Source organism: Nocardia sp. CA-145437 (genome assembly GCF_050956485.1).
GTDB lineage: Bacteria > Actinomycetota > Actinomycetes > Mycobacteriales > Mycobacteriaceae > Nocardia.
Genome location: NZ_CP191204.1, coordinates 5,853,451 through 5,911,121 on the forward strand (window position 1 = coordinate 5,853,451; position 57,671 = coordinate 5,911,121).

47 protein-coding genes and 2 pseudogenes (2 of these 49 only partly in view) are annotated in these 57,671 nt (G+C 68.6%); 15 read left to right on the forward strand and 34 right to left on the reverse strand.

What is annotated here, in order from left to right; translation table 11 throughout:
• The 5 genes from ACQPYY_RS27245 to ACQPYY_RS27265 all read right to left on the reverse strand — a co-directional run.
• Window positions 1-95, reverse strand: partial view of a helix-turn-helix domain-containing protein gene (locus ACQPYY_RS27245; protein WP_379094235.1) — the 5' portion only. 688 nt of this gene lie to the left of the window's left edge; 95 of the gene's 783 nt are visible here — the first part of the coding sequence; it begins with the start codon at window positions 93-95; its stop codon lies beyond the left edge, outside the window.
• 207 nt (window positions 96-302) lie between these two features.
• Window positions 303-1,985, reverse strand: coding sequence for a dipeptide ABC transporter ATP-binding protein (locus ACQPYY_RS27250; RefSeq protein WP_433591515.1), 1,683 nt, complete (start codon window positions 1,983-1,985; stop codon window positions 303-305).
• Window positions 1,982-2,854 (reverse strand): ABC transporter permease, encoded by an 873-nt coding sequence (locus tag ACQPYY_RS27255; RefSeq protein WP_433591516.1) that lies wholly within the window; start codon window positions 2,852-2,854, stop codon window positions 1,982-1,984. The genes ACQPYY_RS27250 and ACQPYY_RS27255 overlap by 4 nt, the downstream gene beginning before the upstream one ends.
• A complete protein-coding gene (locus tag ACQPYY_RS27260; RefSeq protein ID WP_433591517.1) occupies window positions 2,851-3,810 on the reverse strand; it encodes an ABC transporter permease in 960 nt (319 codons plus the stop codon). Before ACQPYY_RS27260 ends, ACQPYY_RS27255 begins: the two co-directional genes overlap by 4 nt.
• A complete protein-coding gene (locus tag ACQPYY_RS27265; RefSeq protein ID WP_433591518.1) occupies window positions 3,807-5,393 on the reverse strand; it encodes an ABC transporter substrate-binding protein in 1,587 nt (528 codons plus the stop codon). Before ACQPYY_RS27265 ends, ACQPYY_RS27260 begins: the two co-directional genes overlap by 4 nt.
• Before the next feature lie 138 nt (window positions 5,394-5,531).
• On the opposite strand from ACQPYY_RS27265, the gene ACQPYY_RS27270 reads away from it, so the two are divergent.
• The 7 genes from ACQPYY_RS27270 to ACQPYY_RS27300 all read left to right on the forward strand — a co-directional run bounded on the left by ACQPYY_RS27270 (window position 5,532) and on the right by ACQPYY_RS27300 (window position 15,657).
• Window positions 5,532-7,844, forward strand: coding sequence for an arylsulfatase (locus ACQPYY_RS27270; RefSeq protein WP_433591519.1), 2,313 nt, complete (start codon window positions 5,532-5,534; stop codon window positions 7,842-7,844).
• Between the two features lie 342 nt (window positions 7,845-8,186).
• Window positions 8,187-11,918: a nitrate reductase subunit alpha gene (locus ACQPYY_RS27275; RefSeq protein WP_433591520.1), complete on the forward strand. Its 3,732-nt coding sequence runs from the start codon at window positions 8,187-8,189 to the stop codon at window positions 11,916-11,918.
• A 10-nt stretch (window positions 11,919-11,928) separates the two neighbouring features.
• On the forward strand, window positions 11,929-13,644 hold the full coding sequence (narH, locus tag ACQPYY_RS27280; RefSeq protein WP_379095835.1) for a nitrate reductase subunit beta: 1,716 nt from the start codon (window positions 11,929-11,931) through the stop codon (window positions 13,642-13,644).
• The gene (locus ACQPYY_RS27285) at window positions 13,641-13,835 is read left to right on the forward strand and encodes a hypothetical protein (RefSeq protein ID WP_433591521.1); all 195 of its coding nucleotides are present in this window, start codon (window positions 13,641-13,643) and stop codon (window positions 13,833-13,835) included. Before narH ends, ACQPYY_RS27285 begins: the two co-directional genes overlap by 4 nt.
• Window positions 13,832-14,512 (forward strand): nitrate reductase molybdenum cofactor assembly chaperone, encoded by a 681-nt coding sequence (gene narJ / locus ACQPYY_RS27290; protein ID WP_433591522.1) that lies wholly within the window; start codon window positions 13,832-13,834, stop codon window positions 14,510-14,512. The genes ACQPYY_RS27285 and narJ overlap by 4 nt, the downstream gene beginning before the upstream one ends.
• Window positions 14,509-15,243, forward strand: coding sequence for a respiratory nitrate reductase subunit gamma (gene narI, locus ACQPYY_RS27295; RefSeq protein ID WP_379094217.1), 735 nt, complete (start codon window positions 14,509-14,511; stop codon window positions 15,241-15,243). The genes narJ and narI overlap by 4 nt, the downstream gene beginning before the upstream one ends.
• A gap of 108 nt (window positions 15,244-15,351) precedes the next feature.
• Complete coding sequence (locus ACQPYY_RS27300; RefSeq protein WP_379094215.1) at window positions 15,352-15,657, forward strand: hypothetical protein; 306 nt, start codon at window positions 15,352-15,354, stop codon at window positions 15,655-15,657.
• A 186-nt stretch (window positions 15,658-15,843) separates the two neighbouring features.
• On the opposite strand, the gene ACQPYY_RS27305 is transcribed toward ACQPYY_RS27300, so the two are convergent.
• The 9 genes from ACQPYY_RS27305 to ACQPYY_RS27345 all read right to left on the reverse strand — a co-directional run bounded on the left by ACQPYY_RS27305 (window position 15,844) and on the right by ACQPYY_RS27345 (window position 24,826).
• Window positions 15,844-16,494, reverse strand: coding sequence for a hypothetical protein (locus ACQPYY_RS27305; protein WP_433591523.1), 651 nt, complete (start codon window positions 16,492-16,494; stop codon window positions 15,844-15,846).
• A 100-nt stretch (window positions 16,495-16,594) separates the two neighbouring features.
• Window positions 16,595-16,756 carry a hypothetical protein gene (locus ACQPYY_RS27310; protein ID WP_433591524.1) on the reverse strand — a complete coding sequence of 54 codons (162 nt, stop codon included), beginning with the start codon at window positions 16,754-16,756 and terminating at the stop codon, window positions 16,595-16,597.
• Window positions 16,732-18,129 carry an alkaline phosphatase family protein gene (locus ACQPYY_RS27315; protein ID WP_433591525.1) on the reverse strand — a complete coding sequence of 466 codons (1,398 nt, stop codon included), beginning with the start codon at window positions 18,127-18,129 and terminating at the stop codon, window positions 16,732-16,734. Before ACQPYY_RS27315 ends, ACQPYY_RS27310 begins: the two co-directional genes overlap by 25 nt.
• A gap of 154 nt (window positions 18,130-18,283) precedes the next feature.
• Complete coding sequence (locus ACQPYY_RS27320) at window positions 18,284-19,636, reverse strand: acyltransferase family protein (protein WP_433591526.1); 1,353 nt, start codon at window positions 19,634-19,636, stop codon at window positions 18,284-18,286.
• A complete protein-coding gene (locus ACQPYY_RS27325; RefSeq protein WP_379094208.1) occupies window positions 19,633-20,538 on the reverse strand; it encodes an SGNH/GDSL hydrolase family protein in 906 nt (301 codons plus the stop codon). Before ACQPYY_RS27325 ends, ACQPYY_RS27320 begins: the two co-directional genes overlap by 4 nt.
• A 38-nt stretch (window positions 20,539-20,576) precedes the next feature.
• Window positions 20,577-20,969, reverse strand: coding sequence for a hypothetical protein (locus ACQPYY_RS27330; protein ID WP_379094206.1), 393 nt, complete (start codon window positions 20,967-20,969; stop codon window positions 20,577-20,579).
• A gap of 175 nt (window positions 20,970-21,144) precedes the next feature.
• The gene (locus ACQPYY_RS27335) at window positions 21,145-21,996 is read right to left on the reverse strand and encodes an SGNH/GDSL hydrolase family protein (RefSeq protein ID WP_379094204.1); all 852 of its coding nucleotides are present in this window, start codon (window positions 21,994-21,996) and stop codon (window positions 21,145-21,147) included.
• An 84-nt stretch (window positions 21,997-22,080) separates the two neighbouring features.
• On the reverse strand, window positions 22,081-22,482 hold the full coding sequence (locus ACQPYY_RS27340; protein ID WP_379094202.1) for a hypothetical protein: 402 nt from the start codon (window positions 22,480-22,482) through the stop codon (window positions 22,081-22,083).
• Window positions 22,483-22,738: 256 nt separating this feature from the next.
• The gene (locus ACQPYY_RS27345; RefSeq protein WP_433591527.1) at window positions 22,739-24,826 is read right to left on the reverse strand and encodes a CocE/NonD family hydrolase; all 2,088 of its coding nucleotides are present in this window, start codon (window positions 24,824-24,826) and stop codon (window positions 22,739-22,741) included.
• A gap of 187 nt (window positions 24,827-25,013) precedes the next feature.
• Between ACQPYY_RS27345 and ACQPYY_RS27350 the strand changes: the two genes are divergently transcribed.
• Entirely contained in the window at window positions 25,014-25,595 is a 582-nt protein-coding gene (locus ACQPYY_RS27350) for a helix-turn-helix transcriptional regulator (RefSeq protein ID WP_433591528.1), read from the forward strand.
• Here ACQPYY_RS27350 and ACQPYY_RS27355 read toward each other — a convergent pair.
• Genes ACQPYY_RS27355 through ACQPYY_RS27380 form a run of 6 tightly spaced genes read right to left on the reverse strand, consistent with a single transcriptional unit; the run spans window position 25,576 to window position 33,296 of the window.
• On the reverse strand, window positions 25,576-26,490 hold the full coding sequence (locus ACQPYY_RS27355; protein WP_433591529.1) for an SDR family NAD(P)-dependent oxidoreductase: 915 nt from the start codon (window positions 26,488-26,490) through the stop codon (window positions 25,576-25,578). The genes ACQPYY_RS27350 and ACQPYY_RS27355 overlap by 20 nt on opposite strands.
• 10 nt (window positions 26,491-26,500) lie before the next feature.
• Window positions 26,501-27,280 carry an SDR family NAD(P)-dependent oxidoreductase gene (locus ACQPYY_RS27360; protein WP_379094191.1) on the reverse strand — a complete coding sequence of 260 codons (780 nt, stop codon included), beginning with the start codon at window positions 27,278-27,280 and terminating at the stop codon, window positions 26,501-26,503.
• The gene (locus ACQPYY_RS27365; protein WP_379094188.1) at window positions 27,277-29,022 is read right to left on the reverse strand and encodes an N-acyl-D-amino-acid deacylase family protein; all 1,746 of its coding nucleotides are present in this window, start codon (window positions 29,020-29,022) and stop codon (window positions 27,277-27,279) included. The genes ACQPYY_RS27360 and ACQPYY_RS27365 overlap by 4 nt, the downstream gene beginning before the upstream one ends.
• Window positions 29,023-29,028: 6 nt before the next feature.
• Window positions 29,029-30,690 carry a class I adenylate-forming enzyme family protein gene (locus ACQPYY_RS27370; RefSeq protein WP_433591530.1) on the reverse strand — a complete coding sequence of 554 codons (1,662 nt, stop codon included), beginning with the start codon at window positions 30,688-30,690 and terminating at the stop codon, window positions 29,029-29,031.
• Between the two features lie 58 nt (window positions 30,691-30,748).
• Window positions 30,749-31,897: a serine hydrolase domain-containing protein gene (locus ACQPYY_RS27375; RefSeq protein ID WP_433591531.1), complete on the reverse strand. Its 1,149-nt coding sequence runs from the start codon at window positions 31,895-31,897 to the stop codon at window positions 30,749-30,751.
• A 16-nt stretch (window positions 31,898-31,913) separates the two neighbouring features.
• Window positions 31,914-33,296: a flavin-containing monooxygenase gene (locus tag ACQPYY_RS27380; protein ID WP_379094179.1), complete on the reverse strand. Its 1,383-nt coding sequence runs from the start codon at window positions 33,294-33,296 to the stop codon at window positions 31,914-31,916.
• A 117-nt stretch (window positions 33,297-33,413) separates the two neighbouring features.
• On the opposite strand from ACQPYY_RS27380, the gene ACQPYY_RS27385 reads away from it, so the two are divergent.
• Complete coding sequence (locus tag ACQPYY_RS27385; protein WP_357283670.1) at window positions 33,414-34,052, forward strand: TetR/AcrR family transcriptional regulator; 639 nt, start codon at window positions 33,414-33,416, stop codon at window positions 34,050-34,052.
• Here the strand turns inward: ACQPYY_RS27385 and ACQPYY_RS27390 are convergent.
• The 8 genes and pseudogenes from ACQPYY_RS27390 to ACQPYY_RS27425 all read right to left on the reverse strand — a co-directional run bounded on the left by ACQPYY_RS27390 (window position 34,049) and on the right by ACQPYY_RS27425 (window position 43,456).
• Window positions 34,049-34,456 carry a nuclear transport factor 2 family protein gene (locus ACQPYY_RS27390; protein ID WP_433591532.1) on the reverse strand — a complete coding sequence of 136 codons (408 nt, stop codon included), beginning with the start codon at window positions 34,454-34,456 and terminating at the stop codon, window positions 34,049-34,051. The genes ACQPYY_RS27385 and ACQPYY_RS27390 overlap by 4 nt on opposite strands.
• Before the next feature lie 134 nt (window positions 34,457-34,590).
• Window positions 34,591-34,803 carry a hypothetical protein gene (locus tag ACQPYY_RS27395; protein WP_379094171.1) on the reverse strand — a complete coding sequence of 71 codons (213 nt, stop codon included), beginning with the start codon at window positions 34,801-34,803 and terminating at the stop codon, window positions 34,591-34,593.
• A gap of 134 nt (window positions 34,804-34,937) precedes the next feature.
• A complete protein-coding gene (locus ACQPYY_RS27400; protein WP_433591533.1) occupies window positions 34,938-35,762 on the reverse strand; it encodes a sirohydrochlorin chelatase in 825 nt (274 codons plus the stop codon).
• A 551-nt stretch (window positions 35,763-36,313) separates the two neighbouring features.
• A pseudogene (locus tag ACQPYY_RS27405) lies at window positions 36,314-37,468 on the reverse strand (uroporphyrinogen-III synthase); the annotation flags it as partial.
• Complete coding sequence (gene nirD / locus ACQPYY_RS27410; RefSeq protein WP_357283661.1) at window positions 37,465-37,860, reverse strand: nitrite reductase small subunit NirD; 396 nt, start codon at window positions 37,858-37,860, stop codon at window positions 37,465-37,467. The gene nirD and the pseudogene ACQPYY_RS27405, both read right to left, overlap by 4 nt.
• A 65-nt stretch (window positions 37,861-37,925) precedes the next feature.
• Entirely contained in the window at window positions 37,926-40,490 is a 2,565-nt protein-coding gene (gene nirB / locus ACQPYY_RS27415) for a nitrite reductase large subunit NirB (protein ID WP_379094165.1), read from the reverse strand.
• Between the two features lie 27 nt (window positions 40,491-40,517).
• The gene (locus tag ACQPYY_RS27420) at window positions 40,518-42,020 is read right to left on the reverse strand and encodes a nitrate/nitrite transporter (protein WP_433594741.1); all 1,503 of its coding nucleotides are present in this window, start codon (window positions 42,018-42,020) and stop codon (window positions 40,518-40,520) included.
• Between the two features lie 284 nt (window positions 42,021-42,304).
• Window positions 42,305-43,456: an MFS transporter gene (locus tag ACQPYY_RS27425; protein ID WP_433594742.1), complete on the reverse strand. Its 1,152-nt coding sequence runs from the start codon at window positions 43,454-43,456 to the stop codon at window positions 42,305-42,307.
• A 218-nt stretch (window positions 43,457-43,674) separates the two neighbouring features.
• On the opposite strand from ACQPYY_RS27425, the gene ACQPYY_RS27430 reads away from it, so the two are divergent.
• Window positions 43,675-44,358: a FadR/GntR family transcriptional regulator gene (locus ACQPYY_RS27430; protein WP_379094161.1), complete on the forward strand. Its 684-nt coding sequence runs from the start codon at window positions 43,675-43,677 to the stop codon at window positions 44,356-44,358.
• 145 nt (window positions 44,359-44,503) lie between these two features.
• Window positions 44,504-45,958 carry an MFS transporter gene (locus tag ACQPYY_RS27435; RefSeq protein WP_433591534.1) on the forward strand — a complete coding sequence of 485 codons (1,455 nt, stop codon included), beginning with the start codon at window positions 44,504-44,506 and terminating at the stop codon, window positions 45,956-45,958.
• An 85-nt stretch (window positions 45,959-46,043) separates the two neighbouring features.
• Here ACQPYY_RS27435 and ACQPYY_RS27440 read toward each other — a convergent pair whose 3' ends face one another.
• The 3 genes from ACQPYY_RS27440 to ACQPYY_RS27450 all read right to left on the reverse strand — a co-directional run bounded on the left by ACQPYY_RS27440 (window position 46,044) and on the right by ACQPYY_RS27450 (window position 49,411).
• Window positions 46,044-46,895, reverse strand: a complete 852-nt coding sequence (locus ACQPYY_RS27440; RefSeq protein WP_433594743.1) for a TIGR02569 family protein — start codon at window positions 46,893-46,895, stop codon at window positions 46,044-46,046.
• A 172-nt stretch (window positions 46,896-47,067) separates the two neighbouring features.
• Window positions 47,068-48,270, reverse strand: coding sequence for an adenylyltransferase/sulfurtransferase MoeZ (gene moeZ / locus ACQPYY_RS27445; RefSeq protein ID WP_433591535.1), 1,203 nt, complete (start codon window positions 48,268-48,270; stop codon window positions 47,068-47,070).
• Window positions 48,271-48,415: 145 nt separating this feature from the next.
• On the reverse strand, window positions 48,416-49,411 hold the full coding sequence (locus ACQPYY_RS27450; RefSeq protein WP_433594744.1) for a DUF3152 domain-containing protein: 996 nt from the start codon (window positions 49,409-49,411) through the stop codon (window positions 48,416-48,418).
• 389 nt (window positions 49,412-49,800) lie between these two features.
• Between ACQPYY_RS27450 and ACQPYY_RS27455 the strand changes: the two genes are divergently transcribed.
• Window positions 49,801-50,466 (forward strand): TetR/AcrR family transcriptional regulator, encoded by a 666-nt coding sequence (locus ACQPYY_RS27455; protein WP_357283651.1) that lies wholly within the window; start codon window positions 49,801-49,803, stop codon window positions 50,464-50,466.
• 98 nt (window positions 50,467-50,564) lie between these two features.
• On the opposite strand, the gene ACQPYY_RS27460 is transcribed toward ACQPYY_RS27455, so the two are convergent.
• The 3 genes from ACQPYY_RS27460 to ACQPYY_RS27470 form a co-directional block, all read right to left on the reverse strand.
• Entirely contained in the window at window positions 50,565-50,792 is a 228-nt protein-coding gene (locus ACQPYY_RS27460) for a DUF3107 domain-containing protein (protein WP_213559758.1), read from the reverse strand.
• Between the two features lie 96 nt (window positions 50,793-50,888).
• Window positions 50,889-51,578 (reverse strand): ferritin-like fold-containing protein, encoded by a 690-nt coding sequence (locus tag ACQPYY_RS27465; protein WP_433591536.1) that lies wholly within the window; start codon window positions 51,576-51,578, stop codon window positions 50,889-50,891.
• Window positions 51,579-51,723: 145 nt separating this feature from the next.
• On the reverse strand, window positions 51,724-52,758 hold the full coding sequence (locus tag ACQPYY_RS27470; RefSeq protein WP_433591537.1) for an alpha/beta fold hydrolase: 1,035 nt from the start codon (window positions 52,756-52,758) through the stop codon (window positions 51,724-51,726).
• Between the two features lie 484 nt (window positions 52,759-53,242).
• Here ACQPYY_RS27470 and ACQPYY_RS27475 point away from each other — a divergent pair.
• The 3 genes and pseudogenes from ACQPYY_RS27475 to ACQPYY_RS27485 form a co-directional block, all read left to right on the forward strand.
• A pseudogene (locus ACQPYY_RS27475) lies at window positions 53,243-54,745 on the forward strand (DEAD/DEAH box helicase); the annotation flags it as partial.
• A gap of 1,203 nt (window positions 54,746-55,948) precedes the next feature.
• Window positions 55,949-57,172, forward strand: a complete 1,224-nt coding sequence (locus tag ACQPYY_RS27480) for an Rv3212 family protein (RefSeq protein ID WP_433591538.1) — start codon at window positions 55,949-55,951, stop codon at window positions 57,170-57,172.
• A gap of 167 nt (window positions 57,173-57,339) precedes the next feature.
• Window positions 57,340-57,671, forward strand: partial view of an acid phosphatase gene (locus tag ACQPYY_RS27485; protein ID WP_379094144.1) — the 5' portion only. It continues 286 nt past the right edge of the window; only the first 332 of its 618 coding nucleotides appear in the window; the start codon lies at window positions 57,340-57,342; the stop codon falls past the right edge of the window.

Below are 57,671 nucleotides of genomic sequence, written 5' to 3' on the forward strand. Positions count from 1 at the left end.
ACACCGCGATTGTCACGCAGCCGCCGCAGCAGGTTTCCGAACGTGGGTGCTTCGAGTTCCCGAAATTCCTGTCCGCATACCGCTCTCGCGCCCACTGGTTCCCTCCTTCTCGGAATCTCGATGGCCCACCTCGCCTCCCCGTAGAGGCACCACTGAGATCCGCTTCAGGACGGATACTTACACAGATTGGGATATGAACTGCTCAGCGCCGCAAATCCAATCAGTATCACCGAATTATCCTGTTGGTATATGTGACACGGGATCGGCGATGGACGGCGGGGAGTCCGATCTCCAAACTACCGTCAAGCCCCTAAAGCCAGGGGCGGTTCCGCGGAAGAGTTTTTCGCTTCCCGTGAACGCGCCGGATCCGGGGCGGGGACCGCGTCGAGCAGGCGGCGCGTGTACTCCTCGCGCGGGCTGCCGAACACGGCGTCGACCGGGCCGGATTCGACGATACGCCCTTCTCGCAGGACCGCCACCCGGTCGGCCACCTGATGGACGACGGCCAGGTCGTGACTGATGAACAAGCAGGCGAATCCGTACTCGGCGCGCAGGTCCGCGAACAGGTCCAGCACCCGCGCCTGCACCGAGACGTCCAGGGCGCTGGTGGGCTCGTCGGCCACCAGCAGGCGCGGGGCCAGGGCCAGCGCACGGGCCAGCGCGACACGCTGGCGTTGCCCACCGGACAGCTCGCCGGGGCGGCGTGTCGCGTACTCACGCGGCAGCCGTACCGATTCGAGCAGGTCGCCGACCTTGGCGCGGAGCAGCGCGCCCGCGGCCGCCCGGTGCACGCGCAGCGGTTCCCCGATCGCGTCCTCGACCGACCGCCGCGGATCCAGCGAGGCCGTCACGTCCTGATGCACGAGTGCCACGTTCTTGCGCAGCCCGCGCAGTTCGCGACCCGGTAGCCCGGTGAGCGGAACTCCCTGCAACACCACCTCTCCCGCCGTCGCCGGCACCAGGCCGAGCGCGGTGCGGCCGAGAGTGCTCTTGCCCGAACCGGATTCCCCGACCAGGCCGATCACCTCGCGCGGGGCCAGCGTCAACGACACGTCCCGCAGGGCCTGGAACTTCTTGCCGTGGCGGCGGTAGACAACCGACAGATCGCGGACGCGCAGCACCGGTTCGGGGTCGGCGACGGCGGCCGCATTCGACTCGGGCTCGGCGGCCACCACGGCCACCGGGGGCACCGGCGCCGCGCCGTCCTCCGGCAGCACCGGGACGGCGGCCAGCAGTTCCCGCGTGTACGGCTCGCGGGGGTCGGCGAAAAGCGCACGGACCGGCTGCGTTTCGACCACCTCCCCCGCCCGCATGACCACCACCCGGTCCGCGATGGCGGCCACCACGCCCAGGTTGTGGGTGATGAACAGGATCGCGGTGTCGTTGCGGCGCTGCAGGTCCCGCAGCAGGTGCAGGATCTCGGCCTGCACGGTGACGTCGAGGGCGGTGGTGGGTTCGTCGGCGATCAGCAGGTCCGGTTCGCCGGACAGGGCCAGTGCGATCACGACCCGCTGCTTCTGCCCGCCGGAGAGCTGGTGCGGATACCAGTCGACCCGTGTCTCGGGTTCCGGGATGTCGACGAGGCCGAGCAGTTCGATGGCGCGGGCGCGGGCCTGCGCCGTGCCGATCGGCCGGTGGGCGCGCAGGGCCTCGGCGATCTGGCTTCCGATGCGGCGCACCGGGTTCAGGGCGGTCTGTGGCTCCTGGAAGACCATGGCCGCCCGGGTGCCCCGCAGGGGCCGCAGCTCGTCCTCGGTGGCGCCGATGATCTCGGTCCCGTCCAGCCGGACCGAGCCTGCGGCGGTGGCGCCGGTGGGCAGCAGCCCGAGCACGGCGCGCGCGGTGAGCGATTTGCCGGAGCCGGATTCACCCACCAGCGCCACGGTCTCCCCGCGCGCCACCTGTACGTTCACGCCGTGCACGACCTCCCGCGCACCGAAACGTACTGCCAGGTCACGAATGTCGAGCAAGGTCTCGGCGGTCATATCACCCTCCGGGCGCGGCCCAGAGCCTGGGCGATCAACAGGAATCCGAGCGTCAGCGCCGACACCACCACGAGTGGCCCGACCGCCATGGCGGGATTGGCGTCCAGATTGCGGGTGGACTCGGCGATGAGGGACCCCAGCGACGGATCCGGCGGCCGCACCCCGATGCCGATGAAACTCATGGCGCTGTCCACGAACACGGCCAGCGACAACGACAGCGCCAGCTGCACCCCGAGCGGTTCGATCACATTGGGCAGCACGTGTTTGCGCAGGGTCCAGGCGGTGCTCGCGCCGATCACGGTGGCGGCCTCGACGAAGGGCTGCTCGCGCACGGCCAGCACGGCGGTCCGGATCTGCCGACCGAAGATGGGGACCTCGGCGGCGATGATCACGATGGCGACCGCGTGCGCTCCCGGCCCGGTGACGGCGGTCAGCGCGATCGCGAAGATGAGCGCCGGGAACGCCAGGATCAGGTCGAACACGCGCTGCGCCAGCACATCCGCGACCGGATTCACGGTGGCGGCCAGCCCGATGACCGAGCCGAGGACCGCGCCCGCCGGGACCGCGAGGAAGGCGATCAACAGGTCGACGCGGATGCCGTACAGCAGGCGGGTGAACACATCCCGATTGAGGTGATCGGTCCCCAGCCAGTGCTCCTCGCTCGGACCGAGCAGATTGGCCCCCGGAATCTGCTCCAGCGGACCGTATTTCGTCAGCGGCCCGGCGGCCAGCGCCGCGACCGCGATGACGGCGATGAGCAGCACTCCGGCCAGCCCCTGTCCGCGAGTCAAGGCCCGCAGCGGCGACCGATCCGGATCGGCCACCGGATCCACGGGCAGGACGCTTGCGGTCACGGTGTTCTCGCTCATGCGCGGCCTCCGATGCGGATGCGGGGATCCAGGTACGCGTGGGCGATGTCGGTGACCAGTTGGATGGCCACGAACACCGCCACCGAGAACAGCAACAGCGCCTGGACGACCGGGTAGTCGCGGCGATTGATGCCCTCTTCGATGAGCCGGCCGATACCCGGCCACGCGAAGGCGGCCTCCACCAGGACCGCACCACCGAGGAGGTTGCCGGTCTGGATGCCGAGGGTGGTGAGCATGGCGGGCAGGGCGTTGCGCAGCGCGTCGTGGGTGACGATGCGGCGACGCGGGACACCGAGGGCGCGGGCGGTGAGGACGTACGGCTTGGCGAGTTCGGTGCGCAGCGCCTCGGTGAGGAAACGGGTCAGCGCCGCCGACACCGGCAGGGCCAGGCACACAGCGGGCAGCAGCAGGTACTGCACGGCGATGTCGGGCCGGGTGAGGAAGCCGTCCGGCGGCAGGCCGCCCGAGGGCAGGACGGGGACGGCCACGGCGAAGACCAGCACCAGCAGCACACCGGTCACGAAGACCGGGATGGCGACGGTGATCGTGTTCGCGGCGGCCACGATCACGTTGAGCCAGCGGCGATCCCACAGCACCGACGCGACCGACACCGCCAGGCTCACGACGACCGCGAGCAGGAGCGCCGCCCCCGCGAGGATGAGCGTGTTGGACAATCCCCGCCCGATGAGGTCGGAGATCTGGCCGCCGATGAGGTACGACCGGCCCAGGTCGCCGGTCACCACGCCGCGCAGCCACGACAGGTACTGGGCGGGGATGGATCGGTCGAGTCCGAGCTGATGCCGGATGGCCGCAACGGTTTCCGGCGTGGCGTCGGCGCCGGCGAGGATGGTCGCCGGATCGCCGGGCACCAGCCGCAGCAGCAGGAAGATCAGCACCGAGGCCCCGAACAGCACCGCCAGCGCGGAGGGGACCCGGCGCAGCAGGTAGGCGGTCATGCCAGGAACGCCTCGGTCAACGCGAGTTCGCGGCGCTTGGTCCAGTTGAAGCCGTGCAGCTTCCGGGTCGCCGAGCCCTGCGAGTACCGGACGCCGATCTCGATGAGGAACAGGCTGTCCAGCAGCTGATCACTCAGGGCCTGGTAGGCGCGGACCGCGTCCGGGCCGGTGCTCTGCGGCAGCTGCCAGGCCGCGTCGGCGGCGGCCACGTAGGCGGGAGATTCGAAGTGGGAGGCGTTCTTCCGGGCGTTGAACGGGTACGCGCTGACCGTGAGGGTGGAGGGCACGAACTGCGCCCAGGAGTGGTCGGTGATCCACAGGCCCGGGAATTGCGCGCCGATCAGCTGTTTGACGAAGGTGGCGTTGTCGGTGGGCGCGAGCTCCACCTCGATGCCGACCTCGGCGAGGTTGGCCTGGACGATCTGCGCGGCGGCCTCGTACGCCGAGACCGCCGTGTTGTAGGTGAGCGGGATCTTCGGCGGCTTGGGCAACTGAGCCAGGATCTGCTTGGCCTTGGCCGCATCCCGCGAGTACCGGGTATTGCGGGCGGCGTCGAAGGCCGGGGAGTTCTTGGGCCACGGCAGGTTCGCGGCGTAGCCCGCGCCGCGGAACACCTCGGCGATGATGCGCTCCCGGTCGACGGCGTAGGCGATGGCCTGCCGCAGCCGCACGTCCGACAGCACCGGGTCGGCGACGTTCACGCCGACGTAGATCTCGAGCTCGGCGCCCTCGTAGGTGTGGACGCGGTAGCCGTCGGCCTTGGCCAGATTCTCGTTGTCGCGGTAGGTGACGCCGTCGGCGAGGTGGATCTGCCCGGTCTTGAGGGCGTTCAGCTGCGCCTGGTTGTCGGAGATGACGGTGATCTCGACCCGGTCCAGGTAGGGGCGTTCCGGCACCCAGTAGTTCGCGTTCTTCTCGAATATCAACTGCTGGTTGGGGATTCGCCGCACGAACCGGAACGGCCCGGTGCCGACGATCTTCTCGCCGGTGCCCAGCTGGTCGATCGACTCGCTGTCGAGGATGGGCACGGTGTCGAGCAGGTCGAACAGATTGCTCAGCGGGTGCGCCAGGGTGAGCGTGACCCGGTGCGGGGCGCTGGTGTCGATGCCGGTCACCGCGGCGGCGGTGCTCTCGAGCTGGCCCGACCATTTCGGGTCGGCGTAGGTGCGCAGCGAGAACTCCACATCCTTCGAGGTGAAGGGGCGGCCGCTGTGGAATGTCACGTCGTCGCGCAGTTCCAGGGTGATGGACTTGCCGTCGGGCGCGACGGTCCAGCTCTTGGCCAGCAGCGGCTGCGGTTCGAGCTTGTCGTGCGGGTACCGCACCAGGGACTCGAAGACCAGGCCGACCACGTACGGGGTGGTGCCGGTATTGGTGAGCAGGTTGGCGGGGACGAGGTCGACCAGCACGCCGTACTTCAGGGTCCCGCCGCGCACGGGTTGCGCGTTGTCGTCGCCGCCCTTCTGCTGACTCACCGCCGAGGTGCAGGCGGCCAGCGCCCCGCCGCCGAAGATCGCCAGGGCGGCGACGGCCGAGCCGCGCAGGAAGTGACGGCGGTGGAGGGCGCCGGGGGACGAATTCATCTGGAAATCCTCGAGTGTGGACCGATCGCTGGATTGTGTGCGGCGACGCTAACCGCGAATGCATGACAGATCACCGGTTGCACGCAGCCAGAGTGAAACCCTGGCCGTCACACCGGCGGGCAGCCTTTGCTGGGGAGCATGTCAGTCCCCGCCCATGCCCGTGGTTATGAGAGTTTCTCCGGTGAGATCGGCCGCACCACCGCCGATTCCACACCGGAATGGCAGTATCCGCCGGTCGCGCCGGCCGGTGCGCCGAATGTCGTGGTGGTGCTGGTCGACGATATGGGGTTCAGCGATATCGGCCCGTTCGGTTCGGAGATAGACACCCCCGTTCTCGATCGGCTGGCCGCGAATGGATTGCGGCTCACCAACTTCCACACCACGCCACTGTGCTCGCCGTCGCGGGCGGCGCTGCTGACCGGAATCAATTCCCACCGGGCCGGTTTCGGATTCGTCGCCAATGCCGATCCCGGATATCCCGGGCTGCGGCTCGAACTGGCCGACGATGTGCTGACGCTGCCGGAAATCCTGCGCGCCAACGGATATGCGACCTACGCGGTCGGGAAATGGCATCTGGTGCGCGACGCCACGCTGCATCCGGCCGCGCGGCGCGATTCCTGGCCGACGCGACGAGGATTCGACCGGTATTACGGCTCCCTGGAGGGCCTGAACTCCTTCTACTACCCGAATCAGCTCGTCTCGGACAGCTCGCCGGTGAATATCGAGGAGTATCCCGAGGACTACTACCTCACCGACGACTACACCGATCGCGCGGTCGGCTACATCAAGGAGCTGCGCGCGCACGACGCCGCCAAGCCGTTCTTCCTGTACTTCGCGCACACCGCCATGCACGGTCCGCTCCAGGCCAAACCCGAGGATCAGGCCAAATATCGGGGTCGCTACCGCGAGGGCTGGGATCGACTGCGGCAGAGCCGATTCGCCTCGCAGCTCGCGCAGGGCCTGTTCCCGGCCGGGACCGAGCAGAAGCCGCGCAATACCGAGCCGGGTTACGAGGCCCAGGAATGGGATGCGCTGACCGACGAGCAGCGGTCGCGGTTCGAGCGGTACATGGAGGTGTACGCGGGCATGGTCGACAGCATCGACCAGAGCCTGGGCCGGATCGTGGACACCCTCGAACAGCTCGGCGAGCTGGACAACACCATCATCGTGTTCACCTCCGACAACGGCGGCACCGCGGAGGGCGGGCCGGAGGGCACCCGCACCTACTTCGCGCAGTTCGCCCAGGTCGACGAGCCGGAATGGGAGCGCGACGTCCCGCACGACGACGAGCTGATCGGCACCGCCAAGCTCGGCGTGCACTATCCGCGCGGCTGGGGACAGGCCTCGAACACGCCGTTCCGGTTCTACAAGGGCCAGACCTTCGCCGGCGGGGTCCGGGTGCCGTTCGTGCTGTCCTGGCCGCGGGGGCTGCCACGGACCGACGGCGACAGCGGGGTGCGCCAGGAGTACGTCTACATCACCGACCTGGCTCCCACGCTGCTCGACCTGATCGGCCTGGAGCGGCCGAGTGTCCGTAACGGGTTGCCCGCCAAGGACTTCGACGGAGTCTCCGCCGCGCGGGTGCTGCACGACCCGTCCGCGATCTCCCAGCATGCCGAACAGTATTCGGAGATGACCGGGCATCGCGGCTTCTACCGCGACGGCTGGAAACTGCTCGCCCTGCACGAGCCCGGACGCGACATCGACGACCCGCGCTGGCAGCTCTTCGACGTCCGCACCGACCCGACCGAGCTGCACGACCTGTCCGAGCGGTTGCCCGGCAAGGTGGCCGAGCTGGCCGCCGCGTGGGACGAAGCCGCCTGGCACAACACGGTTTTCCCGCTGCTCACCCGCCAGGATCTGGCGCGGCGGCGGCCCGAGGAGGCGCGGCTCGGTGATCCGGTCCGGATCCTCCCGGGTACCCCCACGCTCGAGCGATACCGCTCCCAGCGGCTCATCGCCTACCGCGACTTCACCATCACGGTCGAACTCTCCGGTTACCGGGCCGGGGACGAGGGTGTCCTGGTCGCGCACGGTGACCCGCTCGGCGGCTACCTGGTCTACGTCGAGAACGGGCGACTGATCTTCGGTTACAACGCCTACGGGCGGTATGCCACCCTCGACGCGGGCGAAATCGCCGAAGGCAGTCGCCTTCTCACCCTGTCGGCGACGGTCCGGCCGCACCTGCGGTGGGACTTCACGCTGGGCATCGACGGGGTGCGGGCGGGCGAGCTGCCCGACCAGGTGCAGCTGGCGGGCATGTCGCCGTGGACGGGGATCTCGGTCGGGCTCGACGCCCGCGGGCCGGTGTCCTGGGATCTCCGTGAGCGGCGGGGTGTCTTCCGCTACGGCGGGGAGCTCCTGGCCGTCACATACCACCCCGGGGCCGTGGGAGTTTCGGAGGAAGCGCAGCGAGCGCTGGATTCCGAGGCCGAATTGATCGCGGAGTAGGCGTGCCGCGCCCGATCTCCAGTCCCCTTGTCAGCGATCATCCAGCTATTCGAAAGTGTGTTAACAAATATTAAGTAAGCGAGAACCAACCGTTTCGGAAGCTTCACCGCCACTGGTCCGAAACACCTTCACGGGAACACGTTTCACCGGGCGCGGAAGGGTTTTCCCAGGTCGCGACCGGAGCGTGTGACCTCGGCCGCTACCCCTCAGTGACCGGAACATTGCGGCGATCTCACAGCTCACAAATCCGTTTCGAGCATTGTGAGCAAACCGTTTTGATGCCTCCCCCGACGTCCCTACAGTCGAGCCAGCAGCCCGGTTTTCCAGCTCGAAGGGGGCGTTATGACCATCACGCAGAACGGACACTCGTCCGCCGATGCGCTGCTTCGACTGGGGAAGTACTTCAACCGCGGTGAGGTGTCCGGTGACTTGCGCACCCTGCACAAGACCGGTGGCCGCGAGGCCGACGAGTTCTACCGGGACCGCTGGTCGCACGACAAGGTGGTGCGCTCCACGCACGGTGTGAACTGCACCGGCTCCTGCTCGTGGAAGATCTACGTCAAGGACGGGGTCATCACCTGGGAGTCGCAGCAGACCGACTACCCGAGCGTGGGCGCGGACAAACCGGAGTACGAACCGCGCGGCTGTCCGCGTGGCGCATCGTTCTCCTGGTACACCTACTCTCCCGCGCGCATCCGCTACCCGTATGTGCGCGGCGCGCTGCTCGAGCTGTACCGCGCGGCCAAGGAGCGGCTGAAGGATCCCGTGCTGGCATGGGAGTCCATCGTCGAGGACGCCGACAAGGCCACGACCTACAAGTCCGCGCGCGGCAAGGGCGGTTTCGTCCGCGCCGAGTGGTGGGAAGCCGCCGAGATCGCCGCGGCCGCGCACGTGCACACCATCAAGAAGTACGGCCCGGACCGGGTCGCGGGCTTCTCCCCCATTCCCGCCATGTCGATGGTGTCGCACGCCGTGGGCGCGCGGTTCATCTCGCTCATCGGCGGCTCCATGCTGTCGTTCTACGACTGGTACGCCGACCTGCCCGTCGCCTCCCCACAGGTCTTCGGCGACCAGACCGACGTGCCGGAGTCCGCGGACTGGTTCGACGCCGGATACCTGATCATGTGGGGTTCCAACGTCCCGGTCACCCGGACCCCGGACGCGCACTACATGACCGAGGCCCGGTACCGCGGCCAGAAGGTCGTGGTGGTCTCCCCCGACTACGCCGACAACACCAAGTTCGCCGACGAGTGGGTGCCCGCCCGTCCCGGCACAGACGCCGCCCTGGCCATGGCCATGGGCCACGTGGTGCTGCGAGAGTTCTTCCTGGACAAGCAGACCCCCTACTTCGACGACTACGTCAAGCGCTTCACCGACCTGCCGTACCTGGTGGCGCTGGACGAGCACGACGGCGGCTGGGACACCGCCGGTGACTACAGCGGCCACACCTTCACCCCCGGCAAGTTCCTCACCGCCGCCGATCTCGGCCACACCGGTGAGGGCGTGGAGCACCAGACCGTCCTGCTGGACGCGGACGGCGCTCCCCGGGTGCCCAACGGTTCCCTCGGCCACCGCTTCAACGAAGCGGGCAAGGGCCGTTGGAATCTGGATCTGGGGGACATCGATCCCCTGCTGACCCTGTACGGCCGCACCGATGATGTTGCGGCCGTGCAGTTCCCCCGCTTCGACGGGCTCTCCGCGGGCAGCGATGCGGCTGTCCTCACCCGCGGCGTGCCGACCACCGTCATCGCGGGGCGACGGGTGACGACGGTGTTCGATCTCCTGCTGGCGCAGTACGGCGTCGGACGGTCCGGCCTGCCCGGCAATTGGCCGACCGGCTACGACGATGCGACTCAGCCCTACACTCCCGCCTGGCAGGAGTCGATCACCGGCGTCCCCGCCCAACAGGCCGAACGCCTCGGGCGCGAATTCGCCGACAATGCCGAGCGTTCCCGGGGCCGGTCCATGATCCTCATGGGCGCGGGCACCAACCACTGGTTCCACAGCGACCAGATCTACCGCTCCTTCTTCACCTTGACGCTGCTCACCGGCTGCCAGGGCGTGAACGGCGGCGGCTGGGCGCATTACGTGGGCCAGGAGAAGTGCCGTCCCGTGACCGGCTGGGCCACACTGGCTTTCGCCTCCGACTGGCAGCGGCCGCCGCGTCAGATGCAGGGCACCGTGTTCTGGTATCTGGCCAACAACCAGTGGCGCTACGACCCGTTCACCAGCGAATCGTTCGCCTCGCCGCTGAGCAAGGGCGCGTTCGCCGGGCGGACCGCGGCCGACAATATCGCGCTCGCTTCGCGTTTGGGCTGGATGCCGTCCTACCCGACGCTGAACCGCAATCCGCTCGACCTGGTCGACGAGGCGGACGCGGCGGGCAAGGCGCCCGCCGACTACGTCGTGGATGGACTCAAGTCGGGCGATCTGCGCTTCGCGTGCGAGGATCCCGACGCGCCCGAGAACTTTCCGCGTGTCCTCACCGTGTGGCGCGCCAACCTGCTCGGCTCGTCCGGTAAGGGCAACGAGTACTTCCACAAGCATCTGCTCGGCGCCGATTCCAATCTGCAGACCACCGAGGCCACCGGCATTCGGCCGCAGGAACTGGAATGGCGCGACGAGGCCGCCACCGGGAAACTGGACCTGTTGATGTCGATGGACTTCCGCATGACGTCCACGACCCTGTTCTCCGACATCGTGTTCCCGGCCGCCACCTGGTACGAGAAGCACGACCTGTCCTCCACCGACATGCACCCCTTCGTACACGCCTTCACCCCGGCCATCTCCCCGCCGTGGGAGGCCAAGACCGATTTCGAGGCGTTCCACCGCATCGCCCGCGGGTTCTCGTGGCTGGCCGAGAAGCATCTCGGCGTGCGCAAGGACCTGGTCGCGATGCCGTTGCAGCACGACACCGCCGACGCCATGGCGCAGGCCGGTGGCCGGGTACTGGACTGGAAATATGGTGAATGCGAGCCGGTTCCAGGTGTCACCATGCCGAAACTCGTTGTCGTCGAACGCGACTACCCGAAGGTCGCGGAGAAGATGGCCGCGCTCGGACCGCTCGTGGAAACCTTGGGACTCACCACGAAGGGTGTCACCACTATTCCCGATGCCGAGGTAGATTACCTGCGCGGCGTGAACGGCACGGTGGTTTCCGGTGTCGCGCAGGGCCGTCCGTCTCTGGCCAAGGACACCCACGCGGCCGAGGCGATCCTGGCACTGTCCGGCACCACGAACGGCCGGCTCGCGGTGGAAGGGTTCCATGCGCTCGAAGAGCGCACCGGAACCGAGCTGGCCGATCTGGCTGCCGAGCACGAGGGTAAGCGAATCACCTTCGCCGACACGCAGGCCCGGCCCGTTCCGGTGATCACCTCACCGGAATGGTCCGGGAGCGAGACCGGCGGACGCCGCTACTCCCCCTTCACCATCAATGTCGAGCGGTCCAAGCCCTGGCACACCCTCACCGGCCGCCAGCACTTCTACCTCGACCACGATTGGATGATGGAGCTCGGCGAGCAGTTGCCGATCTACCGGCCGCCGCTGGACATGAGCGCGCTGTTCGCCGAACCCGGCATCGGCAACGTCGATGGCAACGGGGTGACCGTTCGGTATCTGACGCCGCACTCCAAGTGGTCCATCCACTCCGCGTATCAGGACAATCTGCACATGCTCACGCTTTCGCGTGGTGGGCAGGCGATCTGGATGTCGGACGTGGACGCCAAGAAGATCGGCGTCGCCGACAACGACTGGATCGAGGCGATCAACCGCAACGGCATCGTCGTGGCGCGCGCCATCGTCTCGCACCGCATGCCCGAGGGCACCGTGTTCATGTATCACGCCCAGGACCGCGCGGTGAACGTCCCCCGCATCGAAGGCAGCGAGAACACCAAGGTCGGCAAGGGCAAGCGCGGTGGCATCCACAACGCGCTGACCCGGATCATGATCAAGCCCTCGCATCTCATCGGTGGCTACGCGCAGCAGTCGTTCGCGCTGAACTACCACGGCCCCACCGGAAATCAGCGCGACGAGGTCACCACGATTCGTAAGCGCTCGCAGGAAGTGGAGTACTGATATGCGCGTCATGGCTCAGCTCGCCATGGTCATGAACCTGGACAAGTGCATCGGCTGCCACACCTGCAGCGTCACCTGCAAGCAGGCCTGGACCAACCGCGCCGGCACCGAGTACGTGTGGTTCAACAATGTGGAAACCCGTCCGGGACAGGGTTATCCGCGGCGTTACGAGGACCAGGAGAAGTGGAAGGGCGGGTGGACCCTCGACAAGAAGGGCCGCCTCACGCTCAAGTCCGGCTCCCGGATGAAGCGGCTGCTCAATATCTTCGCCAACCCGGACCTGCCCACCGTGTCGGACTACTACGACCCGTGGAGCTACGACTACGAGAACCTGCTGTCCGCCCCGCAGATGGACACCACCCCGGTGGCCAAGCCCAAGTCGCTGATCACCGGTGAGGACACCAAGGTCACCTGGGGCGCGAACTGGGACGACTCGCTGGGTTCGGGTCCCGAGCAGGTCGGCAAGGACCCGCTGCTGGCCAAGCTGTCCGAGCAGGTGAAACTGGAGTTCGAAGAGACCTTCATGTTCTACCTGCCGCGCATCTGCGAGCACTGCCTCAACCCGTCCTGCGCGGCGTCCTGCCCCTCCGGCGCGATCTACAAGCGCGCCGAGGACGGCATCGTGCTGGTGGATCAGGACAAGTGCCGCGGCTGGCGGCAGTGCGTGACCGGCTGCCCGTACAAGAAGATCTACTTCAACCACAAGACGGGCAAGGCGGAGAAATGCACTTTCTGCTACCCGCGTGTGGAAGTCGGCATCCCGACCGTGTGCTCGGAGACCTGCGTCGGGCGACTGCGCTACATCGGCGTCATGCTCTACGACGCCGACAAAGTGCTCGAGGCCGCCTCGGTCGAGAACGACCAGGACCTGTACCCGTCGCAGCTGGGCGTATTCCTCAACCCCCACGACCCGCGCGTCATCGCCGAGGCCGAACGGGCCGGGATCTCCCCGGAATGGATTGCCGCCGCGCAGGATTCGCCGGTCTACAAGCTGATCGTCGACTACCAGATCGCACTGCCGCTGCACCCGGAATACCGCACCATGCCGATGGTCTGGTACGTGCCGCCACTGTCGCCGGTGGTCGACACCCTCACCCAGACCGGGCACGACGGCGAGAACCACAACAACCTGTTCGGAGCGATCGACGCGCTGCGAATTCCGTTGGAGTACTTGGCCGAACTGTTCACCGCCGGTGAGATCGGCCCGGTGCGCGCCTCCCTGCAACGGCTGGCGGGCATGCGGTCCTTCATGCGCTCGATCAACCTCGGCCAGGAACCCGACCTGTCCATCCCGGACGCGGTCGGCCTGGAGCCCGAGGAGATCGAGGCCATGTACCGGCTGCTCGCCATCGCCAAGTACGAGCACCGCTACGTGATCCCCTCCGGCGCGACATCCAAAGCGCACGAACTGGATTCGCTCGCCACCGGCTGCTCCCTGGACACCGACGGCGGCCCCGGCATGACGGCCTTCGACTACATGGCCGACAAGTTCCACCTCACCGATACCAACGGTGCCGCCGCGCCCGAGCAGAAGTCCAACCGGATCAACCTGCTCAACTGGGACGGCAAGAGCACCAGCGGGCTGGTGCCCAAATCCGCCGACGGCAACGGCGCCGCCGGTCATGGCAACGGAGCCAATGGAAATGGGCACCACTCCCCCGCGCCGGAGCCGGCGGCCGTCGACACCGAATCGATCGAACCCGAACCGACGGGAGCGGCGCGATGAACCTGCTCAGACTGCGGCGGCGCTCCGTACCCGCCGTCACCGCGAGCGATAACGACCGGCGTGAGGTGTGGCGACGGGACGCGCTGTCGCTCGACTATCCGCACCCGCGCACCCGCGCGCTGATCGACGAGCTCGACGCCGATCCCGAAACCGGCGGCGCCACAGCGGAATCCACCGGGGCTTCGCGATGAGTCTGCTGAAACTGCGCCGCCGCCCCGAACCCGCCGTCGCCCTGAGCGAGCGGGACCGGCGGCTGGTGTGGCGGCTGAGCGCGCTGCTGCTGGACTACCCGAACGCGCAGACCCTCTCGCTGCTCGACGAACTCGACGCCGCCGCCGCGGAGCTGCCGGACTCGGTGCGCCCGCTGCTCGCCGGGTTCCTCACCCATCTGCGCACCGGCGACCCGATCGCCCTGGCCCAGGAGTACGTCGAGACCTTCGACATGCGCCGCCGGGCCAGCCTGCACCTGACCTTCTACGCCTACGGGGACACCCGCAAACGCGGGATGGCGCTGCTGCGGTTCAAGCACGCCTACCGGCACGCCGGGGTCGAACTCGGCGACGAGGAACTGCCCGACCACCTGCCCGTGCTGCTCGAATTCGCCGCCACCGTCGACCCGATCGGCGGCGAACGACTGCTGGGCGAACACGTCCCGGTCCTGGAACTGCTGCGGTTGTCGCTTTCCGACAGCGGATCTCCTTACGCCGGGGTGCTGGCGTCGGTGGTGGCGACCCTGCCACCGGTCACCACCGCCGACCGCCGGCGCATCGCCGAACTCGCCGCCCAGGGCCCGCCGGAGGAAGAGGTCGGCCTCGACCCCTTCGCCATGGACCCGCTCGCCTTCTCCGGAACGGAGGCCCGCCGATGAGCTCCGCGCTCTGGCTGATGCTCCCCTACATCGCCTTCACCTCGTTCGTGCTGGGCCACCTGTACCGCTACCGCACCGACCAGTTCGGCTGGACCACACGGTCTTCGCAGATCCACGAGTCGCGGTTGCTGAAGCTGGGCAGCCCGCTGTTCCACTTCGGCATGCTCGGGGTGATCGGCGGGCATGTGCTGGGCGTGCTCATCCCGGAGTCGTGGACCACCGCGGTCGGCATCTCCGAGGAGGCGTACCACGTGGTCGCGGTGTCGGCGGGCTCGGTCGCGGGACTGGCGGTCATCATCGGCGTCGCCATCCTGGCCTACCGCCGCCTCACCGTGTCCGCCGTCCGGCAGGCCACCTCGGCCAATGACAAGGTCATGTACGTCCTGCTGACCGCGGCGCTGGTCACCGGCCTGCTCAACACCTGGGGCAGCAACCTGCTGTGGGGCACCTACAACTACCGCGAGACCGTGTCGCCGTGGTTCCGCAGCCTGTTCACCCTGCATCCGGAGCCGGAGCTGATGGTAGGCACGCCCTGGACCTTCCAGCTGCACGGGCTGGTCGTACTGGCGCTCATCGCCTTCTGGCCCTACACCCGCCTGGTGCACATGTTCTCCGCGCCGGTCGGCTACCTGGTGCGGCCGTACGTGGTCTACCGCAGCAAGCCGGACAAGTCCGCGGACAAGAAGCGCTACGCGAAAGCCTGGGAAACCCCGGCCATTCCGCGCCGTTGAGATACCGGGCGTTCACCGATTTATCGGTGGCGCCCGGTTTTTCCCGGTGTTATCGTTCGGCCCGGCCCAACCGACTGGTCGGGCCTGAATTGTCTTGGGGGGGAATCCATGTTCAATTGGTATGTCGGCCTGCTCGCGCTCAGCGGGGTGATCATGCTGGCGCTCGCCTCGGTCCGCGACGGCCAGAGCAACACCGCGCGCACCATCGACGCCGTCTTCGGCGCGGTCTATCTCGGCTACGCCTTCTACCTCGCCTTCCTCTTCGACGGCGATTCCTACCTGATCTTCTTCCAGGCCTTCATCCTGCCGGTCGTGATGGTGGTGAATTTCTTCCGCAATCGCACACCGAAGCCGAAACTGACCGACACGCAGAAGGCATGGCGCGAATATCAGAAGTCGGCCGGGCAACAATAGCCGGGTGCTCTCAAAAAATTCCGAGCCCGAGCGGGTTACGCCGCAGGAAACGCCCTGCCCCGACTGCGGTGAACGCCGGGTCCTGGTAGGCGGCAGCATGGATATGTATCTGGTCCGGCGCAATGGCGGGCGGCCCCTGTCGGACCTGCTCGCCCTGCTCTGTACCGGCTGCGGGCGGGTGTTCTTCTACGCGGACCGGCTCGACAGGGTGCGAGCGGCGATGAACTCCATGACGTCCTGAGTGCCGGACTGGTCGCGCAGGTGGTCCAGGGCCGCGTCCAGTCGCGGGTCCGGCCCCTGGCCGGCGAGCAGAACCACGATCGCCTCCCAGGTCTCGAGGCGCGGATTCGGCTGGGCCAGTAGCTCTTCCAGGTAACTGTCGGGTTCGAGCAGGCGCAGCGCCCGGCGGGCGTGGGCGTGCACGCGGCGGGGCAGCTCGGCACGGATCGCCTCGATGTCCTCGGGCTGGACATGGCCCGGCTGGTAGCGATCCAGCCGCACCGACCACAGGTCGCCGGATTCAGCGGGCAGGCCCTCGCCGGGGAGCAGGCCCGGACCGGTGGCCGCCTCGGGAGCGAGGGGCCGCAGACCGTAGCGCTCGGTGCGCCACAGACGAAATTCCTGCCAGGCGGCCGGGGTCGCCCACACGCCCAGCCCGAAGCGCAGCACCTGCTGCCCGCCGGTGAAGGTGCGGAAGGTGCGGGTCCGGGCGATGGTGGCCACGCCCTCGGGCAGCACCCGCGTCCAGGTGGGCTCGGCCCCCTCGAAACCGTACGGCTGCAACAATTTCCCCGTATCGCGCATCAAGCGCCGCAGTGCCGATTCCGGTTTGACCATCCCCGCAGATTAGCGGTGCGGACCGACAGAATCCCGCACCTCCCCCATCCACCCTGGACGCGGCGAGTCGTACCGAACACGCCGCGTCCGGGGCCAGATGTCAGTGGCCGGAATAGATGTCGTTCACCGTGGCCGCGTAACGATCGTTATTGGTGAGCGGCTGCAGGCCCAGCGCGGTGTCGATGGTGCGGAGCAGGCCGTACTGGTCGGTGCGCTGAGAGCTGTTGAAGCCCGCCTTCACCGAGTTCTGCGAGCCGAGCACGATGGTCGGCCCCGGTTCGAGTAGAGCGGGCCGAAGAGCTTGGCGAAGCCCTCGTCGAAGGTCACGATCAGCAGCGAGCGCTGCTGCTTCCAGGCCGGGGAGTTCAGGATCGCGGGCACGGTCGCGCCGAGCCAGCTGTCACCCGAGGCGACGCCGCAGCCCTCCATGTTGTGGCACTCGTTGGCCGCGAACCACACGAAATTCGGCGTGGTGGCCGTGGATTGCAGGTCGGTCGTCATCTGGGTGAGCGGCTGCAGGTGCGCGGCGCAGTAGCCCGGATCGGACTTCATGTTCTGGAAGTACAGGAACGGCAGGTCGTCCTGGTAGTACTCGCCGTGCGCGGTCTGATCGCAGTTGCCGTTGGCGTCCTCGGCGTACCCCTTCCAGGTCTTGCCCGCCGCGTCCGCGCTGTTGCCGATGTGCCGGGCGTTCAGGGTCGTGGTGGTGACGCTGTTGTCGACCAGCCCGTACAGTCCGCCCGCCGCCAGCGCGACGTAATTCGGATCGCTGGGATGGGTGGTGGCGTAGGACTGGGTCAGCGTCGCGCCCTGGGAGCGCAGGCTGTTGATATACGGGGCCGCGGAATTGCCGATGATGCCGGTGAGGCCGTCGTAGTCCTGGTTCTCCAGGTAGACCATGAAGACGTGGTCGTAGCCGGGCACGGTGGTGGCGGGCGCGGTCAGCGCCGGGGCGGGCAGCGGTGCGCCGATGGTGAACGACAGGTTGTCGGCGTAGCCGTCGGTGGTGTCGCCGTTGGTCCAGGTGAAGTACACATCGACGGTGACCGCGCGGGTGCCCTTGGGCAGGGTTCCCTTCGCATCACGCTGCAGCAGTTCGGTAGTGAAGCCGCGGTCGATGCTGCTCACGCCGCCGGCATCGGCCGTCCCCAGCTTGCCGCCCGACCCGTTGAGGAAGGTCGCGGTGAGACTCGCCTTGTCCATCTGCGCGCCGTAGCCGCCCAGCCAGCCATTCAGATCGAAGCTCACCCCGCCCCCGTCGATGGCCGCGGCCGCGCCGGAGACGTCGATGGTCTGATCGATCTCGGAGTTGCCGGTGCCGCCGCCGGTGAAGAACCTCGAGCCCCGGTTCGAGGGGCCGGTGGAGGACGGGCCGGGCCACCCGGACTGCCCGTAGCACACCGCGTTCGGCTCACCCTTGACGATCTTCCACCCCGGCAGCGTCATGCCGTCGAGGCCCTTGGGTGAGCACTGCGCCACCGCTTCGGCATCGCCGTCCACGATCAGGTTCGGGCTGGTGACCGCGGCCTGCGCCACGGTGGGGGTGACGGCCGAGCCGCTCAGGACCGACAGTGCGGCCGCCGCCGAGAGGGCGAGGACCTTGCCGAGGTGTTGTCGAACGCCGTTGTGGCGCATAGCTGTTCCTTACAGGTCGTGACAAATGCGACCCGAATGGAACACGTTTCAGATGTCGAGCCACCCGCCCCGCAGTGACCGGGTGATGAACGCGAACCGCCTATTGGTCATTCGACCAATAGGCGGAAGCGGTTGTGCGACAAGTACTGCCCGGCTAGGCGGCGACCTTCGCGGGCTTCTTCTTCTTGGAGCGGGCGAAGTTGTTCATGATCGGCAGGTCCACCCAGTGGTAGAGCGCTGCCGCGATCACCGTCGACACCACCAGGCTCAGCACCGCGAAGCCCGCCCAGCCGACGACGCCGAACTCCTTGCCGCCGATCAGGTATCGGGTGATCAGCACCATGACCGGGAACTGGATCAGATAGAAGGCGAAGGAGATATTGCCCAGCCACACCATGCGCGGATGGGAGTTGACCTTGCCGATGCCGTGCAGGTCACGGTTCGCCATGGTGGCGACCACCGCGGTCATCGGGGCCAGCATCAGCACCGACATCTTGTAGTTCACCGGCACGACCCAGGTCAACGCGTACGAGATGGTCAGGGCGACCATCGGCCACAGCAGGTTGGTGTTGCGCCACTTGCCTTCCAGCACCATCCGCGCGGCCAGCACGCCGAGGAAGAACTCCGGCAGCCGCGACAGCGGGAAGGTGTAGCTCAGCCAATACGACAGCGACACCGGGATGTTCGCCTGCTGGAACCACGCCGGGGAGGCGTGCAGCTCGTAGTACGGCGACGTGGTGCCCGGGACCAGCCGCGGCGCGAAGGCGTTCGCGATGCCCTTGGGGCCGTCGAAGAACAGGAAGTACGAGGTGTGCAGGGCGGCGATGCCCAGCAGCAGGACCGCCGCCGCCAGCACCAGGCGGCGCGTGGGGATCTTCATGATCAGCGGCAGCACCAGCGGGAAGCTCAGGTAGAACAGCATTTCCGCGGCCAGCGACCAGGACGGCACGTTCAGGCCGCCGACGGTGGTCCACTTCGGCACGTAGGTGTGCACCAGCAGCAGGTTCGGCACCCACACCACCGCGCGGTGCAGCGGCACGCTCGCCACCACGATGAACGCGGCGGCCGCCAGCAGATGCGACGGGTAGATCTTCAGCACGCGACGGCGATAGAACGCGCCCTTCGCCATGCCGGGCCGGAACGACCAGTAGATGATGAAGCCCGACAGCACGAAGAAGAAGGTCACACCCGCCGCGCCGAGCTGCATCGGAATCCAGGCGTGGATGTTGCGGAACATCTCCGACTTCTGGAACGGGTACACCGGCAGGAACACCAGCGCGTGCAGCACGAACACCGCGAACGCCGCCCACCAGCGCGCGCCGGTCAGCGACGGCAGCGGCGGGCGGACCCGGGCGGCCCGCTCGATGACGGATTCGGCGGCGGGCGCGGCGGTGTCGACAGGGCGCGCCGCGGGCGCCGGTTGGATCACTCGGGTGGAGAAGGACTCCACCGCGAGCGCGGTGGCGTCCTCCCGCGTGCCGGGCACGACTTCGGGTGGTCGGGTCATCGGGCGTACCTCTCCTGCAGGGCGTTGGCAATCACGGCGTCGCCCTGCGGAGCCGGATGGAACGGCAGACCGGCGACATTGACTTTCGGGTCGAACACGCCGTTGACCCACTGGTCGGGCGTGCACAGACCGTGCCCGCGGGTGAGGGCGCGGCTGTCGAGGTACTCGATCCGCAACAGCGCCGCGGCTTCGCGCTGCGCCTGATCGAAGCGATCGAGGTAGTCGACGACCGTACGACCCCGGGGCTGGCCGATCTCGAAACCGGCGATGTCGAAGCAGATCGCGTCCTGGCCGGGCGTGAACAACTCCGGGTACCCGACGATCACGATGCGCGCGTTCGGGGCGTAATAACGGACGTAGGCGACGACCTTGCTGATCCGTGCGGCGTACTCGGCGCCGGTCACGTTCTTCGGGTCGGCCATCCGGCCGTCGGCCACCGCGTCGGCCCCACAGCCGCCCGCGGGGTCGTAGAAGCAGGCCTGCATCGAGTCCCACGGCGACTTCGACGAGTCGCCCCACACATCGTTGAGACCGAACTGCAGGGTGACCAGCTTCGTCTTCGGACCGAACGCGCCCGCCTTGTCGGCGTTGCTCGCCTGGACCTTCAGGATGTAGCCGTTCCCGGTGTCGATCGACGCGCCCGGGCAGGACTGGTTCCACACCTGTCCGTCGCCGCGCAGGCCCAATCGGTCCTGCAGCTGCGCCGGCCAGGCGGTGGCGCCGTGCTGACAGGTCTTGTCCTGCCCCGACGGGTCCCACCCGTTCGCGGTGAACGAGTCACCCAGAATGACCAGTTCTCTACCTTGCGGAGTCGAATCCGCCTGTGCCCCCGAAGTTCCCGCCATGGCCGCGGCGACTGCCATCACCGCGGCGCACAGCCACCGTCCGTTGTTTCCCGACACGTGCTCTTTCTCCGTCTGTCAGAACCTGCGCTGGTTCGTCAGTACCCTGCGCGAGGCTCGAAGCCGGGGGCGTCCAGCGTCGGCGGCGCCGGCTTGGCGGGCGCCTCGACCTGCGGCGCGGGCTTGGGCGCGACCGGCTGCGGCGCGACCTGCTGCGGCGCGGGGGCCTCGGCCTGCGGCGCGGGCGCCGGGGCGGGGGCCTCTGCCTTGGGAGCCTCGGTGGTGGCCGGCGGGGCGGCGGGCGCGGGGGCCGCGCTGCTCGCGGGAGCGGCCGAGCTGCTCGCCGGGGCGACCACGGAGGTGGTCGTGGTGGCGGGCGAGTCGGTGGCCTTGTCGCTGCCACACGCAGCGAGTCCACCGATGAGCAGGACGGAACCGATGGCGGCCACGGTGGCGCGAGCGGTCGACGTGCCGGTGATGCGGATGTTCATGTTGAAACCCTCGTATCGCAAATTGAACTGCGGATTTTTCACTTTTGCGCGGAGTGTACAAGAGGCTGCGAGAGCCGCGACAGGAGTTCGGCAAACCGCAAAACCCCTGCGCAACCAGCAGACTCGACGAGTAGCTATCGACGGACAAACCGTCGATAACCGGCTGTGCACACGGTCAGTGACCGTAGCGGTCGTAGATGGCACGGGCGACGACGGTGTCACCCTGGGTGGATGGATGGAAGAACAGACCGTCGAGATCTGTCCGGGGGTCGAACACACCGTTCAGCCACGGCTGCGACGAGCAGAGCCCATGACCGGTGGTGAGCCCGCGGGCATCGAGGAACTCGATCCCGAGTAGTTGGGCGGCTTCTCGCTCCGCCTTGTCGATGCGGTCGAAGTACTCGACCACCGCGCGGCCGCGCGACTGGATGAAGGGCGCGACGCCGCCGATGCTGAGACAGACCGTGCTGGTGCCCGGCGTGAACAGCTCGGGATAGCCGACGAGGACGATCTTCGCGTTCGGCGCGTAGTACTTGATGTAGGTGATCGCATTGCTCATGCGCTTGGCCATCAGCGCGCCGGAGACCCCGGTGTAGTCGGGGAAACGGTTCTCGTCGACGGCTTCGGGGTCACAGCCGAGCGGAAGGTTGAACACGCACTTCTGCAGCGACCCCCACAGCGTCTGGTCGTTCTTGCCCCACTTGTCATTGAGGCTGAACTGCAGCGTCACCAGCTTGGTTCTGGGACCGAACGCGCCTTCCTTGTCGGCCCGCTGCGCCTGCTGGGCCATGGTCCAGCCCGGCCCGCTGTCGATCGACGAACCCGGGCAGGACGGATCCGACACCCGGTCGGTGCCGTGCACGCCCATCAGTTCGGCCAGCTGCACCGGCCAGGCGGTCTTCCCATGGCGTTGACAGGTGTTGTCGCCGTCCATGAAGTCCCAGGCGTTCGCCGAGAACGAATCACCCAGGGTCACAAGCTCTCTGCCCTCGGCGCCCGGATCGGCGCCGGCGGGGGTGGTACTCATCGCGGAGACCGAGGCCGCCACCGCGACGACGGCAGCACACAGCCACCGTCCATTCTTGCCCAGCAACTGACTAGTCCAGCTCTCTCAGTATCCGGCGCGGGGCTCGAAGCCCGGTGCGTCCAGGGTGGGCGGGGCGGGCTTCGCGGGCTGCTCGACCTGCGGAGCGGGCTTGGGCGCCACCGGTTGCGGGGCGACCGGCTGCGGCGCGGGGGCTTCCGGCGCGACCGGCTGCGGGGCGGCCGGTTCGGTGGCCGCGGGCGCCGGCGCGGGAGACTCGGCGGGCGCGGGAGCCGGAGCGGCGGCCGTGGTGGTGGGCGCGGGCGCGCCCGTGGCCTTCACCGCCGAGGACACCACCGCACCACCGGTCGGCGAACCCTCTGAGGACTTGTCGCTGCCGCACCCTGTGACCCCCGCGAACAACAACGCACCGCCGAGCACTGCCGCGGCGGCACGAACGGCGAACACCCCTGGTGTAGCAGACTTCATCAGTACCTCGAATCGGAGCTCAAAACTGAAGTGATAGATGTTCACTTCAGCGGGGAGTGTACAAAACCAGCCACCCCCACCCGCCCGGATTCGGAAAACTGGCCCCGACTACTGGGGGCTTCGGATCCGGTCCGCCCTGATCAGGCAAACCGTACCCGCAACCACCGGTTCCAGTCGGTCGGCACCCGAAACTATCCCACCCAGTGGTCCGGGGCTACCCCCCAGCGAGCCCCGGACCCCTCGGCGCGCCGCGGAACTAGTCCGGGATCGCGACCGTCGACGGGAGGTTCACCCAGCTGGGGGCGTCGGGATCCAGCCGCAGATGCTCGGGCTTCAGACCGGAATCGGCCAGGAAGATCATCGGCGGCAGGGCCTTGGGGAAGTTGCTCGCGTAGACGTCGACCCGCAGGCGATGGCCGGGCTGCAGCACGGCCTCGATCGGGGTCAGGGCGATATCGAGGGAGACCGGGACGCCGGGGACGGTCTGCTGCCGCCGGGCCAGGTCCAGGTAGTAGTGGGGTTCGGTGTAGTCGCCGTTGGCGGAGCGGAGACTGGCGTCCTCGTCGATCTGACGCATGGAGGCGACCAGCTGACCGGTCGCGATCTCGTGCGAGACACCGTCGGGGGCAACATCGTTGACGGTCGCGACCCAGTACCCGTCGGCGGCGTCCTCGACCACGTTCAGGTGGACGTTGATCGGGCCCGACACCGTGGTCGGGGCGAACACCGGGCCACTGGTGAAGGACAGGCCGTCGTTCTCCCAGACGCGGGAATCGTTGGTGCACAGGTCGAGAACGGCGGTCGCGCCGGCGGTGATGCGGGCGGCGTCGCGGCCGCACAGACTCGACAGGGCCGGCGTGACCGTCAGATCACGCACCGCCGCCTGCCGGGGGTCGGCGGACAGGCCGCCGTCGTAGTGGGAGCCGGGGCTGGTGCCCGACGGGATGTCGTTCAGATACGTCCGGCGGTGGACGGCGTCCGTGCGCGGGAACTCGGGCGCGTCGGTCCAGCCGCCGCCCTGCTGCTTCACGATCAGCGGCGTGAATCTGTCTACGCCATTGTCGATTCCACGCAGCCAGTGGTCGAACCAGGCCCGCTGCAACACATCCAGGCGCGGCGGCATGCCCGGATGACCGAAACCGCCCACGCCGGAACCCAGGTGGTAGCCGTCGCCCATGATCAGCTTCTTCTGCTCGGGCGGCAGCGGGATGGCGGCGAAGGTGTCGGTGGGCGTCGTCCCGAAGATGTCGAACCACGCGCCCACCATGAAGGTCGGCACCCGGACGTGGGTGATGTCGGTCTTCAGGCCGCGCCGGAAGCCCGAATTCGGGTCCACCAGTTCGCGGGTCCGCGCGGTCAGCTGGTCGGGGGTCATGGCGGTGTAGCCGTTGACGACCATGTCGACCAGGGTCAGCGGATCGGCGAGGCGGTCGCGCAGCCAGCGGGATTGCTGCGCGGGATCGAACTTTCCGACCAGCAGCGCGGTCACGTCCGGAATCATCTTGAGCGCGTTGACCCCCAGCAGCCACGGCACCAGGAAGCCGACGCCCACCGCGGCGCCCGGGCCCGCGATATCGGTGAAGATGTCGGCGCTGCCCTCGTAGGCGAAGACGGCCTTCAGGCCCGGCGGCATCCGGTCGGTCGCCTCCAGCGCGGTGATCGCGGTGAACGAGATCCCCATGGCCCCAACGGTTCCATCGCTCCAGGACTGGCGGGTGATCCAGTCCACCACCTCGGCGGCATCCTGCTTCTCCCGGTCGCCGAACACCTGCCAGGCGCCCTCGGAGGTGCCGGTGCCCCGGGTATCGACCTGCACCAGGGTGTATCCCGCCTCGGCGAGCGCCCAGTCCTGCGCGGCCGCCTCCAGGGCGCCGGAATCCAGCTGCCGGGTCATGTCGAACAGGCCGTCCACCCCGACGCCCGGCAGATTCAGCGACGCGGCCCACGCCTCCAGCGGCTGTTTGATGCCGAGGCCGTCGGCGGCGCTGAGCACCGCCTCGCCGATCAGCAGCGGCAGCTTGCCGTATCCCTGCATCTGGAGGATCACCGGCCGGCGACCGTCCGGGACACGGCCGTTGTCGGCGGGATGAATGATGTCGGCCTTCAGCACGACGCCGTCGGACATGGTGATCGGCACGGCGAGATCGGGGACGATCCCGTTGTGCGGCTGCGGTCCGTCCACCGCCGCGGTCCAGTCCGCCGCGTACGGGCCGCCGTCGATCCCGGTGAATGCGGTGTCCGACAGGGCCATCGGGGCGAGGAACTGTGTTCCCGCCACCACCGCGGCCATGATCACCAGCACTTTCCCGGCCGATCTCCGGGTTCGCCATCGCGCCTTCAGCATTGAGTCCCACCTCTCGCACCGTTGTTGGGACAGATTGTTGCTACTGGCCGGTAATAGCGACTCGCCCCAGGGCGACATCGTTTTACCCCTGCGCGACAAGCCCATTCGAGCATTCCGTCCCAGACAGTCGACGAGCCGGGTTACGATCCCCGCGCAGACGAAGAACCGGCGGGAGGGCGACCGGCCGATGGCGATCATGGCGCGCGCGGCGAACCTGCGTGGATATCGCGAACTCATCGACGAACTGGGCGGCGACGGCGCGGCCCTGCTCCGGCGGTTCGGGATCACCCCCGAAGCCATCGCCGACGGCGACGCACTGGTTCCCGCCGAATCCCTGGGCCGGGCACTGAAAGTCGCCACGGAGTTCCTGGACCGCACCTACCCCGGCCCCGGCCGGACCACGGCCGCGCGGGTCCGGGCGGCCATCGACCGCGCCCTGCTCGAGTCCCGGGCCGACATCGAGACCGTGGCCCGCATGCTCACGGTGCACGAGCGCACCCTGCAACGCGCATTGGCCGCCGAGGGAACGACTTTCACGGCTCTGCTGGACGAGGCCCGTCGCGATATCGCGCACCGGCTGCTGTGCGAGACCGATCTGCCGATGAGCCGCATCACCACGCTCATCGGGCTGCGCGAACAGTCCGCGCTGACCCGGGCGGTGCGCCGCTGGTACGGCCGGACGCCGCAACAGGTCCGGAACGCGGCCCGCGAGGTCGAACCACGCCGGGCCGGGACCGGTGTCGACCGACCTACGACGACGGGGCGATGAGGCGTTCGGAGAGCTCCCACAGGGCCGCGGCGGTAGCCGGGTCGGTGGCGTGCGGACTGGCCTGGGCGACAGCGCAATCCGCGAGGTAGCCGCCCGAGTGCGCGGTCAGGCCCGGGGCGGTCGCCGCCAGGACCGAGGTCGCGGCCGCTTCCGGGATCGTCTTCAGGGTGGTCACGGCGGAGGGATTGCGCGAGGTGAGTTTGCGCATCTCGGCGAAGTCCTCGCGGGACATGTGCCGGGACAGATCGGTGGCGCAGACACCCGGGTGCACGGCGTAGGCGTGGATGCCCCACTCCGCGCCCCGGGCCGCGAGATCCACCGTCATCAGGATGTTCGCGGACTTGGATTGCCCGTAGCTCGCGAACTTGTCGTACTCGCGGCGCTCGAAGTTCGGGTCGTCGAGGTCGGCCGGATACGCGTGATGCGCCGCCGAGGACACCGTGACGACGCGGCTCGCGACACCGGACCGATCCGCACCCGCCGACAACACCGGCAGCAGTCCGGTTGTCAGGGCGAAGTGGCCGAGATGGTTGGTGCCGAACTGCGATTCGAAGCCATCGGCGGTGTGGCCGAACGGCGTGTACATCACCCCGGCGTTGTTGATCAGGAGGTGCAGCGCGGGCGCGCGCTGGGCGACGGCCCGCACGGCCGCTCGGACGCTGCCGAGATCGCTCAGGTCGAGCCCGACGACATCGACTGTCGCACCGGGAAACCGCGCACGGATACCGGCCGCGACCGTGCCCGCCGCGGCGGCGTTCCGCGCGGCGAGCAGGACCGTGGCGCCGGCGGCCGCGAGGGCACGGGCGGTCTCGGCTCCGAGACCGCCCGTGGTTCCCGTGACCAGGGCTACGCGACCGGTGAGGTCGATTCCGGCGATGACCTCATCGGTGTTCATCGCGTCCCGCTCAGCCCGCGAGCTTCGCGAGGTTGGGGAAATTGCTCAGTTCCCAGCCGCCGTCCACCACCATGTCGATGCCCGTGACATAGGAGGCCTCGTCGGAGGCGAGGAACAGACACGGGCCCGCGATCTGTTCCGGGGTCGCGGGCGCGCCCATCGGAATGCGGTCCAGGAACATCTGTTTGGCGGGCTCGTACCCCATGACGGCCGCCACCAGCGGGGTGTCGACCAGACCGGGGAGCACGGCGTTCACCCGGATGCGGTGCTGCGCCAGTTCCAGGGCCGCGTTCTTGGAGAACATCACCACGCCCGCCTTACCCGTGGAGTACGGGCTGCCGCCGGGCATGGGGACCCGGGCGTCCAGGGACGAGATATTGACGATCGAGCCGCCGCCGGTCGACTTCATGAGGCGCGCTTCGTGTTTGGTGCACAGGAAGACGCTCTTCTGGATGAGGTCGATAGTGAAGTCCCAGTCGGCCTCGGTGAGGTCGGTGACCGCGCCGATGCGGGACGCGCCCGCGCAGTTGAAGGCGGCGTGCAGACCGCCGAAACGCGATGCGGCGACCGCGATTCCGGCCTCCACCTGGGCCTCGTCGGTGACGTCGGTGACCGCGGGCACGAAGGCGTCGCCGAGTTCGGCTGCCCGCTTGCCCAGTCCGGCCTCGTCGAGGTCCAGGCCGACCACATTCGCGCCCTCGGCGATCAGCGCGGCCGAGATGGCCGCGCCGATACCGGAGGCCGCGCCGGTGACGACCGCGGTGCGGCCGTCGAACCTGCGTGCGTTCATCGCGCACCCGCCTTCAGGAACTCGCCGGTGCGGTCCCGGCCGAGCGTCTCGGCCTTCTCGCCCAGCCCGAACACGTACTCGCCGTTGACCAGGACCGCGGTGACGGTCTCGTCATTGCGGTTGACCATGCGGGAGAGGTTGCCGTACTCGGGAACCGGGTTCTCCGCGTAGGACTCCAGACTGTCGTCCAGGTGCGCCGGATCGATGATCAGCACATCCGCCCGGTCGCCTTCGCGCAGATGCCCGGCGTCCAGGTCGTACCAGTCCGCCAGCTCGCCGCTGACCCGGTGCACGGCGTGCTCGACGGTCATGAACGGCGTGCCCGCCTGCTGCGCCTGGTGCACTCGCTTCAGCAGCCGCAGCCCGAAGTTGTAGAACGCCATGTTCCGCAGATGCGCGCCCGCGTCCGAGAAGCCCAGCTGCACACTGGGATCCGCCGCCAGCGCGTTCAGCACCTCGGGACGATGGTTGGAGATGGTCGTGCGCCAGCGCACCTTCGGACCGTGCTCGACCAGCAGATCGAGGAAGGCGTCCACCGGGTGGATACCACCACGGTCCACCCCGACCTGGCCGAAGGTCTTGCCGACCACGCTCGGATCGGGGCATTCGGTGATCTCGGCGTCGAAGAAGTCGCGGTGCCACACGCGCGGGCCCCACTTCTTGTCGTAGTCCTTGCGGAACCAGCGCCGGTACTCCGGATCCTGGAACAGCTCGTGCCGCTCCTCCAGCTGGTTGGACAGGTGCAGAGCCGCCGCGCCGGAACCGAATTCCTCGAACACCGGCAGGTCGATGCCGTCGGAGTAGACCTCGAACGGCACCGGCAGATGCTGCCAGCGGAAGTCGCCACCCAGGCCGTTGATGATCTTGCCCAGCAACGGGAAGACCTTCACCACGCCCGGGATCGCCTTGATGTCGGCGGCCGAGAGCAGGCTCACCTTCAGCTTGGGCCGGAAGAAGCCCAGGCTGCTGGCCGCCATGCCGATCATGCTCTGCGGCTTGGCCACGTCCGGGCCGCCCTGCAACGCGCGTTTGCGGTCGCGCAGAATGCGATTCAGCCGGCGGCGTTCCTTCGCGGTGGCGTAGGTGGACGGCAGCGTCCGCGAGCGGCACACCTCGCCGTCCAGCTTGTCGAACAGCAGCTGCTGCGAGGACATGCCGACGAATCCGGCGTCGAGCGCCTCGGTCAGCTTGTGCTCCATGGCCGCGATCTCGGACTCGGTCGGCTTGACGTCGGGATCGGTGGCCCGCTCCAACCCGAGCTGTGCGGTCCGGATATCGGAATGCCCGATGAACGAGGCCACATTCGGCCCCAGCGGCAGCGACTCCAGGGCCTGCACATAGCTGTGCGCGCTGTTCCAGGTCTTCAGCGTGTCCACCGACTCGACCACGTACTGCCGCGGAATCGCCTCCACCCGGCCGAACAGGTCACCGGCGTCGGACCCGCCGACATGCACCGCGGACAACGAGCACGACCCCAGCAGCAGAGTGGTGACGCCGTGCCGCAGCGACTCCGACAGCGTCGGGTCGAGCAGCACCTCCACGTCGTAGTGGGTGTGGATGTCGATCATGCCGGGCATGACCCAGCGGCCGGTCGCGTCGATCACTCGCCCGCAATCGGTTTCGTCCAGCGGCGCGGCCGAGACCGTCGCCACCCGGCCGTCACGGATGCCGAGATTGCGGATGGCCGACGGCGCGCCGGTGCCGTCGAACCAGCGGCCGTTCTTGATGATGGTGTCGTACACAGGAATTCACTTCCCCAGGGTGAGGTCGCGGCGCAGCACCTTGCCGGTGGCGTTGCGCGGCAGCGGATCCGCGGTGACCAGCCAGCGGGCAGGCACCTTGAAGTAGGCCAGTTGCCTGGCCACGTGGTCGCGCAGCTCGTCCTCGGTCAGGGTCTGCGGATCGTCGACCACGACGATGGCGGCCACCTCCTGGCCGAGATCCTCGTGCGGGATGCCGATCACGGCCGACTCGCGCACCAGCGGGTGCTCGTCGAGGACGTTCTCGATCTCCTGCGGGTAGACGTTCTCGCCGCCGCGCAGGATGAGATCCGAACGGCGGCCGGAGATGTAGAGCTTGCCGCCGCGCAGGGTTCCGAAATCGCCGGTGCGCAGCCAGCGGTTCTCGTCGATGGCGGCCTTCGTGGCGTCGTCGTTGTTCCAGTAGCCGAGCATGACGTAGGGGCTGCGGATGCAGATCTCGCCTTCCTCGCCGTCGGGCACCGGCTTGCCGTCCGGATCCCGGACCTCCAGCGAGACGCCGACCACCGCGCGGCCCACGGTCTCGTTGTCGGCGGCCAGTTCCGGCGGGGTCGCCACGGTCGCGGCGGTGCCGGACTCGGTGCAGCCGTAGCTGGTGGTCAGGCCCTGCAGCGCCACCGGGAACTTCTCGCGCAAGCGCTGCACCAGCGCCGGGGAGGACGGCGCGGAGTTCAGGGAGAACGCGGTCAGCGAGGACAGGTCGTACTTCGAGATGTCCACGGCCAGAATGCGGCTCGCCAGCGTCGGCACGGCCGCCCAGTTGGTGACCTTCTCGGTCTCGACCAGCTGCAGCAGCGATTCCGCGTCGAACTCGCCCGAGGTCGGGAAGACCACGGCGTCACCGGTGGTGAGGCGCGGGATCGACAGGTTGTGCAGGCTCGCGATGTGGAACAGCGGCATGGTGGCCAGGTAGCGGCGGCCGGCCGGGGAACCGTCCCAGGCCTGACCGCGGAAGCCGGCGGCCAGCGCGTCCATGAAGCGGTGGTAGTCGGCGACCGCCACCATGTTCCGCTGGGTGTGCACCACACCCTTGGGGCGGCCGGTGGTGCCGGAGGTGTAGAGGATGATCGCCGGATCGTCCTCGGTCACCTCGGCGGCCGGATTGCCGCCCGCGAACTCCGCGATCAGCGCGGGCAGGTCGGTCTCCATGGTCAGCACCGGGATGGCGGTGCCGGTCTCGGCGGCCAGCGCGGCCCGCTTGGCGTCGGCGATCACGACCGTCGGGGCGGAGTGCTCGAGGCCGTACTCGATCTCGCGCGGCGCCCACCAGGCGTTGTAGCCCACCGGGATCGCACCCAACCGCTGGGCGGCCCAGAAGGTCAGCACCCATTCGGGGGTGTTGGCGGCCAGGATGCCGATCCGGTCGCCCTTGCCGACGCCGTACTTCTCGGCCAGCGCCGCGGCCAGCGCACCCGCGGCAGCGTAGTGCTCGGCGAAGGTGTAGCGAGTGCGCGCGGACACCAGATAGTCGAGATCGCCCAGGTCACGGGAGACTTCCAGCAGGTCCAGCAGCGACGCGTGCCGGTTCTTGAACACCGGCTGCGGGACGCCCAGCACCTGCTCGACCGTCATCTCGAACGGGGCGCCCGGCGCGGTCAGCTTTCCGGCGACTTGGGCGGCGAGAGCCTGGAGGTCAACGGCGTTGGTCATGAATCAAGTCCTCGAATCCTTGTGCGCGAACCGTGGCGGGTAACCAGAGTGAGACCGATCACGCCGACCCCCGGACTGTATCGAAGGTCGCTTTCAGATAGGCGTCGGCACGAGGCGAACCGATCAGGCCCGCCTCCATCCGGTTCATCGCGTAGGCGAAGGTGACCCGGTGGTCCAGGTCGTTGACCACCATCGAGCCGCCGATCCCGGCCCACCAGCACACCCGGCCGTCCGGCACGTGCGGGGCGGTCTGCGGCTGCGGCAGGCCGTAGCCGATGCCGAAGCGCAGCGGCACCATGATGGCCAGGTCCACGCCGTCGGACTGCTGCTCGAAGATGAGGTCGATGGTCTTGTCCGACAACAGCTTCCGGCCGCTCAACTCGCCGCCATTGCTGATCAGCGATTGCAGCCGGGCGATGGAACGGGCATTGCCGTGCCCGCCCATGCCGCCCAGCTCCGCCCGCTGCCACTGCGGGGTACCGCATTCGGCGAAGTCCAGCAGCGGCTGGAACAGGGTCTTGAACATGACGCTGTCCTGCGGCAGCAGCGACGGATCGAACTCCGGCAGCTCCGGCGGAACCAGGGTCGCGATGCGGCCCAGATCCTCGGTGGCCATACCGATGTGGAAGTCCGCGCCCAACGGGCCCGCCAGCTCCTCGGCGAAGAAGCGGCCCAGCGGGCGACCCGTGACGCGCTTGACCAGCGCGCCCAGCAGGTGACCGTAGTTCATCGCGTGATAACCCGACGCGGTGCCCGGCTCCCACCAAGGCGCCTGCGCCGCAAGGCGATCCGTGGCCGCGTCGGTGTCGTAGATGTCCGGCAGCACGATCGGGGCCTCCCAGCTGGAGACGCCCGAGGTGTGCGACAGCAGGTGCCGCACCTCGATATCGGCCTTGCCGTTGGCGGCGAACTCCGGCCAGTAGTGGGCCACCTTCTGGTGCACGTCCAGCTCACCGCGGTCAACCAGGAGCAGAGTGCTCAGGGCGACCATGGTCTTGGTGATGGAGAAGGTGTTCACCACGGTGTCGGCGGCCCAGGGCGTGGTCTTCTCCGGGTCGGTGTAACCGCCCCAGAGATCAACCACGGGCTCACCGTCCACGGTCACACAGACCGACGCGCCCAGCTCCGCGCCCGACTCCACCTGCTCGGTGAAAGCCGCACGGACAGCCTCGAATTCGTCGGCACAGAATCCAGCGACGTTGCTCATTCCGACCGTCTCCCTCTTACGCCTCGACCAGTGCGCGGCTGCGCACGGGCAGGGCATTGCCCACCGCGGCCGCGCGGCGCGCGCCATCGGCGAGTTCCTTCTTCAGCTCTCGCACATAGATGTCGAAGTCGATCTGAATCGTGTGGCGCGGCGAGTTGTAGTAGCGCTCGGCGCGTTCGGCCTCCGCCTTGGCGACCGCCGCGTTCATGTCCGCCTGCGACGGGAACCGGTAGTTGCCCGAAAGATACGCCGCGACCAGCTTGGACTGCTGCTCGGCGAAGTTCACCAGCGTCGGCATCGGCTGGGCCAGACCGAGATAGAAGAGATTGTCGACATCCGGCTTGAGCATCTGACGCCACAGCGGCAGCTTGTTGCTCTCGTCGGGCCGCAACACCGGATCGGTGAAGAACGGGAAACTGATGTGGTAGCCGGTGGCGCACACCACCACGTCCACCTCTTCGGTGGAGCCGTCCGCGAAGTGCACGACCTTGCCGTCCAGCTTGGTGATGGCGGGCTTGAAATCGATATCGCCGCAACCGACCTTGTGCAGGAACTCCTCACTGGCCGACGGATGCGCCTCGAAGGGCAGGTGATCCGGCTTGGGCAGGCCGTAATCCTCCATGCGGCCGCGGTTCTTGACCACGAAGCGCTGCTTGAGCTTGAGCGCCAGCTTCGGCGGCATCCAGGCCGGTACCACCTGGGTGTCGCCGACCTTGCCGCCGACGTACTTGGGCAGCACCCACACGCCGCGGCGGGCCGAGACCCACAGCTTCTCGGCGATGAACTTCTGCGACAGCTCGCAGGCGACGTCCAGACCCGAATTACCCATGCCCACCACGACGATTCGCTTGCCGCGCATATCGATCGGGTCGAAGGGGTCATTGTAGGAGTGCGAGTGGATCAGGGTGCCGTCGAACTCGCCCGGGTAGTCGGGGGTGCGCGGATCCCAGTGGTGGCCGTTGGCCACGATCAGGGCGTCGTAGGTCTCGACCGTGCCCTGGTCGGTGGTGACCGTCCATAGGCCGTCGGCGCCACGCTCGGCCCCGGTCACCTTGTGGTTGAACCGGATTCGGTCGCGGATGCCGAAGTGGTCGACGTAATCCTTGAAGTACTGGTGCAACTGGCTGTGGTGCGGGAAGTCCGGCCACTCGTCGGGCGCCGGGAAGTCCTCGAACTGCAGACGGAACTTGGAGGTGTCGATGTGCAGGCTCTGGTAGCACGCCGACATGCCGTTCGGGTTCTTGTAGTACCAGTTGCCGCCCACCTCGTCGGAGGCTTCGTAGCAGTCGAAGGGGATGCCGTATTCGGCCATGCGCTTCGCGGCGGTGATGCCCGACGGGCCCGCGCCGATGATGGCGACCCGGGGTAGCTCGCGGTTCTGTGCGGATTTCGCAGCCAATTCACTCTCCTGATTCGGCGACGGGTCTGACGAGCCCTGCCGGACGTGACGTGCCACACACGCTAACACTCACTAGACACTGTGTCTAGTGAGTTAACTTGCGTCTATCATTCAACGGTGACCCGATCCGATGTAGACCACCCCGAAACCCCGCGGCGCACCTCGCTGCGCGACGAACAGAAGCGGCTCACCCGCAGCCGGCTCATCGACGCCGCCAAGCAGCTGTTCACCGAGCAGGGCTACGCGCCGGTCCGCGTCGACGACATCGCCGCCGCCGTCGGCTGCAGCCGCGCCACCTTCTACCTGCACTTCACCGGGAAACCGGACGTGCTGCGGGCCATCGCCGAACAGGGCACGCTGCCCAGCGTCCGGAACTTCTACGAGGACCTCGACCACGTGCTCGACACCGGCTCGCGAGAGGAATTCGCGGCATGGATGCGCCGGGCCATCGACTGGTTCCAGGAGTACAAGGACCTGCTCCCCGCCTGGGACGAGGCCACCACCCTCGAACCCGAATTCCGCGAAGTGGCCAAGGAAGGCATCATGTCGCTGCCCAGCGTCATGAGCTCCTACCTGTCACGCTGGCCCGCCGACCGCCAGGAGGAGGCGCGCCTGCGCGTCGAACTCCTGGTCGCCCAGCTGGAACGCTTCTTCACCCGCTGGGCCATGCAGGGCACCATCGACGTCTCGGCCGACGAGGCCGCGGCCGTCCTCACCGATATCTGGTTCCCGGCGCTCCAGACGCCGAAGGACTAATTCGAGACCGGCGTGACGCGGGCGCGATCCAATTCCCAGAACGCGCGCAGCGCGATGATCTTCCCGTCCGCGTTCACGCGATAGACGGCCACCAGATCCACCTCGACGCTCACCTCGGGGCGCGTACTGCGAATGGTTCCGGTGAAGGCGGCCTCGTCGCCGCAGGCGAAGGAATCGGCCCAGGTGAATTCGATCCGGCTGGGCTCGATCGCCAGATCCCAGAACGCCGCGATGGCGGCGTGCCCCGCGTGCCCCTCCCCCACCGGGTCGTAGGGCGAGATCCCGACCGGATCCTCCACGCGCGCGTCGTCGGAGAACAATGCCAGCCACTCGTCCCTGCGCTTGGCGCGCACCGCCGCCTGCGAGGCGAGTCCGGCACGGCGAGCGGGGTGTTCGAGCGACATCCCGTCATCTTGACCGCCACGCGCGCGGACCGAACCGGCAAATTCCGGTGAGCGGGATATCGAGTGCGCGGAAAGACGTCGGGCCGACGTCCGAAGACGTCGGCCCGAAATCTGAAATAGAATTGTTTTAGAGATCAGCGGGAGAACGCGGAACCGCTGTAACCCAGACCCGCGCCCTGATCGGTCGGCTGGGTGCTGTTGACCAGCGCCTGGCACTGCTCGACCGTCTGACCCGACTGGATGCAGGCCGTCCACGGGTCGTAGATCGTGGGGAAATCGGCGGCGGCGGTGGCGGCCGGGCCGGCGATACCGCCCGCGATCACTGCGGCGACGACAAGCTTCTTCACGTGGGAATCCTCCAGAGTCTTTACCGAATTGCGGTAAAGGTTGCCACGCGAATCCGAAAATCACCAAGCGGTACGGGAATTCGGCGTGGGAATTAGGGCAGAACCCCTAATCCCCACGGGACGGAAGGGACCGATCAGGCAACTCGGACGTCGGTCGCCGAGATGTCGGTCGTCAAGGATTCGACGGCCGCGTCATAGCGATCGGCGAGCAGGCGCACCACCGACGGGTGCACGCCGATCGGCTCGGCGACGCCGTCCGCGCCCGCCTCGTGCAGGCGCTGATGGAACAGGCCGTGCGCGAGCAGGTACGAGGCCACGAAGACACGGCGCGCGCCCGCGGCCCGGACCCGGGCCACCACCTCGGGGACCTTGGGCTCGCCGGTGGCGATGTAGGCCAGGTGGGCGGGCGTGCCGACCCGCTCGGAGAGCAGGTTCGCGGCCCGCTGCACATCCTGGCGCGCCCGGGCGTCCGAGGAACCCGCGGCGGCGAAGACCACCGCGTCCCCCGGCCGCCAGCCCGCCGCTCGCAGCCGCAGGTGCATGACCTCGGCCAGCGCCGGGTCCGGACCCATGGCCTGGGTGACCGCGACCGCGTCGTGCGCACTCGCGGCCACCTCTCGCGGCACATCCTGATACACGTGATAGCCCGAGGCCAGGAAGGCCGGAACCACCACGGCGGGAACCGGATCCAGATCCCGCAACACCTCGGCCGGGGACGGGCCCAGCACATCCACGAACGCGGTCCGCACCTGCGGCGCGGCCGTGATCGCCATTTCACGCAACGATGCCGATGCGGCCCCGAAATCGGCACCGGCACCTGTCCCGGACAGCCGGGCCGCGTGCGCGAGCGCCGACGCGCCCAGCTCCCGCGCGACCGCCTCGGCCAGCTCGGCGATCATCTCCACACCGCGCGCGCTGCGGGTGCCGTGGGCGACCAGCACCAGCGCGGGGGCGCTCACCACGCACCCCGCGGCGGACGGACGGCCCCCGAACCCGGCAGGGCGCCGGGAGAGCCGTACGAACGGGGCGGGAATGCCTGCCGTGACACCGAATTCGACTGTGTGGCATTGGTATTCGACGGGCGCGACGCCGACACGGCGCGGGCGGTGGCCGCCGACCGGGCAGACGTGGCCGCCGGACCCGCGACCGGGGTCGCGGGTGTCGCGCTGCCGGGCTGCACCGGAAGACCAACGGGGCGAACATCATTCGCCGGGGATGCCGATCGCACCGGGGCCGCGCCCGGTCGCGCCGCCCCGGTGCCCGGGCCCGCCGGAGCGGGCACCGATCGCAGCGGCGCGGCGACGGATCGCGCCACCGGCGACGGAGCCGCGGCCGGATGTGCTGTGCCGTTGACCGCCGACGGGGCGCCCGGACGGCGGGGACCCGCAGCGGGCGGGGTGTCGGCCATCGGCTGCCGGGTGCCCGGGATCCGCGACTGCGGGATCTCGCGGCGCGTGACCGGACCGTTGCCGCGAGCCGGGCCCGGCTGGCGGGCAACGGGATTCGCGGCTTCATGCGGGTTGTCGATGCACTCGGCCGGGTCCAGGGCGAGGCGGTAGCCGCGCTTGACGACGGTCTGGATGGCCTTGGGGGTGCCCAGGCCCGCTCGCAGGCGGGCGATGGCGGTTTCCACGGCGTGGGTGTCATCGCCGCCGCCGGGGAGGGCGGCGAGCAGATCCTCGCGGGAGACCACGCGGCCCGGCTGCCGGGCCAGCGAACGCATGAGCGCCATCGGCGCGGGAGCCAGCTGTCGCACCTGACCGTCCACCACGACGCAGCCGCCGCGAACGCTCAGGACGTGACCGGCGGCTTGAATCCGGTTGGCGCGCCGGGGCAGTTCCTCGGCGACGTGCCGGGCCAGCGCACCCAGGCGGGCTCGGCCGGGGCTCGTGGTGGGCACGCCCAGTTCCTCCAGCGGCGCGGCCGTGATCGGGCCGACGCAGGCGGGCAGCACCCGGGTCCGGAAGGCGTGCAGTACCGCCTCCAGCAGACCGGTTTCCTTGGCGCGCATGAGAAGTGAGGCCACAGCCGGGGCGCTGGTGAAGGTCACGCAGTCCAGTCCGGCCGTGACGATCCCCTCGATGAGGCGATCCATCGGGGTGCGGTCGTCCGGCGGGATCCACCGGTACACCGGCACCGGAACCACGTCGGCTCCGGCGCAGCGCAGCACCTCGCAGAAATCGGGGACAGGCTCCCATTCGGTGGTCGCGCCGTGCAGCTGCACCGCGATCCGCACCCCCTCGACGCCCTGCGCCAGCAGGTGATCGAGCACCTCGGCACTGGATTCCGAAGCGGGAGACCATTCTTCGCGCAGCTCGGCCGCGCGGATCGCGCCCTTGGCCTTGGGACCGCGGGCCAGCATACGGGTCGAGGCCAGCGTGGAGCGCAGCTCCTCGGCCAGCCCCCAGCCCTCCGCGGCCTCCATCCAGCCGCGGAAACCGATGCCGGTGGTGGCGACCGCGATCTGCGGCGGGTCGGCGACCAGCTGTCGCGTCACCCGCTCCAGCTCGTTGTCGTCGGCCAGCGGAATGATCCGGATGGCCGGGGCGGAAACGACATTCGCGCCCCGGCGGGCCAGCAGGGTGCCGAGTTCGTCGGCACGCCGGGCAGCCGTGATGCCGACCGTGAAACCGGCCAGCGGAGTACCGCCGTCGACCTCGGTCATGCGGTACCGCCGACGAATTGCACCGGGTCGTTCGACACCGCGACCACGCCGTCCTCCACGCGCACCGCGTAGACCGGCAGGGAGATGGCGTCGTCGTCCAGGCAGCGTCCGTCGATCAGCGAGAACGCCTGCTTGAGCAGCGGGGACGCCACGACGGGCACGCCGCCGCGGTCGCCGACCAGGCCGCGCGACATGACCGCCGCGCGCCCGAACGGATCGATATTGCCGACGGCGAACAGCGTGCCGTCGGTGGTGAGGAACAGCGCCGCCTGGCGGCCGCCCTTCAGCAGCACCGCCACGCCGCGGCCGGGAATCAGATAGTCCTGCCGGCAGGCCTGGGTCCACCCCGAGGTGGTGGTGACTGCGGTGCCGGGTGTGTCGATCACGGTCATCGGTAACTCTCCTCCGAACGCCTTACCTATTGGTACCGGCGCCCTGTTTCCAAGTCGTTAAGCAGTCATTTCCCGTGCGTGGCGGGTTCTGTGGCCTGGGCCGCACCGACCGGAAGCTCCGGGATGCCGAGCAGGACGGGCACCTTGCGCTCGCCGCTCTCGTCGAAGCCGATGGTCGGGTCCGACTCCTCGGGGGCGTTGACGAAGGACACGAAGCGCGACAGCTTGCCCTCGTCCTCGAGCACGGCGGCCCACTCGTCCTTGTAGCCGTCCACGTGCTTGGCCATGGCGGCCTCCAGGTCGGCGGCGATACCCAGGCTGTCCTCGCAGACGACGGCCTTGAGGTAGTCGATGCCGCCCTCCAGGGCCTCCTGCCACGGCGCGGTGCGCTGCAGGCGGTCCGCGGTGCGGATGTAGAACATCAGGTAGCGGTCGATGTACTTGATCAGCGTCTCGTCGTCGAGCTCACCGGCCAGCAGCACCGCGTGCTTCGGGGTCAGACCGCCGTTGCCGCCGACGTACAGGTTCCAGCCGTTCTCGGTGGCGATGACGCCGACGTCCTTGCCGCGGGCCTCCGCGCACTCACGCGCGCAACCCGACACGGCCAGCTTCAGCTTGTGCGGGGAACGCAAACCGCGGTAACGCTTTTCGAGCAGCACGGCCATGCCGACCGAGTCCTGCTGGCCGTAACGGCACCAGGTCGATCCGACGCAGGACTTCACCGTGCGCAGCGACTTGCCGTAGGCGTGACCGGACTCCATGCCCACGTCCACCAGGCGCTTCCAGATCAGCGGCAGCTGTTCGACGCGGGCGCCGAACAGGTCGATGCGCTGACCGCCGGTGACCTTCACGTACAGGTCGAATTCCTTGGCGATCTCACCGATGGTGATGAGCTGGTCGGCGGTCACCTCACCGCCGGGCATCCGCGGGACGACCGAGTAGGTGCCGTTCTTCTGCAGGTTGGCCAGGAAGTGGTCGTTGGTGTCCTGCAGCGAGGCCTGCTCGCCGTCGAGGATGTGATCGCTCGAGGTGGAGGCCAGGATGGAGGCCACCGTCGGCTTGCAGATGTCGCAGCCGGTGCCCTTGCCGTACTTGGCGATCAGGCCCGAGAAGGTGCGGACCCCGGTCGACTGGATGATGTGGAACAGCTCCGCGCGCGACTGCGAGAAGTGCTCGCACAGCGACTTGGAGACCTCCACACCCGACTGCTCCAGCAGCTTCTTGAGCATGGGAACACAACCGCCGCAGGAGGTTCCGGCATTGGTGCAGCTCTTGATGGCCGGGACGTCGCAGGCGCCGTCGGCGATCGCGCCGCAGATGGAGCCCTTCGAGACGTTGTTGCAGGAGCAGATCTGCGCGTCGTCGGGCAGCGCGTCCGCGCCCAGTTCCGCACCGGCCGGGGAGATCAGCGCGGCCGGATCGGCGGGCAGCGGGCGGCCGACCAGCGGACGCAGCGCCGAGTACTGGGTGGCGTCACCGACCAGGATGCCGCCGAGCAGGGTCTGCGCGTCGTCGGAGACGACCAGCTTGGCGTAGGTGCCCTTGGCGGCGTCGTGCAGCACCACCGACAGCGCGCCCTCGGTCTTGGCGTGCGCGTCACCGAAGGAGGCCACGTCCACGCCGAGCAGCTTCAGCTTGGTCGACATGTCCGCGCCCGGGAACTCGCCCTCACCGCCGAGCAGGCGGTCCGCGACCACCTCGGCGGTGCTGTACCCCGGGGCCACCAGGCCGTAGCAGACGCCCTCGACCGCGGCGACCTCACCGATGGCATAGATGCTCGGGTCCGAGGTGCGCAGGCCCAGGTCGGTGATGACACCGCCGCGCGGGCCGACCTCGATGCCGGCGGCCTTGGCGATCTCGTCGCGGGGACGCACACCGGCGGCGAAAACCACCAGGGCGGCCCGCAATTCGCTCTCGTCGGACAGCGTGACGGTCAGCTTCTCCGCCGGCGGGGCCGCGTCGTCGGATGCGATCGAGGCGGTGCCGACACCGGTGTGCACGCTCAGGCCGAGCTCGGTGACCAGCTTCTCCAGGATCGCGCCGCCGCCCTCGTCGACCTGGGCGGGCATCAGCCAGTTGTTGTACTCGACCACGTGCGGGGTCATGCCCAGCAGGCGCAGCGCGTTGGCCGCCTCCAGACCGAGCAGACCGCCGCCGACCACCACGCCGACCGCGCCCGGACCGGCCGCCTCGGCGGTCGCCCGGATGCCGTCGAGATCCTCGAGGGTGCGGTAGACGTAGCAGCCCTCGACGTCGGCGCCCGGCACCGGCGGCACCCAGGCGTAGGAGCCGGTCGCGAGAACCAGTGCGTCGTAACCGATCACGTCGCCGGTGGAGGTGGTCACCTTGCGGGCGGCCTTGTCGATGCTGTCGGCGCGCACGCCCAGCCGTACCTCGACCAGGTCGTCGCCCTCGTAGCCATTGCCGGGCAGCGCCAGCGCGGAGGTCTCCCAGATGCCGACGTAGGAGGACAGTCCGACGCGGTCGTAGGCGGCCAGCTTCTCCTCGCTGAGCACGATGACCTGCCAGGTCCCGGCTTCGTCGCGGGAGCGCAGGGCCTCCACGAAGCGGTGTCCGACCATGCCGTGGCCGACGACGATCGCGGTTTTGCGTTCGATGCTGTGGGTCATGACGGTGTCCCTTTCGAGCTGGACTGGTCAGGCGCGAGCCGACGGAGTGGACGAGGCGGTGGTGGACGCACTATCGGTTGCGGCGGAGCCGGATTCGGCCTCGAGGACCAGGGCCTCCGCCTCGACGACGACATCGGCGTCAGCGGTATCGCTGGACAGCGCCCGCAGGCTCGGGCGGCGCATGAAGACCGCCCAGCAGACCAGGCCGCACAGCACGTAGAAGGCCATGAAGACCCAGAAGGCGGTGGTCGCGGACTTGGTGGAGGCGTAGGAGGTGCGCAGCATCAGGTTGATGCCGACGCCGCCCAGCGCGCCGATCGCGCCGACGAAGCCGATCAGCGCACCCGAGGTGTTGCGGGCCCACGCCGCGCGGCTGGCCGAATCACCTTCCAGGGAACGGGATTTGGCCTCGAACACCGAAGGGATGATCTTGGTGACCGCACCGTTGCCGATACCGGAGATGACGAACAGCGCGGTGAAACCGACGATCATGGCCACCAGCACGCCGCCCTTCGGGTGCCCGGCGTGATCGCCCATGGTGGACGACACCGCGACCACCACGGCCGCGAGCGTCATGGCCACGAAGGTGTACAGCGTGACCTTGCTGCCGCCGATCCGGTCGGCCCACTTACCGCCGTACGGGCGGGCCAGCGAACCCAGCAGCGGGCCGATGAAGGCGATCTGCGCGGCGTGCAGCGCGGCGGCGGAGACACTCGCGCCACCGGCCTTGAAGGTGATCTGCAGGACCTGGCCGAAAGCGAAGCTGTAGCCGATGAACGAACCGAAGGTGCCGATGTAGAGGAAGGCGATCGCCCAGGACTGCGGGACGCGCAGCGCCTTGAGCATGTAGGACAGGTCGGCCTTCTGGTTCTTGACGTTGTCCATGTACAGCGCCGCACCCACCGCGGCCACCGCGATCAGCACCAGGTACACCGCGCATACCACCGAGGCGTTGCCGTAGTGGTTGCCCAGCGTGGCGATGACCGCCAGGCCGATCAGCTGCACCACCGGAACGCCGATATTGCCGCCACCCGCGTTCATGCCCAACGCCCAGCCCTTGAGCCGCTGCGGGAAGAACACGTTGATGTTGGACATCGACGAGGAGAAGTTGCCGCCGCCCAGGCCCGCGAAGGCCGCCACGATCAGGAACGTCGTGTAGGAGGTGCCCGGCTGGTTGACGAAGTACAGCGTCAGCAGCGTCGGGATCAGCAGCAGCAGCGCGGACACGATGGTCCAGTTGCGGCCGCCGAACTTCGCGGTCAGCACGGTGTAGGGGATCCGCATGAAGCCGCCGACCAGGGTCGGCACCGCGCCCAGGAAGAACTTGCCGGCCGGATCGATGTGGAAGACGTCGGTCGGCATGAACAGCACCATGACCGACCAGATCGACCACACCGAGAACCCGATGTGCTCGGCGAAGACCGACCAGATCAGATTGCGGCGCGCGATGTCCTTACCACCGGCTTCCCAAGCCACGACATCCTCGGCATCCCAATGCTCGATGTCGCGCTTGCGGGTCAGCGTCGTCAACAAGAGGCCCTCCTGAAATCTGGATGGCCCCAAGGTAGAAAACGGGTATTGCGCCCGTGCTGCGCGAAATGTCCGGCAAATCAACGGTTGCTCACGAATTCCGGGTTTACGGCGTGAGATCCGGCCTTATGTTTCGCCTATGTGACACAAGGGTTTCCGGCGGTCACGAAACGCCTGAAAACGAGTTTTCGAGCCGTGAGGTGAGAGCCTTGCCACACAGCATGGCCCCAACCTCACGACTCGGCAACTCGAACAGTGAAATTCCGGCTAGTTCCCGGTGACCGCTAGTTCCAGCTGTCTTCCAGGAAACGCGGCTTGCACGCGACCCACGCGCCGGCCATCAGAATCAGCACCGCCACCGTGAGGAAGGCGAACGGCACCGGCCAGCCGCCGGTCATGGTGTGCAGCGTGCCGAACAGCAGCGGGCCCACGCACGCCACCGAGTAGCCGACACCCTGGGTGAAACCGGACAGCGCGGCCGAACCGGCGCCGGTGCGGGTCCGCAGGTTGATCAGCGTCAGCGCCATCGGGAAGGTCGACGGGCCCAGGCCCAGCGCCAGCACCCACACCAGCGGGGCGCTCATCGGCGCGAACAGCAGGCCGCCGAAGCCGATGAAGAAGAACACCGCGCAGCCGATCACCACCGGGAACGGATTGGCGATGCGGCCCACCACGATCGGCGCGCTCAAGGCCGCGACCAGGCCGATCAGCGCGAAGATGCCGACCATCGAGCCGCCGAACGCCGCGTCCGCGCCCGCGTCGCCGAAGATCGTCGGCAGCCAGGTGAACATCGAATAGGTGATCAGCGAGGTCATGCCGAACATGAAGGCCATGCCCCAGGCCAGCGGCGAGCGCCACACCTTGCCGGTGGACTCGACCGCGTCCGCGGGCAGCTCGGTGGTGTCGAACCGGGCGTTCGCGCGGCGGGTGCGCAGCACCGCGATCCACGGCAGCGCGGCGGCGAAGGCCAGCGCGGCCCACATGCCCAGCGACAACCGCCAGCCGTGCGCGTCCGCGATCGGGACCGTGATCAGCGCCGGGAACACCGTGCCCAGCTGCACCATCACGATGTAGACCGAGCTGAGCAGTGCCAGCCGATCCGAGAAGTACCGCTTGACCAGGGGCGGGATCACCACATTGCCGATGCCCATACCGGCCAGCGCGAAGGCCGAGAAGGCCAGCAGCTGCCAGGTGTCGGGCACCAGGGCACGCAGCACCGAGCCGATACCGGTCATGAGCATGGCCGCCAGCGCGGTCATCTCCAGGCCGAATCGGCGCGAGAGCACGGGGGTGAGCAGGCCGCCGAGGGCGAACATGGCGGTCGGCAGCATGCCGAAGACGCCGACCACCGCGGTGGAGTAGCCGATGTCGTCGCCGATGCGGGCGGCCAGCGGGGTGAACGCGGTGACCGCGATCCGCAGGGTCAGCGCCGACATGACGATGGCGACCAGCACCAGCAGGCGGCCCTCGAAGAGAGCGCGCCGGGAGAGTTCGGGCTTCGGCGATTCGAGATGGACGCGCCCCGGCTCGGCAGGGGTACGGGTCATGCCCCGCCCGGGGGCCATCGTCTCATCGATCGTCGCAGTCACCGCGAAATCATAGGATGACCCGATGATGTGATGCAACGAATGTGAGGCAAGGTACGCTGTCCCCCGTGCAACCAGTCCGGCGCACGAGCCTCATCGCCCAGGTGACCGAGCAGCTTCGTGCCGAAATCCGTTCCGGCCGTTGGGCCGTCGGCTCGCGCATCCCCACCGAGCCCGAACTCACCGAACTCACCGGCACCGGCCGCAATACCGTGCGCGAGGCCGTCCAGGCCCTCGTGCACGCCGGCATGCTCGAACGCAGACAGGGCTCGGGCACCTACGTCATCTCGACCTCCACCCTCGGCGGCACCCTCACCGAGTACTTCGCCGACGCCCAGCAGCGCGACGTGCTCGAACTGCGCCAGGCCCTCGACACCACCGCCGCCCGGCTGGCCGCCGCCCGCCGCGACGACAACGACATCGCCGAACTGCGGCGACTGCTCGACGACCGGACCCGGCTGTGGGACAGCGACTTCGACGCCGCCATCGAGGCGGACGTGCAGCTGCACCGCGCCATCGTGGTCGCCAGCCACAACGCGGTGTACCTCGAGTTCTACGACTCGCTGCTGCCGGTGATCGCCGCGGGCATCCGTTTCCGGTCCGCGCGCGAGGGCGAGACCTACCACGACGAGCACGCCGAGCTGGTGGCCGCGGTGATCGACGGCGACCCCGACCGGGCGGCCCGCACGGCCAACTGCTTCCTGGACTCGCTCATGGCTGAATACCGGACGCTCGATAAGAATTTCGGGTAACCGAAGGGTCACCATGCGAATCTGGGCCAAGTGAGCCCGAATTGTCATCTCCGTCATGGAAAAACACCCGGACGTAAAACGGGCTTCCTACGGTTGACGGGACCGCAGATGAGGGCGGTCGCATCAGCCGAGAGGACAACCGCTCATGGCAACAGTTATCGAGCCTACCGAAATCACGTATCAGAAACGCGGGCGCTGGATCGACCGTTGGGAACCCGATAACACCGAATTCTGGGAAAACGGGGGTAAACAGACCGCCCGCAAGAATCTGATCTTCTCGGTATTCGCCGAGAACCTCGGATTCAGCGTCTGGGTGCTCTGGGCCAGCGTCGTCACCGCCATGGGCTCGGCCGGATTCGCCTTCCTGGGCAAGAACAATCCCGACGCCGTGAACAACGCCCTGCTGCTCACCTCCACCCCGACCCTGGTCGGCGCGGCGCTACGGGTGCCCTACACCTTCGCCATTCCCCGCTTCGGCGGCCGCGCGTTCACCGCGTTCAGCGCGGGCATGCTGCTGCTGCCCACCCTGGGCCTGGCCTATTTCATCAACCAGCCCGGCACCCCGATGTGGGTGTTCATGGTGCTGGCCGCCATCGCCGGTGTCGGCGGCGGCAACTTCTCGTCCTCCATGGCGAATATCAACTTCTTCTTCCCCGAGGGTAAGAAGGGCGCGGCCCTGGGCATCAATGCCGCGGGCGGCAATCTCGGTGTGGCACAGACACAATTGTTCGTACCGCTCATCATCACGCTGGGCACGCACATCATGGCCAAGGACGCCGCCGGATACCGCTTCGGCATCACGCTCGCGGTGCTGGTGTGGATTCCGTTCATCCTCGCCGCCCTCTTCGGCGCACTGCGCTACATGGACTCGCTGAGCGGCGCGAAATCCGATGGCACGTCGTACAAGCGGGCGCTGGCCAACCGCCACACCTGGGTGATGGCCATCCTCTACATCGGCACCTTCGGCTCCTTCATCGGCTTCTCCTTCGCCTTCCCGACCCTGCTCAAGGCCAACTTCCCGAGCCTGGCCAAGATCGGGTGGATGAGCACGCTGGGCAACCTGGCCTTCCTCGGCGCCCTGGTCGGATCCTTCAGCCGCCCCTTCGGCGGGTGGATCGCCGACAAGCTCAGCGGCGCGCGGATCACGCTCTACGTCTTCGGCGGCATGGCGTTCGCCACCGCGCTCATCGTGGCGTCGTTGTCCGCCAAGAACTTCCCGCTCTACCTGGCCTCGTTCCTGCTGCTGTTCGTGCTCAGCGGCATCGGCAACGGATCGACCTACCGGATGATCCCGATGATCTTCACCGCGGAAGCGCGGCGGCACGCCTCGGAGACCGGGCAGGACATCGGCGAGGCACTGATCTCGGCCAAACGGCAGGCGGGCGCGGCCATCGGCGTGATCGGCGCGGTCGGCGCGGCGGGCGGCTGGATCCTGCAGCAGGCGCTGCGCCTGTCGAACACCCACTACCACAGCATGAATCCGGCCTTCTGGGGTTACGTGGCGGCCTACCTCGCCATGGGCGCGCTGTGCTGGTGGTTCTACCTGCGGTCCTCGTTCGCCGTCGGCCGGGCGCCCTCGCTCGCCCACGCGAACGTGTAAGACTCCCCAGCCGCCCCTGGGGAACGGAAGGGCCGCACCGGAATTCGTCGCCCGGTGCGGCCCTTCCGCATGCTCTCGCCCGCCCCTAGAGCAGCAGCCGGGTCATGTCCGCGGTGCGGGCCAGACCCGGGAACGCCTCGGGGGTGGAGCGCGGGTGCAGGGCGTGCACGGCCAGCCGGAACATGACCGCGCGCACCAGCATCTGCGGCCACTCGGGCAACTGGGCCCAGCGCTCCATCAGACCGTCGTCCGCGCCGCCCCAGGACAGCGCGTCCACCACGATGACCGCCGCCGCCCACGGCGCGGGACGCCAGTAGGGGGTGATGTCGGTCAGGCCGGGCGCGTAACCGCCGGAGAACAGCACGGTGCCGAACAGATCGCCGTGCACCAGCTGCGGGGGCGTGGTGACCGGCTTGCGCAGGGTCGACAACTGGGTGATCAGGGTCAGGCTGCGGTCGCCGTCCGGCGAAGTGGACGGCAGCATGCCGCCCAGCTTCAGGCTGCGCAGCGGAACCGCTTCCCACGCCGCGCGATCGGCGGCCGCGAACACGTCCACGTCGGCCCACGGCGCGACCGGCTGCGCGGCCAGGAAACGCGGGCGCTCCAGCTGCGCGGTCACCTGGTGCAGCCGCAGCGACAGCGACACGACTTCGTCGTGCCGCGGTTCCGGCACGCCTTCGAGGTAGGTGTCGGCGCGCCACCCGGATACGACATACCGTCCATCGGTGGCCCGTACCGGCCGCGCCAGGCGCAGCCCGTCCACCCGCAGCGTCTCGCGCACCTTCGCCGACCAGGCGGCCCGCGCATGATCGGTCACCGGGCTCAAGACGACATCGCCACACCGCCAGCCGCCATCCCAGTTCCCCAACGGGACCGGCGGTTCCTCGCGCAACCCGAAGGTTGAGCGCACATGCTCAGGAGGTTCCACAACAGTCATCGTCACGCGCGTACGGTACCGCTGGCCAGGTTTTCGCGACCCTCGCCGCGCCGACCGTTCCACACGCCGAAACCATGGTGTGAAACACCGGCGACCGAGGCGTTACCTCCGGGCTCCCGCACCGCCGCCGAACAGGCCCCCGTGCTGCCGCCGAGGGCCCGTCCGCGCGGGCTCAGTAGACCGGCAGGGAGGGGTCGACCTGGTTGGCCCAGGCGATGATTCCGCCCTGCAGGTGGGTGGCATCGGAGAAGCCCGCGTTCTTCAGGGCGGCGAGCGCCTCCGCGGAGCGGATACCGGTCTTGCAGTGCAGCACGATCGGGGTGTTCTGCGGCAGCTCCGACAGCGCCTCACCCGAGAGGATGCGGTCCTTGGGGATCAGGGTCGCGCCCTCGAGCCGGACGATGTCCCATTCCACGGGCTCGCGCACATCGATGATGGCCACGTCCTTGCCCGCGTCCAGCATCTCCTTGAGCTCCCGGGCGGTGATGGTGGAGCCGATGGCCGCGGCCTGGCCCTCCTCCGACACCACGCCGCAGAACGCGTCGTAGTCGATGAGCTCGGTGATGGGCCGGCGCTCCGGATCGCGGCGCAGCTTGATGGTGCGGTAGCTCATGTCCAGTGCGTCGTACACCATGAGCCGCCCGAGCAGCGGGTCGCCGATCCCGGTGATCAGCTTGATCGCCTCGGTCACCATGATCGAGCCGATGGACGCGCACAGCACGCCCAGCACGCCGCCTTCGGCGCAGGACGGGACCATGCCCGGCGGCGGGGCCTCGGGGTAGAGGTCGCGGTAGTTGATGCCCCTCTTCTCACCATCCGGCGTGTCCGGGGCGTCCTCCCAGAAGACCGAGACCTGGCCCTCGAAGCGGTAGATGGAACCCCACACGTACGGCTTGCCCGCCAGCACGGCGGCGTCGTTGACCAGGTAGCGGGTGGCGAAGTTGTCGGTGCCGTCGACGATCAGGTCGTACTGCCGGAACAGCTCGATCGCGTTGTCGGGCTCGAGCCGAATCTTGTGCAGCTCCACCGTGATTCCGGAATTGATCTCCAGAATCGAGTCGCGGGCGCTGTCGGCCTTGGAGCGGCCGATATCGGATTCGCCGTGGATGATCTGCCGCTGCAGGTTCGATGCGTCGACCTCGTCGAACTCGACGATGCCGAGGGTGCCGACACCGGCGGCGGCCAGGTACAGCAGCGCCGGGGAGCCGAGCCCGCCCGCGCCGATCACCAGCACCTTGGCGTTCTTCAAACGTTTCTGACCGTCCACCCCGAGATCCGGGATGATCAGATGGCGGCTGTAGCGGGCGACCTCGTCCCGGGTCAGCTCCGCCGCCGGCTCCACCAAGGGCGGCAGGGAGGGATGCGATGCTGTCACGTGTGCGGACTCCTCAATCGAATTCGCCGGAAACTCGCGGCCATTTCTGCAACACAGCGACCGGGACCGTTCTTCCCCAAGCCTAGTCCCGTTCGAACCGGGGTGATCAGCGGCCGGAATCCGCCGCTGGGAGGGCGGCGGCCGCTCAGGCGCGGGGGTAGGGCCAGGGGTTGAAGCGGCAGGTCTTGCCGTCCATCGGCACCACGCCTTCGGGATCCAGCTTCGCGATGTCGTTGTTCCGGGTTCCGAAGGTCTGCTGCATCATGACCGGGGCCAGCCCGCCGTCGGTCTCGCACGGCTGGTGCTCGTGGTAGCCGAGGGCATGGCCCACTTCGTGATTGATCTGGTACTGCCGATACGAGCCGACATCGCCCTCGAAGGCCGGGGCCCCACGCACCCAGCGCACCTCCGAGAGCACGACGCGGCCCAGTTCGGTGTTGTAGCAGGAGGAGTCGACCGGGATTTCGAAACCGCACGACTTGCGGGTGGTGTCGCGCGAGGTCAGCGAGATGCGGAAGTCCGGGTTGCCGGTGTCGACGCGGCGCAGCGCGAAGCGCGGATCATGGGTCCAGGACTTGGGATTGGCGAGGGTGGCGTCGATCATCTGCGCCACCGCCGCATCACCGCCCAGGGACGCGGTGTCCACCCCGTTCTCGATCTCGACGGAGTAGGTGAAGGCGTGCTGGGTGCCGGTGCCGACCTGAGCGCTGGTACCCGGGATCACCCGCCAGGTGCCCGCGCCGGTGTCGGTGTAGGCCCCGCCGGGCGGGACCGCGCCGGTCGGCAGGTCGACGGCGTACTTGCCGTCGCCCTTGGGCGCGCCGCCGATGATGCGGCCCGGCTTGTCGGTGTACTCGCTCAAGCGACCGAATCCGGGCAGCCCGGCATCGCTGCCACCGGTGTGGCGGAAGGCGTCGACGGCGACCACGACGGTGATCACCAGCAGCACCGGCAGGGCGTAGGCCCGCCAGCCGTAGGTGTTCACGAACCGGCCCAGCGGACTCTGCTTCTTGGTCTCGCGTTCGGGGCGGGGGCGATTGCGGGCGTCGGCGGGCGGGGAGGTGGGGTCCCAGCGGGCGCGCAGCGGCTGATGCGGCAGCGGGCGGTCCTCGGCGGGGAGGTCCGGATCGGGTGGCGCGATGAGCCCAGAAGATACCGACGGGCCGGTCTCCGATGCGCCGTCGTCGTCGTACAAACCGAGCGGATCGTAGATCGGCCCGCTGGGTCTACCCCGTCGCTTGTTGCCGGCGGCCTTCTCGGTCACGCCTGACAGACTCTCACAGCCCGGCCGGTCACCGAGAGCTGCCGTCCCAGCCCGTGATCATTGCTGCGAGATATCTCACGCTAATGCGGCAGACCTCACAAATCGGAACATGTGCTACACAGTTGTGATCGGCCTCGCATAATCAAAGCGAGCATCACGCGACCAATATTCGGAACCTGGATCGGCAGCGGCCCCCTGAGCGCGTATCGTTCGTGGGATACCGGTGAACATCCTTCGCACCGGGAATCAACTGGGAGAAATAGGCAATGACTGACCTCGTGGACCGGATGACATCGCACCGCATGTCATCCGAGGCCATGGCGACGAGCAAGCGCGGCACCCGTCTGCCCCGCGAGGCGCGCCGCGCGCAGCTTCTCGCCGCAGCCAGCGAGGTCTTCGTGCAACGCGGCTATCACGCCGCCGGCATGGATGAGATCTCGCAGTGCGCCGGCGTCAGCAAACCGGTGCTCTACCAGCACTTCTCGAGCAAGCTCGAGCTGTACCTGGCAGTGCTGCAGAACTACGTCGACGTGCTGGTGTCGAGCGTGCGCCAGGCGCTGCGCTCCACCACCGACAACAAGCAGCGCGTGCGCGCCGCCGTCGCCGCGTACTTCGACTTCGTCGACCATGAAACCCAGGGCTTCCGACTGGTTTTCGAATCGGATCTGACCAATGAGCCGCAGGTGCAGCGCCGGGTCGAGCAGGCCACCGAGGCCTGTGTGGACGCGGTGTTCGACCTGGTCGCCCACGACTCCGGTCTGGACCCCTACCGGGCCCGCGTACTCGCGGTCGGCCTGGTCGGCGCCAGCCAGCTCAGCGCCCGGTACTGGCTCGAGGCGGACCGGCCGATTCCCAAGGACGACGCCGTCGACACCACGGTCGCGCTGTGCTGGGGCGGGCTCAAGCACGTTCCGCTGCACCCGATCGATTGAGAGATAACAACTCTCGTTGAATCAAAAAGAATTGGCCCGCCGACTAAGTCGGCGGGCCAATTCTTTTGGCGCGATCTACCGCGTCGCGCGCGGGAAAACTAGACGGCGGCGAAGCCGACACGACCCGAGGACGGAGCGCCGATCTCGACGTAGGCGACCTTCGCGGCCTGGATCAGGAACTTGCGGCCCTTCTCGTCGGTGAGCGCCACGACGCCGCCCTCACCCTGCAGCGCACCGCTGACGAGCGCCTCGACCTCGGCCGGGGTCTGCGAGCTGTTGATGACGAGCTCACGCGGGCTATCCGAAATGCCGATCTTGACCTCCACGGCCAACCTCCGAACCTAGAGTCGTAGTCCTGTCCCGATCACGCTAGCGCAGCCGCGACCGCCATCGGCCCCGACCGCCTGCGCTGATAGCGAAACTCAGCCCAGGCCGAGCACGCGCATGCGCTCGGTGTGGCTGTTCTGCATGTGCTCGAACAGCGTGGCGATGCCGTTCAGGTCGCCGGTCGCGGTGAGCACCAGCTCGGTCAGCTCGTCGCGCTGGGCCATCACGTACTGCGCCTGGGTGATCGCCTCGCCCAGCAGCCGGCGGCCCCACAGCGCCAGCCGGTCGCGCTCGGACCGGTTCTGCGCGACCGCGCCGCGCACCTCCTCGATCACGAACTCGGAGTGGTTGGTCTCGGCCAGCACGTCGCGCACCACGTCGGCGACCTCGGGAGCCAGGGCGCCGGCGATCTCGGTGTAGAAGTCGGCGGCGATGCCGTCACCGACGTAGAACTTGACCATCGACTCCAGCCAGGTGGAGGGGTCGGTGGAGGCGTGATAGGCGTCCAGGGCGCGCACGAAGGGGGCCATGGCGTCGAAGACGTCCCTACCACGGTCGGCGAGGGCGCGTTCCAGGGTCCGGAAATGCTCGGCCTCGTTACCCGCCATCTTGGCGACGGCCACCTTGCCGCGCAGCGTGGGCGACAGCTTGGCCTCTTCGGCGAGACGGTAGAAGGCGGAGATCTCGCCATAGGCGAGGACGGCGAAGAGGTCGGTGACACCCGGGTGTTCGGCGGCGATGAGGTGGCCCGTGGGCTCCGGGGCGGTGGACGAGTTTGCTCCCATGGGTCCCCACCCTAGCCCCAGAAAACGCCGTGCATTCACCCATCGAGGGGCGGGTCGCGAGCGCACTCTCGACTTACTCGAAAAGCATTGCGCCACAGAGTTGTTCACAACCCGCCGGTGCCGTTCACAACCCGCCGGGCCTCGATCAGGCCAGGTCGCGCAGGAACTTGTCCAGATAGGTCCACGTGGTGTCACGGGCGAGGAGAATGCCGAGGTGCGAGCCGGGTGCGGTCTCGTACCGCACATCCGGCGATCCGGTCAGGGTCTTCGTTCCGTGCTCCACGGCGGCGGCCGCGGTGATCGCGTCCTGCGGTCCGCCGACCAGCAGCACCGGCTGGGTGACCTCGGCCAGCGCGATCGCGCGCTCGCCCAGCCGCAGCCCGCCCTGGCCGATGTCGTTGTTGAGGATGAAGCGACCCCACAGCTGGTTGTAGAACCGTCCCGGATACCCGGGCAGCGAATTCTGGAACCGGTCGATGGTCTCCATCCGGGCCAGGGTCGCGGTGTCGGCGATATTGCTCGCGATGAAGAGCGGGCGCTCGAGTTCCCGGTTCCAGGCGGTGGCCCGGTAGGCGAACCGGGTGATCTGCGCCGAGACGCCGCCGAGGGCGCGGATCGCGGTGGTCGCGGTGCGGCCGCCGTCGAGGCGGGCCAGGGAGCGGAGCTCGCGCGCGCCGAACATGTGGTCGTAGCTCAGGGGCGCGCCCACCGCGGTGATCGAGCGGATGGGCAGCGTCTGGTCGGCCGCGGCGGTCAGGAGGGCCAGCACTCCGCCGATGGACCAGCCCACCAGGTCCACCGGGCGGCCGCCGCGATCGGCGGACACCTGGCGGATGGCCTCGGGCAGGATGTCGTCGATCCAGGTCTCGAACCCCATGCGGCGGTCGTCGAAGGTGATGTCGCCGTAGTCGACCAGGTAGGGGGCGCGGCCGGAGTCCAGGAGGAACCGGGCCAGGCTCTGGTCGGGGCGCAGGTCGAAGCAGAAGGCGGGCGCGGCCAGCGGCGGCACCAGCAGCACGGCCGGATCGTCGGGGCCCGCGCCGTCGTAGCGGCGCAGTTCGCGGTGCGGCGCGTCGGACAGCACCGTCGAGGGGGTGGGGTCGGGGGCCTCGATGCCGTCGCCGAACGTCAGGGCCCACGCGTTGCGCGCTGCGGTTGTCACGGTGTCTGCCAAGCTCACGGCACCACCATGACAGATAGTGGTACACGACGTATCACACATGTGAGCAACTCAACTGCCGGTCGCGCGGTCCACACCCGCTCTCGGACCGAATTATGGTGCGCCGCAATCATTAACGCTACTGCGAAACCCCGGATCAGACCCGTATCGGATATCGATAAGCGCGCCTACCAGCGTAATAATGCCGCACATCGGCGGTGGCGGAAAACAGGGCGAAGGTCGTATCACGCTACAATCTCCGCGGACGGTGGAAATTCATACCCGCCAGTCCATGGAAAATGTGCGCGCACTCCGATCCGCAGCACTGCACCGCCGCGCCAGGTCGACGCCCATCCCCGGGACAGGCATCCCAGCAGCGGCGAGAAACCGGATCTAGTGGTCGTCGCGGGCCGTCCGGGTCCGCCCCACGCCTCGTGCGCGCGAGACGCGATAAACGAGGAAAGGCAAGAACCTGAGCAAGATCACCGTAGAGCAGGAACCGGGTGTGGCGGACACGCTGCTGACCGCGGAACTCGACGACACCCACCTCGCTCCCACTTTCGCCGAATTGGGCGTGCGCCCCGAAATCGTCCGGGCCCTCGCCGACATCGGCATCGAACGCACTTTCGCCATTCAGGAACTCACCCTGCCGCTCGCGCTGGCCGGTGAGGATCTCATCGGCCAGGCCCGCACCGGTATGGGTAAGACCTTCGGTTTCGGTGTGCCGCTGCTGAACCGGATCGCCACCGCCGGCTCCGGCACCAAGACCCTCGACGGCACCCCGCGCGCCCTGATCATCGTTCCGACCCGCGAGCTCTGCATGCAGGTCACCGAGGATCTGGAGAACGCCAGCAAGTACCTGAAGGACGACCAGGGCACCCCGGTCCGCGTGACCGCCATCTACGGCGGCCGCCCCTACGACACCCAGATCGCGGCGCTGCGCGCCGGCGTCGACGTGGTCGTCGGCACCCCGGGCCGCCTGCTGGATCTGGCCCAGCAGAATCACCTGATCCTGGGCAAGGTGGAGGTGCTCGTCCTCGACGAGGCCGACGAAATGCTCGACCTGGGCTTCCTGCCCGATATCGAGCGGATCCTGAACATGGTCCCCGAGCAGCGGCAGACCCTGCTGTTCTCGGCCACCATGCCGGGCCCGATCATCACCCTGGCCCGCACCTTCCTGAGCCGGCCCACCCACATCCGCGCCGAGGAGCACCACGAATCCGCGGTGCACGACCGGATCACCCAGCTGATCTACCGGGCGCACGCGCTCGACAAGAGCGAGCTGGTCGCCCGCATTCTGCAGGCCGAGACCCGCGGCGCGACAATGATTTTCGCGCGCACCAAGCGGACCGCGCAGAAGGTCGCCGACGATCTGGCCGAGCGCGGCTTCGCGGTCGGCGCGGTACACGGCGACCTCGGGCAGATCGCCCGCGAGAAGGCGCTGAAGAAGTTCCGCGAAGGCAAGATCGACGTGCTGGTCGCCACCGACGTGGCCGCCCGCGGCATCGACATCGATGACGTCACCCACGTCGTCAACTACCAGTGCCCCGAGGACGAGAAGACCTACGTGCACCGCATCGGCCGCACCGGCCGCGCGGGCAAGACCGGCGTCGCGGTCACCCTGGTCGACTGGGACGAGCTGAACCGCTGGGCCATGATCGACAAGGCCCTGGGCCTCGGCATTCCGGAACCGGCGGAGACCTACTCCCGCTCCCCGCACCTGTACGAGGAGCTCGGCATCCCGCAGGGCGTCACCGGCACCGTGCGCAAGAGCCCGGCCCCGCGCGACGAGGACGCCGTCGTCGTCGAACGCGAACGCCGCGCGCCCCGTGAACGCAATCGCCGGCGCACCCGTGGCGGCCGTGCCGAGGGTGACGCGGCTCCGGCCGCCACCACCACCGAAACCGTTGCCGCCGAGACGGATTCGACCACCGGCGACCCGGAGAAGACCGGCCGCCGTCGGCGCCGCCGCCGTCGCGGCAAGGGCGGCGCGAACGGAGCGGAGGCCACCGGCACGGTCCAGGCCACCACCTCGGTGGAGACCGAAGCCGCCGGTGAACCGGCGGGCGAGGCAGCCGCCGAGGGCGGCCGCAACCGCCGACGCAACCGCCGCGGGCGGGGTTCGGCCGACTCCGGCGCGAGCACCGTCGCCACCGAGGTCGCGGCCACCACCGTCGACGCGCCTCCGGCCACGTCGGCTCCCGTCGTGGCGCAGGACCAGGCTCCCGCGGCGGTCGCGACGGCCGATTCCGGTGCGGACGCGCCCCCGACGGCGGCTTCGCGCAAGCGCACTCGTGGCGCCAAGGCGGCCGCGCCGGTGGCCGACGAGCATTCGGCGAGCGCCGAGGTCGTGGCGGTCGAGGCCGCGTCGCAGGATGCGGAAGCGCCGCGCAAGCGCGTCCGCCGCAAGGCCACGGCCGAGGCCGGTTCGGTGGCTGCCACCGACAGCGCCGCGGCGGACCCGAAGCCCGAGACCGCCGGGGCCGCCGAGACGGCGCCCGAGACCGCGGCACCGCGCAAGCGGTCCACTCGGACCAAGGCCACCACCGAATCCGCCACCGGCGCAAACGGTTCCGCCGTCGCGGCGGACGCCGCGGTAGCGGCCGAGGCCAAGGATGATTCGGGCGAGGTCGCCATGGCCGCGCCGAAGAAGCGGGCGAGCCGCGCCAAGGCCGCTGTCGAGGTGGTCGCGGAGGACTCCGCCGAGGCTCCGAAGAGCGCGCCGCGCAAGCGCACTCGCAAGGCCGCGGCCGAGACCGCCGCTGTCGTCGACGCCGTCGCGGCGGACGAGGCGCCGAAGAAGGCGCCGGCCAAGCGGACTCGCAAGGTCGCCGCCGCTGCCGCCGACACCCAGGCCGAATCCGCCGACAGCACGACGGAACCGGCTGCCAACGGCAAGGCGAAGTCCACCGCCGCGAAGGCCGCGCCCGCCAAGGCCAAGACCGCGACGAAGAAGGCCTCCGCCGCGACCGGTGAGGTCGTGGCCGAGGCGGAGGCGCCGAAGAAGCGGGTTCGCAAGGCCGTGAAGGCGGCGGCGACGTCCGAGGTCGAGGCCGTCGAGCCGGGTACCGCGACAAGCGGTTCCACGGCGGCCCCGGTGAAGCGGACGCGTCGCAAGAAGACCGAGGACGGGGCGGAGGGCGCCGTCACGGTGGCCGACACCGCGGTCGCGGCCTCGGCCTAGTCGGGCGGATCGGCTACTCTCGCTGTCGTGCTCGCACCCGAGCGGCGGACGCGCGCCGATATTCTCACTGCTGTCGCGATCGCCGCTCTGGTGGCGATCGCGACAGTGGTCGTGGTGCTGACCAGCGGTGTTCGCGGTACCCACGCCAGTACGGCCACCCGCACCCTGCCCGCGCCGATCTCCACCGATCCGGTACCCCAGCAGGTCGCCGAGCTGTGGCATGCCCCCGACGGGGCGACCCAGCGGTCGTTGGTGGTGGGCGGCGTGGCCGTCACCGCCGACGGCGGCACGGTGTCGGGGCGCGATCCCCGCACCGGTGAGCAGGTGTGGACCTACGAGCGGGATCTGCCGCTGTGCGCGGTGGAGGTCCAGTTCGGCACGGTCATCGCCACCTACAAGGATCAGCGCGGATGCAGTCAGACCACACTGCTCAACGCCGAGAACGGCTCTCGGGTGGCGGCCCGGTCCAGCTACATGGACGACAAGATCACGCTGGCCCCCGACAGCACCTACATGCTGGCGCAGGGTCCGCGGCGGCTGGAACTGTGGCGTTCGGACATGGTTCGCACCCTCGAGTACGGCTATGTCGACGCCCCGGTGAACCCGCACACCCAGCCGCGCAGCGGGTGCGCCCTGGTGTCGTCGGCTTCGGCGCCGAGCCGGGTGGCGGTGCTGGAACGCTGCCCGAACGAGGCGGCCGCGCGACTGACCATCCTCAATCCCGCGCCGAAGGACGGCACCACGCCGGAGGAGTACAGCTCGCACGTGCTCACCGAGCCGGGCGGCGCGGTCGACGGGGCGAAGGTGATCGCGGTGTCCGACACCAGGATCGCGCTCTACCTACCCGGAACCCCGTCCACCACACCGGTTCTCGCGCTCTACGACGTGAACGGCAATCTGATTGCCACGCACCAGATGCCGGCGTTCTCCGACACCGCCATGGTGGCGCGGCTGTCGTCGGGCTACTTCGTCTTCACCGGTGAGGCGCTGGTCGCGCTGAACCTCTCCACCCTGGACCCGCTGTGGGGCACCCACAATGTGCTCGGCACCGCCGCGCTGATGTCCGGCCAGCTGATCGCCCCGATCCCGGACGGGCTGGCCATCCTGGATCCCGCCACCGGTGCCCAGCTGTCGCGAATCCCGCTGCAGCGCAGCGACTACCACAAGGAACCCATCTCGCTCGGGGTGTCGGGCACCGTGTTCCTGGAACGCCGCGGCACACAGGTGTACGGAGTCGGCGCCCGCCCCTGAGGCCCTCGTAGGTCACCGCGCCAGCTGATTTCGCGACGGTCGGGATAGCTCTCCCCCGGGGACGCCCAGGGTCGGATCGGCTCCCAGCCGCGGGCCCGGGTGCTCAATTCCGACGGCAATCCGTCGCCCGCTGAGTATTCGGGGAGGCGGTGGCGCATGATCGATTCATGAGCGGTGGCGAATTCCGGCTGGTATTGCTTCGACACGGGGAGACGGCCTGGTCGGCCGCGCGCCGCCACACCGGGCGGACCGATGTGCCGCTCACCGAGATCGGTGAGGCCCAGGCCCGGGCGGCCGGAAAACTGCTGTACGACCTGGACCTGTCGAATCCCCTGGTGCTCAGCAGTCCCCGGCAGCGGGCGCTGCGGACCGCCGAACTGGCCGGGCTGACCGGGGTCATCGTGGACGACGACCTGGTCGAGTGGGACTACGGCGAATACGAGGGCCTGACCACGCCGGAGATCCAGCGGATGTCGCCCGGCTGGACCATCTGGACCGG

Coding starts and splice junctions, on each gene's coding strand:
- ACQPYY_RS27250 (WP_433591515.1), bottom strand. CDS start 1,985: ATGACCGCCGAGACCTTGCTCGACATTCGTGACCTGGCAGTACGTTTC.
- ACQPYY_RS27255 (WP_433591516.1), bottom strand. CDS start 2,854: ATGAGCGAGAACACCGTGACCGCAAGCGTCCTGCCCGTGGATCCGGTG.
- ACQPYY_RS27260 (WP_433591517.1), bottom strand. CDS start 3,810: ATGACCGCCTACCTGCTGCGCCGGGTCCCCTCCGCGCTGGCGGTGCTG.
- ACQPYY_RS27265 (WP_433591518.1), bottom strand. CDS start 5,393: ATGAATTCGTCCCCCGGCGCCCTCCACCGCCGTCACTTCCTGCGCGGC.
- ACQPYY_RS27270 (WP_433591519.1), top strand. CDS start 5,532: ATGTCAGTCCCCGCCCATGCCCGTGGTTATGAGAGTTTCTCCGGTGAG.
- ACQPYY_RS27275 (WP_433591520.1), top strand. CDS start 8,187: ATGACCATCACGCAGAACGGACACTCGTCCGCCGATGCGCTGCTTCGA.
- narH (WP_379095835.1), top strand. CDS start 11,929: ATGGCTCAGCTCGCCATGGTCATGAACCTGGACAAGTGCATCGGCTGC.
- ACQPYY_RS27285 (WP_433591521.1), top strand. CDS start 13,641: ATGAACCTGCTCAGACTGCGGCGGCGCTCCGTACCCGCCGTCACCGCG.
- narJ (WP_433591522.1), top strand. CDS start 13,832: ATGAGTCTGCTGAAACTGCGCCGCCGCCCCGAACCCGCCGTCGCCCTG.
- narI (WP_379094217.1), top strand. CDS start 14,509: ATGAGCTCCGCGCTCTGGCTGATGCTCCCCTACATCGCCTTCACCTCG.
- ACQPYY_RS27300 (WP_379094215.1), top strand. CDS start 15,352: ATGTTCAATTGGTATGTCGGCCTGCTCGCGCTCAGCGGGGTGATCATG.
- ACQPYY_RS27305 (WP_433591523.1), bottom strand. CDS start 16,494: ATGGTCAAACCGGAATCGGCACTGCGGCGCTTGATGCGCGATACGGGG.
- ACQPYY_RS27315 (WP_433591525.1), bottom strand. CDS start 18,129: ATGCGCCACAACGGCGTTCGACAACACCTCGGCAAGGTCCTCGCCCTC.
- ACQPYY_RS27320 (WP_433591526.1), bottom strand. CDS start 19,636: ATGACCCGACCACCCGAAGTCGTGCCCGGCACGCGGGAGGACGCCACC.
- ACQPYY_RS27330 (WP_379094206.1), bottom strand. CDS start 20,969: ATGAACATCCGCATCACCGGCACGTCGACCGCTCGCGCCACCGTGGCC.
- ACQPYY_RS27335 (WP_379094204.1), bottom strand. CDS start 21,996: ATGAGTACCACCCCCGCCGGCGCCGATCCGGGCGCCGAGGGCAGAGAG.
- ACQPYY_RS27340 (WP_379094202.1), bottom strand. CDS start 22,482: ATGAAGTCTGCTACACCAGGGGTGTTCGCCGTTCGTGCCGCCGCGGCA.
- ACQPYY_RS27345 (WP_433591527.1), bottom strand. CDS start 24,826: ATGCTGAAGGCGCGATGGCGAACCCGGAGATCGGCCGGGAAAGTGCTG.
- ACQPYY_RS27350 (WP_433591528.1), top strand. CDS start 25,014: ATGGCGATCATGGCGCGCGCGGCGAACCTGCGTGGATATCGCGAACTC.
- ACQPYY_RS27355 (WP_433591529.1), bottom strand. CDS start 26,490: ATGAACACCGATGAGGTCATCGCCGGAATCGACCTCACCGGTCGCGTA.
- ACQPYY_RS27360 (WP_379094191.1), bottom strand. CDS start 27,280: ATGAACGCACGCAGGTTCGACGGCCGCACCGCGGTCGTCACCGGCGCG.
- ACQPYY_RS27370 (WP_433591530.1), bottom strand. CDS start 30,690: ATGACCAACGCCGTTGACCTCCAGGCTCTCGCCGCCCAAGTCGCCGGA.
- ACQPYY_RS27375 (WP_433591531.1), bottom strand. CDS start 31,897: ATGAGCAACGTCGCTGGATTCTGTGCCGACGAATTCGAGGCTGTCCGT.
- ACQPYY_RS27390 (WP_433591532.1), bottom strand. CDS start 34,456: ATGTCGCTCGAACACCCCGCTCGCCGTGCCGGACTCGCCTCGCAGGCG.
- nirD (WP_357283661.1), bottom strand. CDS start 37,860: ATGACCGTGATCGACACACCCGGCACCGCAGTCACCACCACCTCGGGG.
- nirB (WP_379094165.1), bottom strand. CDS start 40,490: ATGACCCACAGCATCGAACGCAAAACCGCGATCGTCGTCGGCCACGGC.
- ACQPYY_RS27425 (WP_433594742.1), bottom strand. CDS start 43,456: ATGTCGGCGCTGACCCTGCGGATCGCGGTCACCGCGTTCACCCCGCTG.
- ACQPYY_RS27435 (WP_433591534.1), top strand. CDS start 44,504: ATGGCAACAGTTATCGAGCCTACCGAAATCACGTATCAGAAACGCGGG.
- ACQPYY_RS27440 (WP_433594743.1), bottom strand. CDS start 46,895: ATGACTGTTGTGGAACCTCCTGAGCATGTGCGCTCAACCTTCGGGTTG.
- ACQPYY_RS27455 (WP_357283651.1), top strand. CDS start 49,801: ATGACTGACCTCGTGGACCGGATGACATCGCACCGCATGTCATCCGAG.
- ACQPYY_RS27465 (WP_433591536.1), bottom strand. CDS start 51,578: ATGGGAGCAAACTCGTCCACCGCCCCGGAGCCCACGGGCCACCTCATC.